Genomic DNA, 57,671 nt, shown 5'->3' on the forward strand with positions numbered 1-57,671 from the left:
GTAAGACAACGTCTATCGCTTTACCGGCTAACATTTTTTCAGCGAAATCTTCAGGAATATCAACTTCAATGCTTCGCTCTTGCCATGCATATTTATCGTCTTCAGGTACATTAGCAAATTGAAGAATATTATTTTCTTCAAACTTTTCAATCAATTTAGGGGCATATTCAGCGCCAGTAAATTGTACATAAATAGGAGGATTGCCGACGATCTCTGTGATCATAACTTTCGAAATAATCATGATCATTACTGGCGCGAATAACCCCATACTTAACGCAACCATCAGTGCGCGTTTATCACGAAACGCTTCTCTTAATTCTTTAATTAATAACGCTTTAAACTGGATCATGCGGCTACTCCTTCATCTGAACCAATTAATTTAACAAACGCATCTTCTAATAATTTTTCTCCAGCCAAGTCACAAAGTTCTTGCGGAGTGCCTTGAGCGGCTAATTTACCATTAGAAACAATAATCACGCGATCACATAACGCGGCAACTTCTTGCATGACGTGTGATGAAAATAAAATACAATGACCTTTTTCTTTAAATTTCGCTAAATGGTTACGTAAAACTCGTGTACTCATTACATCAAGACCACGCGTGGGCTCATCAAGGACAAAGTTTTTCGGTTGGTGCACTAAAGCCTGAGCTAAAGTGACTTTCATTCGCTGTCCTTGAGAAAATCCTACTGTTTTACGGTGGGCTAATTCTTCCATGTCTAAATCTTTAAAAATTTGTGCTATTGCCGCTCTTTTCTTTGCCCCTTGCATACCGTGAAGACTCGCAAAGTAGTCCACTTGTTCGTAAGCGGTTAAGCGCTCGTATAAACCAAATTTGTCAGGAAAAATACCCAGTTGCTGCCTAACCGCTAAGGGGTCTTCTAATACATTTAAACCATCAACCAATACCGAACCTTCATCCGCTTTAAGTAAACCATAAAGGGTACGTAAACAAGTTGTTTTACCTGCTCCGTTAGGACCTAATATTCCGGTGATCTCGCCATCTCTTGCCGTAAACGACAAACCATCAAGCGCTTTTACTGTATTCTTTTTATCAATAAAACTTTTATGTAAGTTTTTAACTTCAATCATAATAATAATATCCTTATAGGGTGCCGTTTAGATGGGTCATAAACGTTACACTTTTTAGTTCAGCTAAACACGACTCATCTAAATTATTAGGATCAAGTGTTTCTAGAAATTCATTAACGATATCGACCCCACAATCCGTTGAAGCAACAATATGCGCACTGTTTTTTGAAATAATATGATGGTTATTAGGTAACGTTGCTGCAGATTTATCACCATTACTTGGTGGTGTTACCGGGTCTAAATCACCTGATAAAATAAGGGTTGGAATATTTGCGGTTACACTTTGGTAGAATTCGTTACTCACCGAGTATTTAGGCCATAATGGGCAAGCTTGCAACCACGCATTATGGCTTTCACTACCTCCGAAGTCGTTCTGCGCATCAGCGGCAAACATTTCAGCGCTAATTTTAGGGAAATCTTCATTACAGACAATGTTTAACGTTAAACCAACATACATGCCTATGCCGCCATCTGACATCGCAATTAAACCAACCAGAGGTTGATAATTACCTAAAAAGGCTTGATGAATAACCAACGGCACTAAAGGTCGTGTTTCCATCGAATATAACTGCATAAGTATATTACTAATGAACTTACTACGACTTAACACAAAATCAGTTTTTGAGCCTAAACGTGGATGAGCTATTTCAATCTTAACGGATGCTTGTTCTAACCGGGCAACAACAGCTTTAAATTCATCGGCGAGTGCTGGGTAAGCTTTATTGCAGCTTTCATCTTGCTTACAATTTTCAAGTAATAAATTAAATGAACGGGCTGAGCTTTGACCAAAAGCGCCAATAGGCACTTCAATCGGTCCTACACTATCTAATACCACACTGTTAAGTGCGTCTGGAAACATGCGCATATAGACTAGAGCTGCTCGTGTACCGTAAGAACCACCATAAATATTAATTTTGTTATGATTTAACGCACGACGAACGGCATCAAAATCACGAATGGCATTTTCTGAGTTATATTGACTTAAGTCGCCTTTAAATTGTGCAATACAATCTTTGATCTCTTGTGCTGAAAAATCTTCAGGAATAATTTCATAAACATTGCTTACCGTATTTTCGTCACACTCTAGCGGATGAGATTTTCCTGTACCACGTTGATCAACTAAAATAATGTCGTGCGATTTTCTTATTTCACTAAACGTTGTAAATATATGTGCCGCTAATTCAACCGCTGCTTGTCCTGGTCCGCCTGCCAAGAACATTAAAGGGGTTTTATTTTGACTATTATCAATTGCAGGTAATACCGCAAAGTTAACCGCTATTTGTTCGCCATTTGGTAGACTATAATTTTCGGGTACTTGTAATTTGCCACATTGAACTTGTGACTTAATGCCTTTTAGGTGGCAGTTTTCCAAAGTTAACACTTCATTATTATTGTTTTGTGTCTCTGCATCATCAGCCAAGAGTAGTGAGCTAAAACTCAGTAAGCTTAATGCAAGAAGACTTTGCCATTTTCTATTCATTATTTTATTCCTTTTAAAATATCGAACATATAGTCTCAGCCTTAAGCGTTTTATTACAACTTATTTTAAATAAAACGAAATTAACTTTAGTAACTTGTTTATATAGGTATTTTTTTTAAATAAAGAGAGGGTAATGATTCTTTTGAATATGGGTAAAGTTAAATATGGGTTATTCATTGGCACCACGACATACCGTACATCGATGTAGGTACTTACGATTTGTTTGGAACAAAAATCATGACCGCACATCCTGACCATTCGCCGCTCATTGCCATCCATGGCACCACGACATACCGTACATCCTGTACATAAAAAAACCGAATAACAATAAATGTTATTCGGTTTTTACTTCTAGAGAAAACTGTTTTTAATTATTATGAGAACTGGTTAGAAGTGTTGTTCGCTCCGCCCGCTTTAAGGGCATTCTCACCGGCAAAGTATTCTTTATGGTCATCACCCATGTCTGAACCAGACATGTTTTGATGTTTAACACAGGCGATACCTTGACGAATTTCTTTACGTTGAACACCTTCAACATAACCCAACATACCCTGGTCACCGAAGTATTCTTTAGCAAGGTTATCCGTAGATAACGCAGCCGTATGATAAGTAGGTAATGTAATCAAGTGATGGAAAATACCTGCTTCGCGTGCCGTATCTGATTGGAAGCTACGAATTTTGTCATCTGCTGATGCAGCTAACTCAGTCGTATCGTAATCAACATTCATTAAATCAGCACGAACATAGTTTGATACATCTTCACCAGCAGCAACCATAGTATCGTATGCTTGTTGACGGAAGTTAAGTGTCCAGTTAAATGATGGGCTGTTGTTATAAACAAGCTTAGCATCTGGAATTTCTTTACGCACTTCATTCATCATTGCAGTAATGTCAGCAACGTTTGGTGTTGCTGTTTCTATCCATAGCAAATCTGCGCCAGCTTTAATCGCTTCAATACTGTCAAATACACAACGCTCTTCACCCGTACCTTGACGGAATTGGTATAAACCAGAAGGTAAACGTTTAGGTCGAACTAACTTACCATTACGGTTGAAACACACATCGCCTTCAGCCATATCGCTTACGTCAATTTCTTCAACATCTAGGAAAGAGTTATAAATATCACCTTGATCGCCTGGCTCTTTAACAACCGCGATTTCTTTAGTCAGGCCAGCACCTTCAGAATCTGTACGTGAAACGATAATACCGTTATCAATACCTAGTTCTAAAAATGCATGACGCAATGCGCGAATTTTTGAATGAAAATCAGCATGAGGAACAGTCACTTTACCATCTTGATGTCCACATTGTTTTTCATCAGCCACTTGGTTTTCTATTTGAAGGGCACAAGCGCCAGCTTCAATCATTTGCTTAGCCATGATGTAAGTCGCTTCAGCATTACCAAAACCGGCATCGATATCGGCAATAATTGGCACAACATGTGTAACGTGATTATCAATTTTGTACTGAATAGCGGCTTTATCGCCATCGCTTGCAGCGTCTAGTTCACGGAAAAGACCACCAAGTTCACGGGCATCTGCTTGACGTAAGAAAGTGTAAAGTTCGGCAACCAAAGAAGCTACTGAGGTTTTTTCATGCATTGATTGGTCAGGAAGAGGACCGAATTCGCTACGCAATGCAGCAACCATCCAACCTGAAAGGTATAAGTAACGACGGTCTGTTTGACCATCAAAATGTTTCTTAATAGAAATCATTTTTTGTTGGCCAATAAAACCATGCCAGCAACCTAACGATTGAGTGTACTTAGAGCTGTCAGCATCAAAAGCAGCCATATCACTGCGCATAATGTCTGCAGTATATTGAGCAATCTCTAAACCAGTTTTAAATCTGTTTTGTGCACGCATACGAGCAACTGACTCTGGGTTTATAGCATCCCAAGAGCTTCCTGCATTGGCTTTAATTGCTTGAACTGCTTCTATCGCACTTTGATAATTAGACATGTTACTCTCCAAGAGTCTGTAATTTTTTTTAAATGGTGTTGTTCGCTTTAGCATTTGTGATGAAAGTAAATATGAAAGCAAACATACCGAACAACACAAAGTCTAGAACATACTGAGAGTATTCTTGAAATATATAATATCTATCACTACCATTCACAAGATAAATACACAATCACATAAAAATATATATTCATATTTTTCAATGAGTAAAAACCAAAAAATCAGACTTTAGTCTTAAAAAATAAGGTCTAAAATTTTATTTAGTACTGAAAACTTCTTGATTTATTTTTCTGCCCATGACATATACATTAGTTATATTATTTCTATTGGTCATAAAAACTATGAATATTGCTAAAATTGATTTAAACCTACTTATTTATCTTGATGTTTTACTTAGAGAAAAAAATGTTACCCGCTCAGCAAGCCAGCTTAATATTACCCAGCCAGCTATGAGTAACGGTTTAAAAAGACTCAGAAATTTGTTTAACGATCCGATATTAGTAAGAACATCAGACGGTATGGTGCCAACAGAACGCTCTAGAGCTTTAGCGCCGGTGATCAGAAAAATTTTATTAGAACTTGAAGAAGCACTACAAGGCGAAGAAGAATTTAATGAAAAGCATAGCCAACGTGTTTTCCGTATTATGGCGAGTGATTATGCTGCTTCAACGTTATTGCCAAGTTTATTAAGAAAGATAAATGAAATTGCCCCAAATGTTACCATTGATATTATGACACCAAGTGATGTAACTTTTCATGATGTTGAAGCCGGTAAAATTGACATGGCCATAAACCGTTTTGATGAATTACCACAGTCTTTTCATCAAAAAACAATATGGCGTGATTCATTCTCATGTTTGTTGAGTGCTGAGAGCCCTTATGTTGCCGAATTTAATTTAGACACATACCTTTCATCAAAACATGTTTGGGTATCAAAGACAGGCTTTGGGGTTGGCGTGGGCATGGACCCTAAAGATGTACAAAAATTAGGATGGGTAGATGAAGCGTTGGCCCGTTTAGGTAAGCACCGAGATATAAAGGTCTTTACCCGTAATTATCATGTCGCCATGCAACTCGCCTATGAAGACGGCTTAATTGCTACTCTACCTACAAAAGCAGCAATGCTTCATAAAGATGATCATAAATATACAATTGTCCCCCCCCCTTTTGACATTCCAGATATCGAATTAAAAATGATTTGGAGCCCGTTATTACACCATGATGCTAGCCACATTTGGTTTAGACAATTGGTTATAGAGGCGGCAGAACAAGGGTAATATAAAAAATGATAGGTCATATAATTTACAGTATCTTGTCGGTGGGTATTTGTTTGCTAACAGGGAAAGCAATTGAGCTTTTTTTGCCAATTCTGCCTGCAAGTTTATATGGCATGATGATGTTTACAGCTTTACTTCATTATCGACTTCTTAATGCTAAACGAATTCAACCCTGTATTGAATGGGCGCTTGCTAACATGGCAGTGTGCTTTGTTCCCGCAGGGGTAGGAATAATTAATCATTTTGAACTCATAAAGAATCATGGATTTTCCTTAGTGGCGATCATATTTTTGACTACATTTTTATTGCTCACCTTCGTTGGGCTCAGCTATCAGCGGCAACTTAATAAACAAGCGTCAGTAGACGATGAAGGGCTGAGCAAATGATAAGTCCAACATTTATAACGACGCTAAGCGCCGGCTTACTCTATATAGTGCTTACTATTGCAGTTTATCAAGTTTATGCTCGCCTTCAAAAATCATTAAAAAAAGCATGGCTAAATCCGATGCTGTTATCGATTCTAACGCTGATCCCACTTTTATTATTTTTTAACGTGCCGTTCGAACAATATTATCAAGCCACTTATCCATTAAATAAACTCTTAGAGCCTGCTGTTGTTGCTCTGGGATTCCCGCTATATCAGCACCTTCAAACCATTAGAAAACAATGGCGACATATATTAATACTGTTATTGATGGGTGTTTTTATTGCTATTTCTATAAGTTTTATTATGACTTTATGGATAATTAATCAATATGATATTGCCGTCTCGCTTTCTTTAAAGTCAGTGACAACACCTATAGGTATTGCATTAACAGAGCAGCTAAATGGCAATAATTCAATCACAGCATTTGCGATTATTTTAGCTGGATTATTTGGTGCTCTATTAGGCCCCCCTTGGCTTTCATTGATCAACGTTACCTCTGCTAAAGCACAAGGACTAGCAATTGGTGCCGCCAGCCACGCACTTGGCACAGCAACAATAAGTAAGGTGAGTTATGAACATGCCGCCTACAGCTCTCTAGCATTGATTATTTCAGCGGTAGTTACCGCAATATTTAGCCCTTTGATCATTAATACATTAGCTCATTTTTTACAGTAGCTTGGATTTAATCGTGCGAAGAGCACGTGTGTTATTTTTTTAATTGATAAACTTTATTATGCGACAGACTAACATTCACAGAAAGAACGAATAAGATCACTTACATTCACAACATTGATGGTAGCTATTATAAATAACAATAATTATTGTCACTTAATGAAAAAACAAAACAAAAAACAAAAGACTCCTTGTTTATCAATTAATTACCAAGGTAGACTCATATCATAAATAAAAAACAGTGAGTTAGCCCACCCACATAATAATTGTCTGCTATTGCATGAAAAAATAATACCTCCTACATTGCACTTAGATAACGTCATTAATTATGTTTTATGCCTATTTTTAAAGGTGATTTAAAAATTTTTACGCCATGACACAACATTCAAATAACAACTTGCGTGAATTATTGCACAAGAGGAAAGTATGATGACCCAATATGTAAAGACCCAAAATATACAAGTAGCTCAATGTTTACATCACTTTATTGAACAAGATGTACTTCCTCATAGTACAATTTCTCCTACTGAATTTTGGCAACGTTTTTCAGTGATTATTGAAGAACTGAGTCCTATTAATAAATCTTTATTAATAAAGCGTGATGATTTACAACAAAAAATAGATTGTTGGCATCAGAATAACTTTGGCGATAAATTTGATTTTTCTGCCTATAAACGTTTTCTAAAAGACATTAACTATCTTGTACCTGAGGTAGCAGATTTCAAAATAACGACACAAAATGTAGATGCTGAATTAGCAACAATGGCGGGGCCCCAATTAGTGGTTCCCATAATGAATGCTAGATTTGCACTTAATGCCGTAAATGCACGTTGGGGCAGTTTATATGATGCACTTTATGGTAGTGACGTTATTGCTGAAGAAAATGGTGCTGAAAATTCGATGGCTTATAACCCTGCTCGTGGTCAAAAAGTCATTGAATTTGCACGACAGTTTTTAGATCAAAGCATTCCACTTACACAAGGAAGTCATGCGCACGCAAACCAATATAGAATATCAGGTGCTCAATTATCAATTGAGCTTGAAAATGGTGATATAGCGGAACTGGAAAAACCTGATGCTTTTAAAGGCTACCAGGGGGACTCTAAAACCCCCAAAGCACTCTTATTTGAACATAATGGGTTACATTTTGAGATTAACTTTGATGAAATAAGTGAAATAGCAAAAAGTGACAATGCCGGTATTTCTGATATCACTCTTGAATCGGCTTTAACAACCATTATGGACTGCGAAGATTCTGTGGCAGCGGTAGATGCTGAAGATAAAGTCGTTGCTTATAAAAACTGGTTAGGTTTAATGCAAGGTAATTTAACCACTACACTCTCGAAGAATGGCAAAAAAATTCAACGAGAAATGGCGGCTGATAGAAAGTATCATCAAACTGATGGTAAAAGTTTAATACTGAAAGGCCGTAGCTTAATGTTTGTTCGAAATGTTGGCCACTTAATGACAAATAATGCCATATTATTAGCTGATGGCTCTGAAGTGCCTGAAGGCATTGTTGATGCCATGGTTACCTCATTGATTGCTAGCACCAATTTAGAGAGCACTTCAGAAAAAGCTCTCTCTTGTAATAGTGCAGAAAAATCTATTTATATTGTTAAACCTAAAATGCATGGCCCGGAAGAAGTTGCTTTTGCAAATACTTTATTTGAGCAAGTAGAAAATGCATTAAATTTAGCAAAGAACACCATAAAAATGGGCATTATGGATGAAGAGCGCCGTACCAGTGTTAATTTAAAAGCTTGTATCGCCGAAGCAAAATCTCGTGTGGTTTTCATTAATACCGGCTTTTTAGATCGCACCGGAGATGAAATTCATACTTCAATGGCAGCAGGTATCATGGCCAAAAAAGCAGATATCAAATTAACACCGTGGATAGCTGCTTATGAAGATAACAATGTTGATGTTGGCTTAGCTTGTGGTTTCAGTGGTAAAGCACAAATAGGTAAAGGCATGTGGCCAATTCCAGACCAAATGTTGAATATGCTAGCAACTAAAATAAATCATGTTCAAGCAGGCGCAAATACGGCTTGGGTTCCCTCCCCTACAGCAGCAACCCTACATGCTTTGCATTACCATAGAGAGAATGTATTCGCTCTACAAAAAGAATTATCAGCACGTTTGCCCGCTAGCCTAGATGATATTTTAACAATTCCTCTGGCTAAAAATACTGACTGGAGTGATCAAGAGATATCTGATGAACTAGACAATAACGCACAAGGGATTTTAGGTTATGTCGTTCGATGGATTGATCAAGGTGTGGGTTGTTCAAAAGTACTTGATATTAATAATGTTGGCTTAATGGAGGACAGAGCAACTTTACGTATCTCCAGTCAACATATGGCAAACTGGCTAACCCATAAAGTGTGCAGTGAAGAGCAAGTTTTAGCCAGTTTGAAGAAAATGGCCAAAGTAGTCGATAGTCAAAATGAAAGTGATGCTAACTATTTATCCATGGCACATGATTTTGAAAATAGTATCGCTTTTAAAGCCGCTTGTGATTTAGTCTTTTTAGGAACTAAACAAGTTAATGGTTATACGGAGCCTCTATTACATAGCTATCGTCTTAAAGTAAAACAGCGTAGCTAATCTATTTGGTTCTCACTCTAAAAAGAAATATTTATCATAATATTTCTTTTTTTATTTTCAAAGGGGTGAAACTTTACACGGTAATTGCCTGTCTACTGTGAATACACCTATTTATTGATAATTTATAATGAGGGTATGACTATTTAGGCTATTAAACCCAATTTTTTTACCATTGAGCTTAAACCGCTCGTAATATATTTTTTTACAATTTATAGTTAGTATGTACACATTTTAGTTACAATGATGATAATTACTATTAAAATGCTTCTCAGTAAGACTTTTTATAGTCAATGCCCTGTGAATTTATAAGACGAGGATCGCAACATGAAATCACAATTTAAAACGGTAGCCTTGAGTGCCATATTCAGCATCATTGGATTGTGCTGTACACTTTCGACTGCATCAGCAGAATCAAAAATAACTCAAATTAACCAAGAACTTATGAGTGTCACTTGTATGACAGCTTCTTCTAAATTGGCTAATGAAGGTGGTAAAAAAGTAAAGCCATTGTTGAAACCTGACAATGGGATAACAGAATATAGCGCATGTAAGACGATAACTAAAAACGAATACTTTGAGCTAGCCATTATCTTTAATGATAAATTGCAGCAGTTTATTTCAGTATTATTTGTAGATGACACAAATAATACTGACACGCCAAACAACCAGTTATCTAAGCTAGATTAAAACAGAAATAATATCAGGCGGGTATTAACGAACATTAAAAAAGCCTTAATGGCTTTTTTTCGTTTTACTTAAATAGATAATCTATGCTTCAAGGTCGCCTTTTTTATTTTTTATTGGCACCTTAACTTCAAAACTACACCCCTGTGTTGTTTCTAAGCATTTAATGGTGCCTTTTAATTTTGCATCGACTAAGTTATAAACAATATTCATACCTAGTCCTGAACCACCTTGACCACGTTTAGTCGTAACAAAAGGGTCAAAGATACGGTTTACTACACTACTATCTAAACCCTTGCCATTATCACTGTAAGTGAGCGTTAAAAAGCCATTATGCTCAACAAATTTTATAGATATTTCACCCGTGTCGATTCCATCAAAGCCATGTATATGAGAGTTTGTTAAAAAATTAGTAAGAATTTGATTCCATGCGCTTGGGTAGGTTATTAAATTGAGCTTTTCGTCTATATCAATATTAATCGTATAATTTTTACGTTTGAAAAGTGTTTTGACCGTGTTGACAACATCATTAACATGAGTGGATAAATTAATTTTCAATTCAGGGTCTGTATGTTGTTCAACAGCCACTGATTTAAACCCTCTAATTAATTCAACCGCTTTGTTCAAACTCCTTTCAATAATATTTTGATATTCAATCAATAGATCAAGCGTTTTAGTTAAGTGTGATTTCGTCAGGTTTTCAGTTTCTACTGAGTGGTTTAATTCCAGCACCTTTTCTTTCAAAGCTGTAATTGAAGTGACACAAATCCCCAAAGGGGTATTTACTTCGTGCGCAACACCAGCCACAAGTTGCCCCAAAGAAGCCATTTTTTCTGATTGTACTAGTTGATCTTTTGCTAAAGTTAAATCGTCTAATGATTGCTGTAACTGCTTGTTACTCGATGCCAACTTAGACGTACGATCATAAACCTTAACCTCAAGCTCACCATTTAGGTTAAGCAATGCATTTTCAGCCTCTTCAAGTTTTAAAATGTCATTCTTTAATGTCGTTCGCATATAATTAATAGTATCAGCAAGTTCATCAAGTTCGTCTTTAACCTTTGGCCGCGTTCTTAACACTAATGGCGTATCTATTTTTTCAGCAGCAACTTGTTGGAAGTAATAAGTAATATGATAAATATGGCGAGTTATAAGCCAATGAACAATAAAAATAATAAAGAAAGCAACGATAAAAATTTTGATCACTTCAGCGGTAAGTATGAAGCCAGCTTGCTGCCACAGCCGATGATATATATCGTCATAACTTGCTGTAACGATCAGTACGCCAATATCATTTTCACTATAAAAAATGGGGTATTCTACCACTTTTTTAGCAGAATTTTTTTCGTCGCCAAACTGATAGGTTTTACCAAAGCCAGTCACTATTTTAACATGGCTAATATCAGGTAATTTAACAATACCCTGAATTTGTTGCTGTACGAGAGGTTCGTTAAAATCCCACAAACTTGTAGATATAGATTGAAGATAACTGGTTTCTATATTATCAAATCGTTGATTTAGTGTAGTAAGACTTTCATCATAATTAACGTATAATTGAAGAAAAGCTGAGCTAATAGATAGTACAGAACTACAGAGTAGTATGTAAATAAGTACCCTACGGCTTAATTTACTATTAAATGATCCAGATTTATCCATTTATCACACCATCAATTAAAAGTAAAAATATGGGTAAGAGTGCCCATATTATTGAAACAAGATATACAGCATTAAAATATTGATACTGTTTAATGTCAACAGAAAAACGACATTAACATGCTAAAAAACAATAAAAATCAACATATTTAACATTACTGACTTGCATGAACATATTCTGCAACAAGCTTAGCTGCGGTAAGGTCTTCCAATGCATGCCCTACTGACTTAAAAATAGTAATATCTTCTCGCTTTCTCTCAAAAATATACTGGTAACTACACAGAGAAAATAAATCAGCTTTAATATGTTCAGGTAGTATCACCTTAGTTTGTAACGGAATAGCCAAATCTCCAGTTTCACGTAATGCACTTTCCATATTATCTACAAAAACTTGTGAGCGTAGTAAACATTGATCATCCATTTCACGCATATCAGGACGATAAGCTCCAACCATATCTAAATGTTGACCTTTTTGTAACCATTCCCCCAAAATTAATGGCTCTTTACTTAGCGTAGCACAAGAAATAATATCCGCCTTATTGACATACTCTTTTAAATTTTCAATGGCTTCGCAGTGAATATTTAGGTGTTTAATTTGCTGACAAACGAGCTGAGCTTTCACTAAATTTCGCCCCCAGACATAAACTGTTTTAATCGGACGAACACTTGCATGTGCTGCTATTAATTGTGGGGCTAAAGTCCCTGTACCCACAATTAGCAAAACTTCGCTATCTTCTCTTGAAAGAAATCTTGTAGCTAAAGCTGATGCCGCAGCTGTTCTTTTTGCCGTAAGCGACGGAGCATCAATACTGGCTTTTAATGCACCTGTTTTAACATCAAATAATAAATAAGTACCTTGAATCGATGGAAGTTGATACAAGTGATTATCAGGGGCTACTGTAACCAGTTTAATACCAGCAACATTACCGGCTTGCCATGCTGGCATCATCAATAATGTTGTTTCTCGGCTTGCTTGGGGGTTATCAATATCAAAATGAAGACGAGGTGGTACCGTTATATTTTCAGTAAAAGCTTTTTGTAACGCATTGATTAATTTTGGATAGGATAAAGCACGATTCACCGTTGCAGCTAAAATATTTTGCATAGTTTTTAATAGTTAATTAACGAGTAAGATGAATTATCACATAATAAAATCATTATTGCATACAATATACAATAATTTAACGCGCACTAGACTACCCTTTTATATTTAGGCATTCGTCTCATTATCGCAATAGTAAACATAGCAATAAGTGCAGGAAATGCCGCATACAGCATAGTGATCAATATTGATTGACTAAAGAGCATAGCTAAGATAATAAACCCTAAACTGGGTAAAACTAGCCAAAAAGTATGTTCACTCGCACAAACATTGAAAAAACGCCCCATAATTAAGACAATAACACTGGTAAGTAAAAAGGCTGAAAAAGCGGTTACTGCACTTGAATAATAATGAAGTATAAAATTAGGGTAAGCATAAAAAACTTCAAATATTGGAGCAGAAACACCAAAACTGATTAACCAAAGAAATGTACCCGCAATTAAACAGCCAAAATTAAATGACCATAACTTTTTATTGATATTCACCATTAACGATCCTTATTTTTTATTATTATTTTGAATCTTTATTAATATTATTGATTTTCGTTATTCAGCTATTTTATATATCATGTATGGTTTTTAATCAAGATGAATAAAAAACACTCTCACCGATACTTGATTCACATAAAATATTTATCCAAGTAAAATTCAATAATAAAAGTACGTTATAATAAGTTTTTGTTATTCAACCTAGGATTACCCCCTTGAATAAATTTGCACCCATAGCTTTTGTTTTATTATTATCATGTGGTGCTGCGCTATGGTTCTTAGCCAGTGACTCTTTAAACTTTCATATTAAAAATCAACTTCAAAATATTGGTTCCCAATTAAGCCAGCAAAATGTAAATGTTGAAAATGTCACCATGCGGGGCTATCAAAGTAGCGGCACCATTACCAATTTAGTGTTCAGCCCCTCTCAACCAACAAACCTTAAAACGACTACCCAGCCGACACTTAGCATTGCTTCAATTGATTTAGTGATTGACCGAGATACCTTAAGCGAAGAAGTCATCATCATTGACAGTATTACCATTAATGGCTTAAACGCATTGTTTCATATCAACAGAGATAGTTTAAATGCTGAAACACTGCTATCCACCGTTCAAAAAAACATCCCTCAATTGACCATGCCAACAAGCGTTATTGAGCATGAGCAGCAAGGTAAAGTGGCGCTTCCCTTATTACAAGTCACTAAAGTTATTGTTAACGCTGGAGTGTTGCAGATAGTCAATGATGAAAATGGCCAGACCATAACAAAAACTTTACCCCACTTTGAATTAGTGACTGCTCATAAAGAAACGGCCAGCCAAGGACAAACGATTGGTGTTGAGGTATTTGAACAATTACTTGTTTTTTTAAATAATCAGGCAAGTAAACTACAAATAACTAAAACACTGTAAAGCTTGAATTTCCCTAGTAATCAAGCTAATAATAACGGTATTGTTTATTGTTTATTGAAAAAGGTAATGAAATGCGAACGTCATTAATATCTCTGAATTTCAACTACATCATATTTATCAATACCGCTTTATTACTTTTACCTTTTTCAAGTCATGCTCAAGATATAGAAATCACACCATTTATAGGTAAGATGTTAAGTTCTGATTTAGTAAACAGTCAGAACTCTAGTGACTTAACCGTAGATAGTGGTAATAATTTTGGTTTAGCAGTGGCATGGCAAGACTCACCTAATGGTCAAGGGCAAATATTATTTAACACCGTTAACCATAACTTTATCAGCAGCTCTGATTTACAAGAACACTCCTTCGATATTAGCTATTTACATTTCAGTGGTGTTGCGCAGTTTAAACAGCGAAGTTATGTTTCAACAGTATCATTAGGCATTGGGGGGACATATTTTGAAACTGACAATAAAGACGAAATATACCCTTCAGTTACGGTTGCTTTTGGTACTCGCTACGAACTTTCCAATAACTTCGCTATTGTTACCGAGCTTAGAGGTTACGCTAGCTATATAGAAGACGATAATCAATTGTTTTGTCAAGAAACTACCTGTCACGCTTTATTAGAAGATGGGATTTGGCTTGATGGAAGTATCTCTGTTGGTTTTGCCGTTAAGTTTTAGCGCTAAATTAAAATATATTAAAGCCATGATTAAACTCACATTACTTGGGGCAGTATGTTTTTTGGTATTGCTTCAAATCAAGTTTGACTTGTGGCGCTAATAAATACAATCCGATGATATTTGCAATAGCCATTGAAAAAAACATCGAATCTGAAATTGCTATAACAGCATTTAAACTTACCGAGGCACCTAAAGCTGTACACATACAAAAAACAACCTTATAAAGCAAATCTAACACTTTCGATTCACCCACCAAATATCCCCAAGCAATAGAGCCATAATATGCCCATGAAATCATGGTTGAAATGGCAAACATCAATACTGCAACACTGAGCACATACGGAAACCACCAAATAACACTGGCAAAAGCTCTAGACGTTAACGCAACACCATCAATACCCTCTGTGGTTTGATAAGCCCCGGTAATGACAATCACCAATGCGGTTATGGTACAGATAACAATAGTATCGATAAATGGCTCAAGTAACGCCACATAACCTTCTCTAACTGGCTCTTTTGTAGAGGCGGTTGCGTGAGCAATTGAAGCGGCACCAACACCAGCTTCACTTGAAAATGTTGAACGCTTAAAACCCTGTATCATCACACCAATAATACCGCCAACAACACCTGTAGGATTGAATGCACCATTAATAATAAGGCTGACCGCATGTGGAATTTCTGTATAGTGATAGGCCAAAACAAAAAGAGCCGCTGATAAATAAAGCCCGGCCATTAAGGGCACTACTTTTTCAGTAACTTTAGCAATACTTTTAATACCACCAATAATAACGACACCAATCACAACAGCGAGTAAGCTACCGAAGAGCCAACCTTTGTCTGCCCAAAAGCTCGTTTCATTACCCATAGCAATAACAAATTGCTGAAAGGCTTGGTTTGATTGCAACATATTGCTGCCACACAATGAAGCCACAACACAACACACAGCAAAGAAACTCGCTAATACTTTACCAAGCTTTTTAAAGCCTAATTCCGCTAAACCATCTTTAAGATAATACATAGGTCCGCCATGAACCTGACCTTGCGCATTTATGTGCCGATATTTTACACCTAAAGTACATTCGAGAAATTTTGTCGACATGCCCATAAAACCAGCGACAATCATCCAAAATGTCGCGCCAGGCCCACCAATTGAAACAGCAATAGCGACACCGGCAATATTACCTAAACCTACAGTGCCAGAAAGTGCGGTGGTTAATGCTTGAAAGTGACTTACTTCACCAGGATCATCAGGATTTGAGAAATCACCACGTATAACCTTGCAAGAATGAGAAAATCCACGAATGTTAAGAAAGCCAAAATAGACCGTAAAAATCACAGCAGCGATGATAAGCCACATAACAATGAGCGGGAACTGAGTTCCTGCCACATCAACACTGTAAAAGATGATACTGGTAAATAAATCGGCTATAGGTACAAGTAGCTGATCAATATGTTGATCGATAGTTAGCTCGGATGCGAATGCGATTGAACTTAACAGTAATGTGATTATACCCATTAAGATTATTTTCATATTATTCTTTTTTAAATATTCATGAACTTATTGTGGCACAAACATGTGCTTTTAATTAGTTCGTTAATTAACTAGTATTGCACAATATAATTACAATTTGCTAAGGTCTTCTTTCAATATGAGCGAGCTTGATAATATCGACAGACAATTAATTAGTATACTTCGAACGGATGCTCGTACCTCTGTGTCAGATTTAGCTAAAAAAATTAATGTTTCTCGAGCAACGGTACAAAATAGATTAACCAAATTAGAGAAGCGCAATATCATCACAGGTTATACTATATTAGTCTCGACAGAAACTGATGATAAAATGTCTTTGGTTCGTGCTCATATGAATATTGAAATAAAGGGCAGTTCAACTAAAAATGTTAAGTTTGCCCTAATGTCAGAGCCTAGTGTCTGTAGTATCCATACAACTAATGGTCGTTGGGATATGCTTGTTGAGTTGCAAACAAGTTCACTTGAAGAGTTTGATAGAATATTATGTAGAATAAGAGGAATACCCGAAATTTCTACTTCTGAAACCAGTATTTTACTCTCATCCCATCAAGTTAGATCATAGTTAATCATGACTCATTGAAAATTATATTTTAATGAGTCATACACAATTCACCTGCTAGCCACAAAGAAACCTATCAAAATAAAATAAATACATAGCAAACTGCATAGTTAGTTATCAATTTAATGAAAAGCTTAGACTAATAGTTGCCGCTTATAAGGTTCATAATTCCTATTAATTAACCAAGGAATTATTATGACTATTTTTACTGACATTCAACAATTGCCGACGATCACCTTGTCACTGAATTTTGGCAAGTGATTGCTAGCAAGCACCTTGGTAGAAATTCAGCTGATGATATTACCATCTTTGATTCGGGTGTTTTTGCATTGGAACATTATTCAGCGCTGAGATTACTCAAGGATCTCATCGTGGGACATAACATCGGCGAAATTATCGAGTTAGTGCCTGAGCTTACTGATCAAAAAAATCTTTTTACATTACTTAACTAGTTATTTTTCTAGCTTAAAGGACACCTTAATGAAAAACGCTAATCAATCACCTTCAGCTGTTGTTATGGTTCGTCCGCACCATTTCATGGCGAACCCTGAAACGGCTGCGGATAATGTATTTCAACAGACAAATCTGGCTATGTCAGCTGAATATATTGCAGCAGAAGCAGGAAAAGAGGTTCAAAAAACGATTGAAATATTGAGATCACATGGTGTTACCGTTCATGCTTTTGATGACTTTACAAAAGACACGCCGGACTCTGTTTTTCCAAACAATTGGTTTACAACACATGAAGATGGCACTATTGGCATTTTCCCCATGTATTGTGAGAATCGTCGCAAAGAAAAGAACCCTGAAATCATAAAATTATTATCAAAAGAATATAAAGTCAATAAAGTTGTCGATTATTCTATGCTCGAAAAACAGCATCTTTTTTTGGAAGGCACTGGCTCTATGGTATTAGACCATTCAAATAGATATGCTTATGCAGTTATTTCAAATCGCATGAGTGAACGCGTGCTAAATCAATTTTGTAAAGACTTCCATTATCAGCCGGTTCCATTTACCGCCACAGATGATAATAATGTGGCCGTATACCATACCAATGTATTAATGAGTATGGCGACTAACTTTGTGCTTATTGGACTAGATTGCGTTAAAAACTTAGTCGAACGCACAAGTTTAATCGAACGTTTTCAAGAAAGTGATAAAGAAATCATTGAACTAACCTATGAGCAAATATGTAAGTTTGCCGGCAATGCATTAGAGCTTTCTACACCTAATGGTAATATTTTAGCAATGTCTACAACAGCCTATAATTCGTTGACTGAAAGCCAGATATTGATGATTGAAAATTACGTTAAGATTGTCCCTATTAATGTATCTACAATAGAACTCGCTGGGGGCTCTATTCGCTGTATGTTAGCTGGTATTCATTTATCTACAAGATAAAAGTAATACGATCACTTTCACGGTGCCGCTATTTATTAAACAAGCATAAAATAATATTTAGGAATTTTTTTGGATATTTGGATTTACTTCACTTTATTAGCTGCGCTTATGCAAGCCATTCGCACCGCTGGACAAAAGCAGCTTTCAAACCACCTAAATGCCATGGCAACTACTGGCGTACGCTACTTATATGCGTTACCTTTTGCTTGGTTGTATCTATGGTGGATACTTGAATATCGCCAGCTAGCCATGCCAACAATTAATCCAAACTTCCTAAAATATGCACTGATCGCTTGTTTTGCCCAAATAATTGGTACAGTCTGCTTAGTTATTGCGTTTAAATATCGTAATTTTTCAGTCGCTTCTAGTTTAGCAAAAACAGAGGCTATTCTAGTTGCAGTTGTTGGCACCTTACTCTTTTCGACAAGTTTAACTTACCTGGGTTGGTTTTCTGTTGCTGTTGGTGTTGTCGGTGTTTTACTCGCGTCAAAAGTAAAATTTACTTTTGACGATATATTTCGTAACCCGGGTGCTGGATTTGGCCTTGCTGCTGGCTTAGGTTTGGCCATAACAACATTGCTGATAAGACAATCAAGTTTAGCATTAGAAACCGATTTACTACTCAGTGCTGCGGTCACGTTAGTCTTTATGATCACAGTTCAATCAGTTATATCTTTTATTTATGTCTATTTTCAAGACAAAAATCAATTACTGCAAATGGTTAAGTATTGGCGTATTTGTTTGTTTGTTGGCGTAACCAGTGTCATAGGCTCTATCGGTTGGTTTACCGCAGCAAGTTTTCAAAATGCCGCTTACGTAAAAGCATTAGGGCAAGTTGAGTTTTTTATTACCTTGTTTATTACCTATAGAATATTTAAAGAAAAAATATCTTTACTAGAGTTCTTAGGGATGGCTTTAATTATTACTAGCGTACTAATTTTATTGTTGTGGGCATAACATAAAGTTTATTGCTATTGAACGTTTAAGAAACGTATCCCTGTACTTCGGATGATTTTGCTTCTAAAGACAAGATTTATTGGGTGCGAGTTAGTGAGTTACTTACGGACTAAAAGATATACTTTGACATCATCAAAAACACTTTTTCTTGTTTAATAGGTTTAGTCATATAATCATTCATTCCTGATTTAATCGCTTTATCAGTATCTTGGATACTAGCGTGCGCTGACATACCTATGATTATAGTATCATTATCAAATGTTCTAATTTGCTTTGTGGCTTGAAGTCCGTCTAACTCAGGCATTTGTATATCCATTAACACTAACGAATAAATGTCTGTTTTAATTTTTTCTAATGCCTGCAAGCCATTCTCTGCAATATCAATTGAAATATTTAATGGCTCTAGCATTTTTTTAGCTACAATTTGATTGATTCTATTGTCTTCAACTAGTAATATTTTTTTCCCATACAAAGCCGCTTTTAACCTTACTAAATCAAAATCGGTTGATTCTTCCATTTCATTATCTAACTTTTCAGTAGCGTATGCTAAAGGTATGGTGAATGTGAATTCAGTACCTTTATCAAGTTCACTTTTTACTGTAATTGCCCCACCCATCATTTCGACTAATTGCTTACTTATCGCTAACCCTAGTCCTGTGCCACCAAACTTTCTAGTGATTGAATTATCAGCTTGAGAGAAAACTATAAATAAGTTCTTTTGTTGTTCTGGCGTTATACCTATTCCTGTATCTTTAACACTTATTTCGATGATAACGTCCCTTGCGTTTTGTTTTTTTAGACGAGTGTTAATATCAATACTGCCATGTTCAGTAAATTTTATAGCATTACTAACTAAATTAATGATGATTTTTTCTATTTTTAGTGGATCGCCAATTAAATGACTAGGAATAGAATCATCTAAAAAGATATTTAATGAAAGATTTTTTTTATCATTACTAGACTTACAGATTTGTGTGATTTTCTCAAGAATAGTACTAAAGCTAAATGAGATGTTTTCCAACTCCAATTGCTTAGACCCTATTTTAGAAAAATCTAACACGTCGTTAATTATTTGGAGTAAGTGCTCACCTGAAAGCTCTATTTGTTTAAGTGAGTCATTTTTTTCAGATAAAGATTGAGTCTTTCGTCCTATTTCAGCAAAACCTAACACTGCATTCATAGGGGTTCTTATTTCATGACTCATGTTGGAGAGAAAAATAGATTTTGCATTATTTGCTGCATTTGCTTTATTAATAGCATCATTTAGCGCATCATTCTGAGAATTTATTTTTGACAAATTCTTTGAAATTTCTTGGCTCATGGTGTTTATCCCTTGGGCCAAAGTACCTAATTCATCCGAGTGAGAATCTTTAATTAAGTCTTTATAGTTACCTGATGCAATGTTATTAACTGATTTATTCATCACGATAAGTCGCTTAAAAATCAGCTTGTTCAAAAAATAAAGTGTGAGTCCAATAACGCTAAACAGTAACAGTGCACCCACTAAAAATAGAGGAATAATAACAATACTTCCTTCCATTGCTTTTTTAGAAAACAAACTCATCGCATACCATTCTATTTCCTCGATATACACAATAGCGGCAATATAGTTAACATCATTAATTGTGATATCAATCGTTTTTATCAAATCACTGTTAGTATTATTTTTTAGTTTTGTTAAGCTGCTTTTGTCTAGATCCCCTCCGATGACTTGATGCAATTCCTTGTTGTATAAAAACTTTGCAAGCATAGGATGATAACTACTGGTATTTTCATTCAAACTTGTACGAAATACGCCATGATTATCAATAAGTACATCTAAAATATCTTGGTCAGTGGTACTGAGTATTTGATTAGCAATCGTTGAAACTAGTGCGTAGCTTCCAACCGTACCAATAACTTGATCATTATTTCTTACTATATAATCAAAAAAAACGTAGGTGTTGCCATCAATAGTATTAATGTCAGCATCGACATAAAACTCATTATTTTCTGCTAGTTTCTTTGGTAGCCAAGAGTTTTCTTCTAATTTCAGCGGAACCGTTTTTATGGTATTGCTTCCTTTATTCCAATCAATACTCGTAAGAGGGTTAATTGAAAGGACGAACCAGCCATAACATTCTATAACTTGGCAATCGGCTTCAATAGACTGAATCGCTTTTTCTTTAAACTTTTCATTATCGTTATTTTTCATCCAATCTTGATACGTGTTATTGAGTAAGGAACGTTTAATTAGATTTAAGTTTTGTGTGAAATGACTGATGACTTTTTCTTTGTTGATAATGGCATGTTGAAGCACCATTTTTTTCCCTAAATCTTGCTCGACTCCAGTAATAAAATCTTTTAAAAAATATGAAAAAAACAGTAATACAATAGTAAAAATCAAAATTATTAAAAAAATTATTCTCAATCGAATAGAATTGATTTTTATCGTTTGTTTAATCATTAATTAGTGTAATTTATTAATAGGATTGATTTAGTTATAAACCAAAGGGCAATATTAAGCAAAGCAAAGTCGAGACAGATAGTACAGTAAATTATATTGAAATATAATCAGGTTATGATTTTATTAAAAATGATGACTCATAGAATTAAGCTATATAACGAGTGCTTTCAGCTCCGTAAGATAACTGACTTAAAATCATGAGATCCTCATTGTAATTCCAGCTGACAGCATCATTTATGGCTAAACTTATCCAGTAATGGAGAATCTTCGTGATTTTATTTACAAAACTAACACTGATAATAAAAGTAATTTAGTCATTTCAGCAGTTTGCCTCGCCGACAAACACTTCATTCAAAAATTTTTGAGTTATTAATATTTGTTCTTAAATCTACGGATGTTAAACCAAAGACTTCTAGTGAAAAATAGTTGTAAATTAAGTCCGGTAAAGCACTTTAATAACATGCCAGCCAAATTTAGTTTTAACAAGATGAGGTTCTAATATTGCGCCGCTAAATGCTATTTTATCAAACTGAGGGACCATTTGACCTCGTTTAAACTCGCCTAAATCACCGCCTTTCTTACCAGACGGACATGACGAATATTTTTTTGCTAACGTTTGAAACTTAGCCCCCTTAGCTAACTGCTTAATAATATCTTCGGCAATTTCTTTGTGCTTAACCAATATGTGAAGTGCGTGCGCTGTCGATGCCATGTAAAAGCCTTTTAATACCGTTTGATAACTAAGGAAAAAGAGAACAGATAAATATCTCTACAATCAGTTTTTCAAAAACCAATTACGTGTAATACATTATAAACCAGCCTATTGAAAAAGATCTTATAGCGGTTCATAACTAATGTAGTTTAAAGATTATATTTCGAATGTAAAAAAGCCCCGACTCTTTCGAATCAGGGCTTTCATATGTGGTACCGGTGGGCGGACTCGAACCGCCACGTCTTTCGACGGGGGATTTTGAATCCCCTATGTATACCAATTTCATCACACCGGCTTAAATGTCTTTCGTTGTAACAACCAAAGATTTAAAACTGTTGTCCATCAATGTAAGCGCATTAATGAATCTGTTCGGCATTATACGAAAATAACTTGATTTAGCAATATATTTTATTACTCTGCCGACTGTTTGCTGAATATTTATACGTTTGTGATGTTTACAGAATTATTTAAATTTTCATTGGTTAATTTTTATCAATAGCTTTGCTAGAATAGTTGAAATTTGTATATTCACTCTTTTAGGCTTTTAATGACATCTGTAACTTCTGATAGTGTAGAAACTTTCCCTCGAGCTGGTTTTCGTCGCCGCTTAGCTTCTTGGGTTTATGATCTGTTAATTGCCATTGCGGTTTACATGACCGCTGGTGCAATATCTTTTCTACTAATGTACTTAGGCTTTCACTTTGGTTTGTTTGGATTGCAAGGCTATGACCACTTTTCTGATACCATCGCTAATACGGCCTGGTTAAAATGGCCAAATGAGTTTTGGAAAATTGCTTGGGTATCATTTTTCTTTATTTGGTTTTGGTCTAAAACAGGCCAAACATTAGGAATGAAAGCTTGGCGTTTACGTGTTCAAAATCAAGATGGCTCTTTAATCAATAAAGTTACTGGCTTAAAAAGATTGCTACCTACGCTACTTGGTCTAGGTAACCTTAGCGTGATTTTTGATCGTAAAAATAAGTTAAGTTTACAAGATAGGTTAACAGATACCGAAGTCGTTGTTTTAACGTTAGCCGCTAATCGTGGTCGTCTATAGTATATAAGAGCAGGATAAAAGGCTTTTATCCTGCGAACTCTGACAAGTGAAATAATGCTCAAATAAAGGTGTTAACTGGGCCGTTTATTCATTAAATATAACGCTAACGACACAAAGATAAAGCTCGGCATTAGCGCCCCAAAAGCCGCAGGCAGTTGATATACTAAACTTAACGAGCCTAGTACTTCATTAGTAATAAAAAACAAAATCCCCGTCGCTACCCCCATCATAATTCTTGCGCCCATAGAAACAGATCGTAAGGGTCCAAAGACAAAGGATAATGCGAGTAATAACATTACCGCTACCGTTAAAGGTTGAACTATTTTTCGCCAAAAAGCTAACACGTAACGGCTAGGGTCTTGATTATTTTCTTCCAAATAACTTAAATATTCTGACAAGCCGCGTAATGATAAAGCTTCTGGGGTTACCATTACCACACCAAGCTTTTCAGGGGTTAAACTCGATGTCCACATTTTAATAGGTGATAACTCTTTAACCATTTTATTTTCACTTAAATGGGTATCAACAACATCACGTAACTGCCAGGCATCTTTTTGGTAAACAGCGCTCGCAGCATAAAGCCAACTGGATAGTTTTAATGACTTATCAAAGCGATATATTTGTATATCGTTTAATTTCCCTTTGTCTTCTACTTCGCCTATATGAACAAAATAATCGCCATCTTTCGCCCAAGTACCATCAGCAGAGGAAATTAAGCTACCACCAGAAATAGCCTGAGCCTTAACTTGTCTTGCGGCTAATTCACCTATTGGTGCTAGCCATTCACCGACTGCCATGCTAATAAGCACAAGAATAGTCGCTGATTTCATCACTGACTTAATGATATCTACCCGAGATAAACCTGCGGCTTGCATTACCACAAGTTCACTGTTTGATGCGAGCATGCCCATACCAATTAAACCACCAATGAGTGCAGACATAGGGAAGAACATTTCAACGTCAGGGGGGATTTTATAAAGCACAAACAAAGCAGCATGGGCAATATCATAGTTACCCTTGCCTACTGCTTTCATTTCTTCGACAAACTTAATAATACTGCTTAAGCTGACAAAAACGGCTAACGTTAGCAGCGTAGTTGAAGCAATAATTCGACCAATATACATATCTAATATACGCATTATGATGATGCTCCTTTGCGGGTAACGTTGCGGAATAATAAAGGTAGTTTAGCTTTAATTTTCAGACCAAAACTTCGATCTTTTATCAGCAAACTTATCCCTAAAAATAGTACAAAAAAGTGTACGGGCCATAACCCTAAATGTTTAGGTATTGTTCCAGATTCAACGCCAGAACGTACCGCAGTAAGCATTAAAAAATACCCTAAAAACAACAATAACGCAGGTAACATTTTAGCAAACTTCCCCTGTCTTGGATTTACCACACTCAAGGGTACTGCGATTAATGTCATGATTAAACAGGCGATAGGAAAAGCAATACGCCAATGTGTTTCTGCGCTAAATGCAGCGGTATCTTCTTCGAATAAATCTTGGGTGGGAATAGCTCTTAATTTTCTATTTTTGTGCGCCACTTTTTGATCTTGTATTTGAATATAATATTTATCAAAAAAGACTTCTTTGAACTCCTTACTCTTCGTATCGTTTTGATAACGCGTACCATCACTCAACACTAAACGTTGAGAGCCACTATCTTCTTCAATCACCTGACCCGATTGCGCATAAACCAAACTTGCATTGATAATACTTTTATCGGTGGCTTTTTTATCCGGTAACTGTGCAACAAAAACCTTTTCAAAGGTATTGTCATCACGGTTTTTATCATGAATAAAAACAACGGCTTTTTCATTACCTGTTGTTTGAAAACGACCGGCGATAAGAGAGCTTAAACCCGAATCTGTCGCTAGCTGTTCTTTAACTTGATACTCGTATTCCGAAGCCATTGGCGACAGATATAAGGTAAAAACACCAGTAAAAATAGCCGTAATTAAACTTAAAATAAGCGTAACCCGCACTACATACCATTCACTGACGCCACAGGCATGCAATACTGTCATTTCGCTATCGGCATAAATACGCCCGTAAGCCAGTAAAACCCCCAAAAATAAACTCAGGGGCAAAATCATCCCGGCTAAGTCTGGTACCTTTAAGCCAATAAAGACCATCACCAAGTGTCCAGGGATACCACCTTCGGCGGCATCATCTAGAATACGAACAAATTTATTACTAATAAAAATGGTCATTAATACTAAGAATACCGCTAATTGTGTTTTAGCGACTTCTTTGAGTAAATAACGAAAGATAATCATAAGAATTCCCTATAAAAACATCGTTTTTTTCTGACATCTGCTCTATTTTTAAGTAAACTTGTCGTTTTCATAAGTAATATTAATTTTTGCTCTGAAGGGAATTCGCTTGCATCAGGCTATAATTATAGCCTGTCGCTGAATACTTTTAAAAGTAAGCATATCGATTATTTATAGATTTAAACAAGTTTACTCGTAAATTTCATTTAAAAACAGCTTGTTTTTGTACGAATTAGGAGAGCTCATGGAGTTCAACGTAAAAAGTGGTAGTCCCGAAAAGCAACGTAGCGCCTGTATAGTCGTTGGCGTTTTTGAACCTCGCCGTCTTTCAGCGATTGCTGAACAACTTGACGAAATTAGTGAAGGTTACATCAGTAACTTATTACGTCGTGGCGATTTAGAAGGTAAATCAGGGCAAATGTTACTGCTTCATCACGTCCCTAATATCTTAAGCGAACGTGTTTTACTGGTTGGTTGTGGTAAAGAGCGTGAACTTGATGAACGCCAATACCGCCAAATTATCAGTAAAACCATTAGTACCTTAAATGAAACGGGTTCAATGGAAGCAGTATGCTTTTTATCAGAATTACACGTTAAAGGTCGAGATACTTATTGGAAAGTGCGCCAAGCCGTTGAAGCGACCCAAGATTGCTTATATAACTTCCACGGATTAAAAACGCGCAAAGTTGAAGCTCGCCGTCCGTTACGTAAAATGGTTTTCAATGTGCCAACACGTAGAGAGTTACCCTTGGGCGAACGTGCAATTTCTCATGCGCTTGCTGTTTCGGAAGGCATAACTACCTGTAAAAATGTGGCTAATATGCCGCCAAATATTTGTAACCCAGCTTATTTAGCTGAACAGGCTAAAATTTTAGAACACGATTACGACAATGTCAGTACCGAGATTGTTGGTGAGAAAGAAATGGAAGCATTGGGCATGAGTTCATATCTTGCCGTTGGTCGTGGCTCTCGCAATGAATCGATCATGAGTGTCATTAAATATAATGGCGCTGCTGCTGACGTTAACCCCATTGTTTTAGTCGGTAAAGGTGTTACTTTTGATTCGGGTGGCATTTCATTAAAGCCTGGCGAATCGATGGACGAAATGAAATATGACATGGGTGGAGCAGCGGGTGTTTTAGGAGCTATGCATGCCTTAGCCGAATTACAACTACCTATTAACGTTATTGGTGTGCTAGCCGGTTGTGAAAATATGCCCGGTGGCGACGCTTATCGTCCTGGCGATATTTTAACGACAATGTCAGGTCAAACGGTTGAGGTATTAAATACTGATGCTGAAGGCCGCTTAGTCTTGTGTGATGCGCTTACTTATGTTGAACGTTTTGATCCAGAACTTGTTATTGATGTCGCAACACTTACCGGCGCATGTGTTGTTGCTTTAGGTAAACACGCTTCTGGTTTATTAAGCACACACAATCCATTAGCACATGAGTTATTGAACGCTTCTGAACAAAGTGGTGACCGCGCATGGCGTTTACCGTTATGGGAAGAGTACCAAGAACAGCTAGAAAGCCCATTTGCAGACTTTACCAATTTAGGTGGTAAAGGTGCAGGTACTATAACTGCTGCCTGTTTCTTAGCACGTTTTACTAAAAAGTATCATTGGGCACATCTTGATATTGCTGGTACAGCTTGGCGTGGTGGTAAAGAAAAAGGGTCGACTGGCCGCCCTGTAAGTTTGTTGACTCAATTTTTATTGAATCGTGCAGGCGCAGATCAAAGCGAATAGCTTTAAACTAAAAGAAAGCAATAAAAGGAACAACGCGAACATGCAAACACAAGTAATGTTTTATTTGCTTGACGATAATGCAAAGCATGACCATGTGGCTGAACAGTCTCATGCCCATGCTTGTTTGCAGGCTGCTAATTTTTACCGTCAAAATCAACGTATATTTATTTACTGCGCTGATCAGCAAACGGCTCATCAATTAGATGAACTGCTTTGGGCATTTGAACCTGACAGTTTTGTTCCTCACAATTTACCGGGCGAAGGCCCTAAAAATGGCGCAGCCGTTGAAATTAGTTGGCAACCGCCCACTAACCGTCGCGCTATTTTAATAAATTTAACCAGCACAGTGCCAAACTTTGCTAATCAGTTTTCACACATTGTTGATTTTGTACCCAGTGATGAAACCCTAAAACAGCAAGCTCGAGAGCGTTATAAGGGCTATCGTCAATGGGGGTTTCAAGTGGATAATCAAACCGCGCCACAACAGTCAAATTCAATTAATGCACATCAATCAAGTTAAGTAGTCATTCCCATGGAAAAAACATTCAATCCTTCAGAAATAGAACAGTCTCTTTATCAAAGTTGGGAAGAGCAAGGTTATTTTAGCCCAACTGGCGAAGGAGATGGCTATAGCATCGCTATACCACCACCTAACGTTACCGGTAGTTTGCATATGGGACACGCGTTCCAACAGACTATTATGGATACCTTAATTCGCTATCAACGTATGCAGGGTAAAAATACCTTATGGCAGACCGGAATGGATCATGCCGGTATAGCAACACAGATGGTCGTAGAACGTAAAATTGCCGCTGAAGAAGATAAAACACGTCATGATTACGGTCGTGATGCATTCATTGATAAAGTGTGGGAATGGAAAAACGAGTCAGGTGGCACTATTGGCAAACAAATGCGCCGATTAGGTAACTCAATTGACTGGACTCGCGAACGCTTCACGATGGACGACGGTATGTCTGAAGCCGTGCAAGAAGTCTTTGTACGCTTATTTGAAGACGATTTAATCTATCGTGGTAAACGCTTAGTTAACTGGGATCCAAAGTTCCATACCGCTATTTCTGATTTAGAAGTTGAAAACAAAGATAAAAAAGGCCACATGTGGTACTTGCGCTATCCTTTGGCTGACGGCGCAAAAACGGCTGAAGGTCATGACTACTTAGTCGTAGCAACAACTCGACCAGAAACAGTATTAGGTGATACGGGTGTAGCAGTTAACCCTGAAGACCCTCGTTATAAAGACCTGATTGGTAAAAATGTTTTATTACCCTTAGTTAATCGTTTAATTCCAATTGTTGGCGACGACCATGCTGATATGGCCAAGGGTACTGGTTGTGTAAAAATAACACCAGCCCATGACTTTAATGATAACGAAGTGGGTAAACGTCATGATTTACCCTTAATCAATATTTTAGATAAAAACGCCGCTATTTTAGCCGTCGCCGAAGTTTATAAGAACAATGGCGAGCCATCAGATGCATATAGCACTGAATTACCGGCTGAATTTGCTGGCTTAGACCGTTTTGTTGCCCGCAAAGCCATTGTTGACGCGTTTGAAGACTTAGGCTTTTTAGTTGAAGTAAAAGAACATGATTTAGTTGCACCCTATGGTGATCGTTCTGGTGTGATCATTGAGCCATTATTGACTGATCAATGGTATGTTCGCACGGCACCTCTCGCTGGACCTGCCATTGACGCAGTAGCAAATGGCGAAATTGAAATTGTGCCTAAACAATATGAAAACATGTACAACGCTTGGATGCGTGATATTCAAGATTGGTGTATTTCTCGTCAGCTTTGGTGGGGTCATAGAATTCCAGCTTGGTACGACGACAATGGTGGTGTCTATGTGGGTAGAACCGAAGAAGAAGTTCGCACTAAGTATTCATTAAGTGCTGATGTTAACTTAAAACAAGACGATGACGTACTTGATACGTGGTTCTCATCAGCCTTGTGGACATTTTCAACCTTAGGTTGGCCAAGTAGTATGGAAGATCTTAAGAAATTCCATTCAACTGATGTGCTCGTTACTGGCTTTGATATTATTTTCTTCTGGGTTGCACGCATGATCATGATGACCATGCATTTCATTAAAGACGAAAATGGTAAGCCACAAGTTCCGTTCAAAAAAGTCTATGTGACTGGACTTATTCGCGATGAAAATGGCGATAAAATGAGTAAGTCAAAAGGTAACGTTGTTGATCCACTAGATATGATCGATGGCATTGCCCTTGAAGACTTGTTGGAAAAGCGAACGGGTAATATGATGCAGCCAAAGTTGGCCGCAAAAATAAACAAATTAACTAAAAAAGAATACCCAGAAGGTATTGAAGCGCATGGAACTGATGCCTTACGTTTCACCTTAACCTCTGTTGCTTCAACAGGTCGTGACATTACGTGGGATATGAAACGCTTAGATGGTTACCGCAATTTCTGTAATAAATTATGGAATGCAAGTCGTTACGTCTTAATGAATACCGAAGAGCAAGACTGTGGAAAACTGGTTAACGCTAAACAAGGTGAAATGGAATTTTCATTAGCTGACCGTTGGATACTAGGCCAGTTTCAGCAAACCGTTAAAACTGTTCATGAATCTTTTGATGCATTCCGCTTTGACCTAGCTTCACAAGCACTTTACGAATTCACTTGGAACCAGTTTTGTGATTGGTACTTAGAGTTAACCAAACCAGTATTGTTCAAAGGTAGTGAAGCACAACAACGTGGTACGCGTCATACTTTAGTGACTGTTTTAGAAAGTTTATTACGTTTGATGCACCCTATTATGCCATTCATTACTGAAACAATTTGGCAACGTGTTGTGCCATTAAGTAATTTTGCTGCTGATCAAAAAGGTAATGAGACTGCTAGCATTATGGTGCAAAGCTTCCCTCAGTTTGACGAAAGCCAATGTGACCAAACAGCTATTGACGATTTAGAGTGGGTAAAACAATTTATTGTTGCTATTCGTAATATTCGTGGTGAAATGGATATTTCTCCAAGTAAAGAGTTACCGGTATTACTTAAAAATGTTAACGAAAATGATCAACGTCGTTTAGATGAAAATCAACAATTTTTAAGTGCTTTAGCAAAACTTGAAAGCATAACGGTCTTAGCGGATGATGATAACGGTCCACTTTCAGCAACAGCTGTTGTTGGAGATTTATCAGTCTTAATACCAATGGCAGGCTTAATTGATAAGGAAGCAGAACTCGCACGATTAGCTAAAGCAATTGATAAGTTAGAAAAAGACGCTGATAGAACACGCGGTAAGCTAAGTAATGAAAAGTTTGTTGGTAAAGCTCCAGAGGCTGTTATTAACAAAGAAAAAGCTAAGTTAGCCGATGCAGAGTCTGCGTTAACAAAGCTTGCTGAGCAAATGACACAAATTTCAACGTTGTAATCGTCATTTATGTATCATTGATAAATAATAATGATTCTCAGTTATAAATATTCAATAAAGCCAGCACCTTAGCTGGCTTTTTTATGTCATAAAAAAGTCACTAAATCTTAAAGATTTTATAGGATCTCAATAAAATATTGTGCTAACATACTTTTGCGTTGAGTTTTTGCGTTTCGGGAGAAGGATATTTCAACTATAACCTTTATTTATAAAGGTGATTATTGATTAACCTCAGACGCTACTAGTTTGTGTTATTGGAAACCTTTCTCTGTCTGTACTTTTATAGGTAGAGAGCATTTACTCCGTATATATCAAAGTGGATAATCCACTTATTACTATTTTTTAATTATTAAACCTACGGGAAATGTTCACATGTCTGATTCAGTAACTGGTAAAGTAAAATTTTTTAACGAATCTAAAGGATTCGGTTTCATCGAGCAAGATAACGGTCCTGACGTTTTTGTTCACTTCAGCGCTATCTCTGGTGACGGTTTCCGTACACTAACTGACGGCCAAGCTGTTACTTTTACTATCAAGCAAGGACAAAAAGGTCCTGAAGCTGAAAACGTAATTGCTTCTTAATAACTAGTTTATTCTAATTATTAACGGGTCAATAGACCCGAATAAAAAGCGCAACAATGAAAATTGTTTCGCTTTTTTTTTATTTTAAAATTCAGTTTATTACACTATCTCTAGCGATTAATTCTCTCTGTCTGAACGCAAAAAAATCAAGTTCTGCTACACTCTTTATGTAAAATAATTGCTAACAAAACGTTAATAATTAATCATAAAGGGAATTTATATGAATACGCAATATTTAGCCATACCAACAAAATATCTACTACTTTCAGTCATTTTATTATTAAACCCAATAACAACCAAAGCGTCTCTTATTTTCATTAATGAAATTCATTACGATAATAGCGGTGCTGACAAAAATGAATTTGTTGAACTTGCCGGAACTGCTGGCTTAAATCTATTAGATTGGTCTTTACAGTTTTATAATGGCACGACGGGGTTAATTTATAAAACGACTACCATCGGTGATATCACCTTAACGGACAGCAATAATGGCTTTGGATTTTTAGCACTTGCCATCAGTGGTATTCAAAATGGCGCTACTAGTGGTATTGGAGATGGTATTGCACTCGTTGATAATAGTAATCAGGTGATATAGTTTCTGTCTTATGAAGGTGCTTTTGAAGCAAAAAATGGTGCAGCTTCAGGAATATTCAGTAATAACATTTCTATCAGCCAAAATGGCTCTCCTCAAGGACAATCGTTACAATTAACACAGCAGGGTAATCGTTATCAGGATTTTGAATGGGTTATTGAAAGTGAAACAGCAGGAAGAGGAAATTTAGGTCAGAGTTTTATAAGTGTTCAGTTACCCCCTGCGGTGCAAGTATCAGAGCCTAATTTAAAATGGTTGTTTATCTTGTCAATTATTGCTCTATGTTTAGGAAAAAAAAGCACTAAAAGACGATTTAAAAGCATTTATTGAACTTAACTTGTTATCTGATGGTAGAAAAAAAACGTTCTAAAGAGACAGTATACCCGAGGGATTGTCAGGATTAATCTTGTATTTAAGAAGTCACCATGAATAAAAAATAGACATGATGACCGCTTATAGTTTTGACACGCCCTATTAATAATAGATCGTATTATCTTAACTAAAGAGTAATTTCTGCAGATATAATATCTACAATGGCATCAATATGCATTTCATCGGTATTTAAGGCCGGAATGTAATGATACGTTTCACCACCAGCACCAATAAACATATCGCGATTTTCGTGCACTAGCTCTTCTAACGTTTCTAAACAATCAGCACTAAATGCAGGGCTAATTATAGCCACATGCTTATTATTAGCGGCAAGATCAACAAGCGTTTCATCAGTATAAGGTTGTAACCATTCAGCTTTACCAAAACGTGACTGAAAGGTCATCACAAAATCATCCTCAGTAAAGGCTAACGCCTCCATTAATAAACGCGTTGTCTTTGCACAACAACAATAATAAGGGTCACCCTGCTCGAGAAAGTACTTAGGCATACCATGAAACGACAACACTAATTTATCTGGCTTACCATGCTCTGCAATATGCTTATTTACACTTTGGACAAGCGCAGCTATGTATTTAGGGTTGTCATGATAGCCGCTAATGAAACTTAAGCTAGGTATCCAGCGCCAAGATTTAATTTTATTAACAACGGCGTCAAACGTTGAACCGACCGTAGGACCCGCATATTGAGGGTAAAGCGGTAAGGTAATTATTTTACTAACACCGGCAACTTGTAACCTGTCTAAAGCATCATTGATTGTAGGCTTACCATAGCGCATTGCTAATTCAACCTTAACATCTTCGCCATATTTTTCGGCAAGTACTTTGGCCACTTCATCTTTTTGCTGTTTGCTGATCACCAATAATGGTGAGCCTGAAGGTGTCCAAATACTCTCATATAACTTAGCTGATTTTTTTGGTCTAACCCGTAAAATAATACCATGTAATATCATCAACCAAATAAGTCGAGGTATTTCAACCACACGAGGATCAGAGAGAAACTCGCCTAAATAACGCCGTAAAGCTGAAGGCGTTGGCGCTTCAGGCGTGCCAAGATTAGTGAGCAATACACCAATTTTTGCTTTTTTGTTATGAATTTCTTTTGTACGGCCGTGAAAACGTCCAGAAAATTTAGGCATGAATTAGATACTCTATTATTTAAATGTCGACAAAATTACGATTAATTAATATACCCTATTTATATATCATCATACTGAAAGAATTCAGCATGATGATTAAAGGGTTCAAAAAATAATATCGCTTATCTTATGGAACAATACTGCTAACCACTAAATTTAGTGGCTCTGTTGTACTGATGGCTACATCATTAAGTTCTGCTTTAAAATCGCCTGATTTAATACCTGCACCACCTAAAGCGGAAACTACCGCATAAATGTGTACTGTATCGACATCACTCAACTTAGCTTGTGGCGTCATTGCACGAGAATCATTCAAGATAATGGTGATAGGTAAATCACTCGCTAATAACTTAACGGCAGCTAGTGGCATACGTCCTCGCGAAGTATCAGCAGGTATCGCATAAATAAAGACAGTTCTGTCGTCTTCCTGCGACAATTTAGCTAATATTTCATCACTTAACGAAACACTTACCGTTAATTGCGGTCCTGTGGTGCTTTCATCAGCTTCACTGGGTTTAACACCCGTACTATCAGGATTGGCCAGACGAGTTTTCGCTTCTTCAATCACTTCTAATAATGCTTGCTTATTAACATTCTTTTTATCTGAATCAACAACACGTTGCCAATGAGAAATAGCGACTTTAAAGTTACCAGCAATAAAATTATGCATCCCTAATAATATATTAGTAGAAGGATCATTAGGGTCAATCGTTAACGCTTGGTCGATAAGACCTTGAACTGTACTATCAATTTTTTGCTCATTTTTATAGTAGACTGCTTGCGCTTTAGCACCAAATATATCCGCTTGTGGACCTTCAATACGTAGCACTTGGTCATATGCTTTTAACGCACTATCAAATTCACCAACGTTAACTAATGACTGCCCTAAACTATACCAAGCATCTGAGTTTTCAGGTTCAGCTTTAGTGATTTCCATCAAACGTTTAAGTTCGTTAACCGTTTGTTGTTCGGAACTCGCCGATTGTTGCATTGGCGCTTGTGGCACCATTGTTGTTAACTTTTCATAAGTACCTATTTCGGCATACAAATAAAAGCTAAAAGCTAAAATAAAAAGCGACAAACCAACAGGCCAAACAATGCCTAATACCTTAATTTCTTGTGGGGTATTATTTTCAAGATCTTGATTTTCCATATCTTGTAATAACGTATTATCAAGTTCCGTTAATAAATACTGATAGTTTTCATCATCAATATTATTTTGCTGAAAATCTTTTTCTATCTCAGCTTTATGCTCATGATATAAACGCACGTTGGTTTCATCGCGTTGTGTATCATCAATGGTAATTGTACTTTGTTGTTGCTTTATAAAAGGTGCCCACACTACTACTAATATCAGTAATAAAAAGGCGATAATGATAAAAATTAATTCCATGAGACAGCCTTATTTATTTTTCAGAATTTGATCAAGTTTGTCTTTCTGATCAGTGCTTAATGGTTTTTGGGCATTTTTTACTGGTTTCCTTCGCAGAATTAGAACAACAACGATAGCACCAATAAAGAGCAGGCCTGCTGGGCCATACCACAAAATATAAGTTAAGCTATTAACTCGTGGACGATATAAAACAAACTCCCCATAACGAGACACCATAAAGTCAACAATTTCCATATCGGCTTTACCTGCTTGAAGCATATCGTAAACTTCTCGACGTAAATCTTCAGCAATGGGTGAATTTGAATCAGCTAAATTTTGATTTTGACATTTAGGACAACGTAATTCTTTGTTAAGTGCATTAAAGCGAGTCTCTGTGACCTTATCCTTAAAAACATAAGTATCAACCGGCGTTGCTAAAATAGATGAACTAAAGATAGTAACCGTTGCGATAAGTGCTACAACTAAGTATTTACTGAACATAATTACTGATTTCCTTTATGGCGAGAAGAGGCTAGAAAATCAGCTTCAATTTGTGTAATCAGTGGTTCAAATTCACTTTGCCAAATTTCTGGTGTTAGTGGGCCAGCATAACGCTTACGAATAATATTACTGTGATCAACAACAAAGGTTTCAGGTGCTGCATAAACACCTAAATTCACGCTGAGTTTCCCCTCTTCGTCAAAAGCTGAGAATTGATAAGGATTACCGAGTTTAGTTAACCATTGTGCAGCATTTACACGCTCATCATCATAATTTAAACCGTAAATAGTAAAACGATCTGTTTTTGACAGTTTGTTTAAATATTCATGCTCGTAACGACATGATGGGCACCAAGTTCCCCAAACATTAACCAGTTTAATACCGGGTTTAAAATCAGCTGTTGTCATAATCTGTGATTCACTTAACACTGACGTTAAAGCAAATTCAGGAAATTTTTTACCGATCAGCGCAGAAGGTAACTCAGTAGGGTTAAGTGATAACCCTCTGAATAATATAGCGCCTAGTGCAATAAATAAAATAAGTGGAATAAAACGAATCAATTTCCCCATTACGTATTTCCCTCTTTACTTGTTGCTAATTTATCAGCAGCAGGTGTTACTAAAGAAGTTGTCTGTACCTTTTTAATAACTTTTTTACGACGGTAACGTTTATCTAATATCGCTAAAAAGCCACCAAATGCCATAAATATTGCGCCCAACCATATCCAACGAACAAAAGGTTTATAATGGACACGAACTGCCCAAGCATTTCCTTCTAAGGGATCACCTAATGCCACATAAATATCACGGAATAAACCCGGATCAATACCTGCCTCAGTCATTCCCATGGTTTGTACTAGGTACGTGCGGCGCTCAGGTTTTAAAAGCGTAACAAACTCACCATTATTATAAACTTCAATCTGGCCTTGTTCAGCACTATAATTAGCGCCTTTTACCTGTTTAATACCTTTAAAAGCAATTTCATAATCGGTATCGTCAATTTGAACTTTGTCATTAACGTACATTTTTACGTTCGTTTCACTTTCATATACTGAGACGATAGTTACACCAACAATAGTGATCGCTATGCCCATATGAGCACAGGTCATGCCCCATTGGCTTAACGTCAGCTTAGAGAATTTCCATTTGTCATTACCCGAGTTTATTTGATTAATTAACTCTTTTAAAACAACAAGGAAAACCCAACAGGCTAAACCTACCCCCATAGTAACCAAGGGCACGAATTCACCACCGTATAAAAATGGAAATGAAATACCCACGGCAAGACTTATCACGAGTGGACTGAACATTTGTTTACGTAACTCACCTTGTTTGGCTTTTTTCCAGCGAATTAACGGACCAATACCCATGACGACAAAAAGTAAACTCATTATCGGCACAAATACCGCATTAAAATACGGAGGTCCTACCGATATTTTTCCTAAGCCCATTGAGTCAACTAACAATGGGTATAAGGTCCCTAACATGACAGTAACAGTTGCAACCACTAAAATAATATTACAAATAAGTAGCGCAGTTTCTCGAGAGTACAAAGCAAAACGGCTAAAAGTTTGCACGGTACTGGCTCTAAAAGCGTAAAGTGTTAATGACCCGCCAACCGCTATAGCCAGCAACAATAAAATAAATAAACCACGACCAGGATCAGCGGCAAATGAATGCACCGACGTAATAACGCCCGAACGCACTAAGAAGGTACCTAATAAACTTAAACTAAAAGCAAATATTGCCAGTAATACCGTCCAGTTTCTGAATGTGCCGCGTTTTTCTGTCACCGCTAATGAATGAATAAGTGCAGTACCGACCAGCCATGGCATAAAGGAAGCATTTTCTACTGGATCCCAGAACCACCATCCGCCCCAGCCAAGTTCGTAATAAGCCCACCAACTCCCTAAAGCGATACCTAATGTTAAGAATATCCATGCAGCGACGGTCCAAGGTCTTGCCCAGCGAGCCCAAGCAGCATCTAACTTGCCACACATTAACGCCGCAACAGCGAAAGCGAAAGCAACAGAAAAGCCGACATAACCTAAATAAAGCATCGGAGGGTGAATAATTAAGCCAATATCTTGTAGCAGTGGATTTAAATCGCGGCCTTCGGTTGGCACCATTGGCCATAGTCGCTCAAATGGATTAGACGTTAATAGCGTAAAGAGCATAAATCCAATGGCTATCATGCCCAGAACAGCTAAAACTCGAGCAACAAAAGCTTCATCAATGCCTTTACTGAATTTAGCGACAGCGGCAGTCCAGGCAGTTAATGAGAAAACCCACAACAAAAGAGAACCTTCGTGTCCACCCCATACCGCGCTGATTTTAAAGTAGTAAGGTAAATGAGAATTAGAATGACCCGCAATATATTTAACGGAGAAATCGTCGATAACAAAACTCCAGCCGAGAATAATGAGACTGATAGTTGTAAAGGCAAACATGCCAAAGGTTAAAGGTTTAGCATAACCAACTAAACGTTGTTGATTAGTTGCCAAACCTACTAATGGGATAATGCTTAAACATATAGCAAAAGCCAAACCTATAATAAGGGCGAAATGTCCTAACTCAGGGAGCATTACTTCAGGGATCATTACTTTCTCCGATTCAGTGAAAACACTAAATACAAAAATTTATCGATAAAAGACATCATTATAATAATTTTATAGTCAGTTATTGTTTAAATTATCTGCCAATGAACAAATAAATAAAAAATTTCAAACTAAAAATTTTGGTAATTCTAGCACTATATGATGTTTAATATCATCAATGTACTAACAAAATAAATGATTAATTTTCTCACTTCTAATGCTAGCCTTTACTGTGCGATATAGTATGATATTACCCGATTTGATAATGCGATCTAAATCAAATCGTTATGCCGCAAATTACGATAACATTCAGCTTATAAACTTGATGTAAAACTAACGTATAATAATTATTAAAAAAGTGATTCTATTGGCAAATTCTCTACATATTAAACCATTAAATAACCCAACAAATAATCAAGTACTGCTATCAGCAAACGGATTGACTTGTATTCGTGAAGACAGAATATTATTTGAAGCACTTAATTTTTCAGTATGTAGTGGCGATGTTATACAGGTAGAAGGCCCAAATGGATCAGGTAAAACGAGTTTATTGCGTATTTTAGCGGGATTATCTCAACCTTATGACGGCACTGTATTATTTAGAGAACAAAACATTACTGAACAGTCTGATGAATTTCACCAAAATCTTCTATATATAGGGCATTTACCTGGTGTGAAAGGTGAAATGACCGCTCAAGAAAATTTAGAGTTTACGCTCGCCTTACATGGCAACGATGTATCGACAGCGGAAGAAACGTTAGAAAAAGTGAATTTATTAGGGTTTGAAAATGCCCTAGCATCACATTTAAGTGCCGGACAGCATCGTCGAATTTCTCTTGCACGCTTATGGCAAAGTACAGCCCCTATTTGGATACTCGATGAACCTTTTACCGCTATAGATAAGCGCGGCGTCGAAAAATTAGAGCAATTATTTCTAGCACATGCTCAACGCGGTGGTTGTGTTATATTAACGACTCACCAAGACTTGTCATTTCCTGAAGATAAGGTGAAAAAAATCACTTTAGATTACCGCTTTTATTAGAGATAACTTAGCATGACACCCGAACATAATTTATCGTATAAAGCCGCATTCAATTTAATTATTAAACGAGATCTCACTATTGCTTTTCGTCATCGTGACGATATTATTAACCCATTATTATTTTTTATTATTGTTGTTACGTTATTTCCTCTTGGTATTGGCCCTGAATCTACGACTTTATCGCGTATCGCCCCAGGCATTATTTGGGTAGCCGCTTTACTTTCTACACTATTGTCGCTCGACCGGTTATTTAAATCTGATCATGAAGACGGTTCGTTAGAACAAATGATGCTGAGCCCTCATCCCATTTTTATATTAGTAATAGCAAAAATAACCGCTCATTGGTTGGTGACCGGCTTACCCCTTATTTTTATTGCCCCACTTCTTGCCGTACTGTTACATTTGAATGAAAATAGTTACAGTGCATTAATGCTAACGTTATTGTTAGGCACGCCCATATTAAGTTTACTTGGGGCTATAGGTGTTGCATTGACCGTTGGTCTTAAGAAAGGTGGCGTATTACTCAGCTTATTAGTATTGCCCCTTTATATTCCTGTATTGATATTTGCGACTAGCGCCATAGATACTGCGGCAATGAACTTACCCTACAGCGGACAACTTGCTATAATTGCCGCACTGTTTTTTGGCTCGTTAACCTTAGCCCCATTTGCTGTAAGTGCAGCGTTAAAAGTGAGTACTAACTAATGTGGAAATGGCTACATCCTTATGCAAATCCTGAAGTGTCGTATCACTTTGTGGGTAAATTATTACCTTGGATTTCAAAAATCACTTTTGTCCTGCTTTTTATAGGCATTGTGTGGGCACTGGTTTTTGCTCCTGCAGATTACCAACAAGGTGACAGTTTTAGAATATTCTATATTCATGTCCCTACTGCTATTTTATCGATGAGCATTTATATGGCAATGGCAACAGCAGCTTTCTGTAGCTTGGTATGGCAGTTTAGACTTGCTGACGCATCCGCTGCAGCAATGGCTCCAGTGGGTGCAGTTATTACCGCAATCGCATTGTTTACCGGTGCCGCTTGGGGTAAACCTATGTGGGGAACTTGGTGGATTTGGGATGCACGTTTAACCTCTGAACTCGTTCTACTTTTCCTCTATTTAGGGGTAATTGCTTTACACAATGCTTTTGAAGATAAAAATCTTGCCGGAAAAGCAGCCGGAATTTTATCGCTAGTAGGCGTCGTAAATATTCCTATTATTAAATATTCAGTTGAGTGGTGGAACACGCTTCACCAAGGTGCAACGGTTAGTAAAATGAGCGCTCCATCAATGAGTATGAATATGTTTTGGCCTTTCGTGATCTGCTTTTTAGGTATAGCAATGCTTGTTGCCTTTGTGATTTGTATCCGTTTTCGTACTGAAATATTATCACGTAACGGTATGCGTCCTTGGGTACGAGCATTAATTACCGAAGAAGGAGTTAAATAATGCAATTTGATAGTATTTCTGCATTTTTGGATATGGGTGGCTACGCATTTTTCGTTTGGTTATCATACGGCGTAAGCGCTTTTCTATTAGCAGCACTCGTATATAGCAGCCATAATAATCATAAGAATGTTAAAAATAAAATCGCTCAACGTTTACAGCGAGAAATAAAATTACGTAAAGCAGCTGAAAAGTCTTTAGCTGAAGCGAAGCAAACTGATGATAAGATGTCAGTTGTACAAGATCTATCAAAAAAATCTAATAAGGTTGTTCCATGAATCCTCGTCGTAAAAAACGTTTAACCATAGTTATTTCAATTTTAGTTGGCCTAAGTATTGTTGCAGGAATGGTGCTTTATGCCCTAAGCCAAAACATAGACTTATTCTTTAAACCTTCTGAAATATATCAGGGTAAAGACGATACGGGCATTAAACCGATTAACGGCCAGCGTTTACGTATTGGTGGTTTAGTTGTTCCTGGGAGTGTAAAACGTGACCCATCGAGCTTAGATGTTACTTTTGAACTCGTTGATATGAGAATGCCTATTATTTTTAATGATACAGACCCTGTCATTAAAGTGCATTATGATGGCATATTGCCTGATTTATTTCGTGAAGGACAAGGTATTGTGGCTAACGGAATGTTGGTTAATGGTAATTTCATTGAAGCCTCTGAAGTATTAGCTAAACATGACGAAAACTACATACCTAAAGAATTAGCTGATGACATGGGCGAGAAACATGTAAAGCCAAGCTATACAAAAGAACAGATAGAAAACCAACAATACTAGTAAAAAAAAACGCTACACAAAGGTAAATATTATATTTGCCTTTGTGTAGCGTTTTTTATTGTAAAATTTAATCGTTTAACTAGGCAACATCATAAGCCGATATAATGCGGTCACCGATTTTATTGAGAATGTTAATCTCGCCGTCACAGACAGCAATTATCGACTTACCTCGTTTAAAACTTTCAGGGATCACCACTCGACCTTCTGGCGACTGTAAGAACAATTCAATTTTATGTAAAAGTTCAAGGGATGTATCACTGTAATAAATTACTGTTACTGTCTTTTTTTGGAAGTCTTCCATGGTCCACTCATAATCTTATTGTTATATATAAATTCATTGAATCATCGCCACGTATAATTATCATGTCGTTCTATAACGGCTAAAGATCAAAACTCAATAAATAACTGATGAAATAAAGTACCATAATCAATAATACAAAACCACATTTTCTAAAACCAGCCCGTTAAACTGATATTCCTACTAAGCTATGGCTGTTTATATCTTTATACTGCCATAAACTTAAAGCAAAAAAAACCCTGAGTATAAACTCAGGGTCGATCAAATCAGATCGTTTAACGCACCCTCAACTAGTGAGATCGGATATCCATACGGATAAATTTATAAAATATGTCTATAAAACATTTACGTTTACACATTGTCCAGAGATGTAAACTACTTCCAACTTTTCATTTTATGGCCTTTAAGCGCATAAAATAAAATAAAGGCATAACAAGGTAACATCACGATATATCCCCCTTGTTGACCAAATGATGAACCGCTTGCTAAGCCCCAAAATAGTGGACCAAAAGCGCCACCTGAAATTCCCATAACGAGTAATGCCGAACCTACGCTGGTTAATTTACCCATGCCTGAAAGTGCCAATGGGAAGACTGCTGGCCAAACAATCGCATTTGCTAAGCCAAGGAAGGCAATAAGCAGTAAAGTGTCGGGCAATTGCGCACCACCAAAAGGAACAAGTACCGCATTGGCAATTGCATATGAATTATTGTCACCAAAAACCACGCCTAAACTAAGCAGTAAGCCTAAAATAGCCGAAACAGTTAACGCTTTTTGTTGCGAAATAAAACGAGGAATTAAGAAAATCCCTAGAATATAACCTACCACCATGCATATCATGGTGTATGAAGTCATAACACTGTAGTTTTCAACGCCTAAAGACAAAGCAAACGTGCCTATGGTATCGCCAGCAATGACTTCGACGGCAACATAGAAGAATATGGTCAAGACACCCAACGCTAAACTAGGGTGGGATAATGCTTCTTTTATATGTCCTTTGCTATTCGCTTCTTCTGAATCATCTTCACTGGGTAACTCAGGTAGTGATGATTTTTTTACGGCAAAACCTAACAAACCAATAAAAATTGCCATACCTAGGTAAGGCATAACAAGTGAATTAGCCATTTCGTCAATACGGGTTTGCGTAAGTACTTCAGCTGAATGCTCTTGAAAGCCACTTAAAATTAATGCCGTGAAAACTACAGGTGCAATAACACCCGCACCTTTATTCAAAATGCCCATGATGCTGATACGCGCAGCCGCCGATTCTTCAGGCCCTAAACGTACAACATAAGGATTAACAGCAGTCTGTAACAAAGTAATACCTGATCCCATCACTAACTGAGCAAACAAAAACAAAGCAAATATTTGTGTTTGGGCAGCAGGAATAAACAGCAATCCAGCAATCATCATCGTCGCCATACCTAAAGCCATACCATTTTTATAACCAATTTTACGAATAATGGTTGCTGACGGTAAGGCTGTAAAAGTAACAGCGATATAAAATGAGAATAGTATTAATGAAGCTTGGAACGGTGACAATTGTAAGATCTGTTTCAAGTACGGCATTAGTGACCCGTTAAGCCATGTGGCAAAGCCGAGTATAAAAAAGAGTACTGCGACAATGGCCATCGGTAGTGCATTACTCTTTGGTTTATCGTTTGTTATTGTCATTTCCATATATTCCTCAATATTTATCTTATTATTATTGTTTTACGATAGTTATAACTAACATGCTTTTTTGTAAACTCTATTTCCTGCAATCCAGGTAGACTTCACTTTAAATTTATCGTCAAGCTCAACAAAATCAGCTTGGCTTCCTATGATTAACCCCCCTCGAATATCACGTTGGTTGATATAATTTGCCGGATAACTCGAGGCCATTCTCAACGCTTCATCTAAAGGTAATTTCAAACCTAAATGGGTATTTTCTACCGCTTGTGCCATGTCTAACACCGAACCGGCTAACTCGCCTGTTGTTGAGGTTAATTTCCCCTTGTTCAATAAGACTTTCTTACCGACTAAATCAAACTCAATACTATTGGTTCCTACTGGTGGCATTGCATCTGTGACTAAAAAAATGGTTCCTGCGGGCTTGGCTTTAAGGGCTAATTTACAGCTGTCGTAGTTAACATGATGACCATCAACAATTAAGCCACAACTGGCTTGATCGTTTAACAATGCGCATCCTGTAACACCCGGCTCTCTACCTTGTATGGGCGACATCGCATTATATAAATGCGTAAAACCATCAGCCCCAGCAACTAACGCTTTTTGCGCCGTATTAAAATCAGCATTGCTATGCCCTAAGCACACCTTAATACCTAAAGAAACCATACGCGTAATATCGTCAGTATTTACTGTTTCTGGTGCAAGTGTTACTAATATTTGCCCCATATCTTTGCGTTCAAGTACTTGCCACTCTTGCAATGAAATTGGGCGAATATGCTCTTCAATATGAGCACCTTTTTTCGCCACAGATAAATGAGGCCCTTCAAAATGAATACCAATAATACCAGGCACTTTTTCTGCGATAGCTTTAGCTATTGCGTCAGCAGCTTGCTCCATTACAGATATTTTATCGGTAATAAGAGTCGGTAGCATAGCGGTAGTGCCAAATTTGGCATGAGCCGCCATAATCGTTTTAATATTATTCAATGAAGGTGAGTCGTTAAATAATGCGCCTCCACCTCCGTTGACCTGTAGATCAATAAAACCAGGAACAACCAAACCTTCTAGTACTTCATCTACGCTTGCTGTGTTGTTGTCGAATGCTATGATTTTTCCATCGGCGATCGTTAACACTTGATCGTCAATATAGTTTTGACCATCAAATAATTTTTTAACGTAGAGACGAAATATAGTCATAGCAATGGTTGTTCCTTAAGTTATTTCAATAAATGAGATAGGCTTACTGTAAAGCAAGCTGTTGCTTAGCAAAAATGATAGAACCCACCTCAGGAGGATATAACGGTTCAATAAGTTTCGCTTGAAGATCTATATCTAACCAAGGTTTTATTCTTGGTGTTAAACCACCAATTAATGATATTTCAGGAGGATGTTGCTTTAATAGCTGCTTAGCAACATGACTAATATACTCGGCGCCTTCATTAACAATTGCTAAGGCAAGTTTGTCACCTTCTTCAGCTGAGTCAAAAACCAAATTCGCCATACGAGCATAAAATGCGGCGGGTTTTCCAGCAATAACTTCAACGAGTTCAACATCATCTTTTACCTTTAATAGCGCTAATATCTTGTCATTAATTGATGACGGGGGAATAAGTCCATCGAGTGACAATAAAGATTGTTTCGCTGCCTGCAAACCAAACCACGCGCCACTGCCTTTATCACCATGAGGAAAACCGTGCGCGCCAACAATATATGAATGTCCATCTACATAAGAGAAACCACACGACCCCGTACCTGTGATAATAACCGCACCGTCTTTTCCGTCGTGGGCACCAAGACAGGCAACGAGGAGATCAGTGGTCAGGTACATCTTTTTAAACGGATGTTGCCAATTTGACATTTGTTTAAATAAAGCGGGTAAATTAACCCCCGCAAGGCCAACGCCAGCAACTATATGACCCAATTCACTTTCATCAATTCCAGCATCTTTAAATGCTAATTTAGCTGATTCAGCAATCGAGTTAATTGCTTGTTCATATCCATGTAATGGGTTAGCAGGACCTGCAATACCGGTTCCTAATATTTTGTTATCACCCGACATTACGATAGCTTTACACTTACTACCACCGCCATCAATGCCTAAAAATATTTCTTTATTGTCACTGCTGCTCAGCATGTTGACCTCATGTCTGTATATTTATTATTTTGTCACTCAAACTGATAAACAATCAGTGACTAAAATATATTCTGATTTCATCTTAACGACTAATGACAGCGTTGTCATTTACTTTTTAAGTAAAAATCAATTATTTTTATTTATATTCAACAAATAAAAACACAATAGGCTGATTAAACTAAAATTATTAGCTAAACAGCCCATAGGGTCAACTGTGAATTAGTTGCTTTTAACCGTAACAGAACGACCTTTACGCTGCCTGTCAAAACTAATACTCCTAACGCTCACGTCTCCTTTAATATCAACGGGGGCTTCATAAAGCGTCCAGTTGCCCGCTTGTTCTTTATACTCAATAGCAATGCCCGGAAAGGCGATGTTGGCATAAAGCTTCCCCTCTTTCACAATCGCCCCCACAGTAGGTAATCGATAAAAAATGTTATCATTTTCTAATTTAACTAACGCTTTTTGACCAATAGTATTTGCAAATAATTGCCATTGTTGATTACGTTGTGCTTTTTTCTGTGCCGTAAAAAATTTGGTTGCTTGACTGTATTTAGCTCCTTGATAATTATACGGAACCGCCCAATCAGCTAAATGCCATGCACGCTCGGCTAAAGCAAAAAGTCGTGGAAATAATTTATATTGCGCCGTATGGTCAGTACGTGTGTTTTCACTCCACAATTGCCCTTGGATACCCAAAAAACGATTACCTAACTTCATTGGTGTTTGGCTATCATCGGCTTGATAAGGGTTGTCTTGACGGTCTAACCAAAACTCAGCATGAATAGGTAGATTGTCGGGTATAAATTGGAAAACTTTTTCAGTATTCGTATGTCGAGAAGCCCAATAGTAACCATGTTCTTTGGGATCCGCTTCATAAGGAAAATCAAAATACAATACATCGGGTGATGACAATACAACTTGCCAATCTCTATTGACCAATTGATGGGTTTTATTATGACCTCCCCAAGCTAAAGTATCCCAGGCATTGGACTGAACAATAGCAGGCATATTTTCTTTGCGAGTATGCTCCATACCATCACTCCAACCTGCAGTTTCTATATCCAAATCAGATAATATATTCGCAACACGCTCAATAAAATAAGCACCAAGCTCACTCATTTCCTTCACGCCTTTATCATTATTGGCAACAAAATCTATACAAGCTTGCGACTCTATCCAAGCCCCAGCAGTTTCATCTGCACCAATATGGTAACGCGTTAGTGGTTGACCGCCATCAGCATGAATTTTTTTAACTTGAGTCATCACTTCAGTAACAAAGTCGTAGGAAGACTCTAAACAAACGTTAATGGTATTATCATTATAAAATTGAACCGAGGAGTAGACCGTTGGGTCATTAACCTCATGGAGAATAAACTGTTGCGATTTGTCACCTTGTTCGGCTATAGCGTATTTTTTAGTACGCGCTGCCATCGCTTTAATCGCGGCACGCGAATGCCCTGGCATATCTAAAGAGGGGATCACTTGAATATGACGGGCCGTTGCCGCTTGCAATATTTCTTGATAGTCAGCCACAGAATAATAGCCATTTACTTCACTTTTAGCATCAACGCCAGCACCGAGTTGTGGTGACAAACAATTTTGGTCGTTTAAATCAAAACAACGTCTACTGCTAATTTCGGTTAATTCCGGTAATGAAGGGATCTCTAATCGCCAGCCTTCATCATCACCTAAGTGTAAATGTAGCTTATTAAGTTTATAAGCCGCCATTTGATCAAGCAGCGTTAAAATAAACGTCTTATCGTGAAAGTTACGCGCAACATCAATTAACAAACCGCGAAACTCATAATGAGGTTCATCATTAACCGTTAACACAGGTACTTGCGTTGAACCTAAGGTGATTAAGCTTGATAGTGATTGCAAGCCATTAAAAACACCAGCGCCGTCAACACCTGTTATCTTAATATCTGTTGTGGTGATGTCTAATTGGTAACTGCCAATCATTTTACTGTTGTCTTCAACAAGTCTTAACGTGACAGGCTTGCCTTGAGTATTATTAGCAATACCTAAGGTGTCTAAGCGAGTAATTGCTACCATAACATCATCTTTTTCGACATTGCCATAATCAACATTAATACCAGAAGTAAGACTAAGCTGAGCATTATTCTTACTATAAATAACCGACTTCGGCGTAGGTATAATCACCTTGCTCACATCGAGCTTTTGCTCACCTAATTGAGTATTTCTTTGATATAAACTTGCCGCATCGAGCCACTGAGTAGAATCTTGGGCGGTACGTTTAAACTGCTTTTCAACATCAGTGAACGGCACAACATAAGGCAGCACTTCTAATCCTGTTTCACTGTTTGTATATGGCTTGGTACTGGCTATTACACGAGGTTGTAAATTATTTACACTGACAATATAGTTAGGTAAAGCATCTGTTTCAGACAACGACCAAAACATAGCTCTAAATAATAAGGTTTTGGTTTCACCCGCAGTGAAACCTTTAAATTTATCATTCAATGATATTTTATGTAAATCGCCATTAATATGAACAATGTTGAATTCTTCACTCTCAAAGGATTGAATAGGCGCAATTTGACTAAAGTGAATATGCCAATCATTACTTTTAATCGCTTGAGAAGCTGTAAAGCTTAGTTCAACTTCAAAGCAATTACCGTCAGCGATGTTTTTATCACACTTATCGCTAGGTATATTTGTTATTACTTTATACTTAACATTGAGCGTAGCAGCAATATTATCAATATCAGTTTGAGAAGCTTTAACTAAGCGCTTAAGTAATACATCTTGCTGGGTCTTGTCATTGGTCGTAGCGGAATGAATTGTTGAATTTTCACAGCCGAATAAATTTATGCTCGTTACCAAAAATAAGACGAGGAGTTGTCTGTTCATGTTTTTCTTACTCACAAGTTTACGTTAATCAATAGAATGCCAAAACTGCTTCGGGGGTTGAGGTTCCATTATAAATTAGTTGATGTTGATGTTTAGTTTTCGCTAAGGCTAATCAACTTCGCTATACGCTGTGTAGAAAATAAACAACTATATATCGCAGCAAGAAACCCTTTGTCTTTTAATTCTTGGTAGTTTGAATCATTTAAATCTTTAAAGGCTTCTTCATCGATGGAATATAACCCCGTTACCGTAAACTCTTTACCGTTACTAGGTTTAATCGTTAATGATTGAGAAGAGAGTAAACTTTTATCTACCATTGTATTGATAAAAAGTTGAGTTGCATTCAGTTGTGAATTAGCTCGAGCAAGATTTTCTGTGACTTGCACTAAATACTTTGTTTGCTCACCTGTATCAGTAAACAATGCTTCACCATCGCTCTCTGATACCCTTTTACTGTCTAAATCAATACCCACAACAAAATTATTAGGTTGTTCAACAGACGACGATAATACGAAAGGAAAGTTAGTTAGGTGCTGAGGAACATATAAAGCATTCCAGCCCTCTTTTTTATGAAACAAATTTTCCTGCGGCCTTAAACCAAGTAACGCAACTAAATGGAAACGTCCTGTTTCTGCATCTTTTATAAAAACAATAGGATATTCCGCCTGGACTTGCGGTAATTCAAAAACGGAAATCGGTGTAACATGGCTATTAGCACTATGTGCATAACTAGGGTCTACTTTTACTTTCAGTGCTTGATGCTGACTTTTATTGAGTGGCGATAAGTTAGCCATGTATTTCTCCAGTAATATTTATTTTTATATTTTTATATTTTTTGAAAACCAAAAGCCCTTACCTTATTCAGTAAGTCTCTATTGGTTGGCAGATTATTTTGTAGGTGTTGTTTTAATTTAGCATTTTTCTTTAAAATGCTTTCAAGCATACGGTGTTCATTAAACGTTGAAGCGTTATATTCTAATGCTTGTGCGTAGCCCATGCCGTGCAAAACATATTGGTAGCTGTCTTGAATAAAAGGTTCAAAGGTATTTTGAAAATCATATTTACTCACCGGACGATGTTTCCAATTATCGAGTTGCTCTAATAAACTCTCTGGTACAGAATTTAGAGACTTATTTTCTAACCAAAAACTTTCTTGTCGTTGAGATAAAAAATAATGTAACTTAATAAAGTCTATCGTCCTTTTCCAACGGTAGTGAAATGAGTCGTTGAATGTTTTTTCAACCGCGGGTAATTGTCGCTTATTACGAGGAAATAATTCACACAGCATATTGGCTGAAGCCTCTATGAGAAAAATAGCTGAAGCCTCTAAGGGCTCGACAAAAGCGGCAGACATACCTATTGCCACACAATTTTTTTCCCAAAATTTATTTCTATACCCTGATGAAATTTTTAACCTTCGCGCCGACAGTTGTTCTGCTTGTGGACCAATATAATCACGTAATGTTTGCTCTGCTTGATCATGACTAACAAAATCAGAACAATAAACATAGCCAGTGCCACGGCGATTTGACAACCCTATGTCCCATGTCCAACCCGCAGAATGTGCTGTTGAAATAGTTGAACTACTTATAGCATCCTCTTCATTTTGATAAGGCACTTGTATCGCTATAGCATTATCGGTAAACAAAACGTCGTTAATAGGCGTAAACCCGACCCCTAAAGCTTCACCTAACAACAAACAGCGACCACCCGTACAATCTACAAAAAAATCACCGTCAATACGGCCTAACTCTTTTGTGTCAATAGAGGAAATTTCACCTAAAGCATTCAAATTTGCTGATAATACGTTTGCTGCTAGATGCTTAACACCGAAACGTTCGCAGCTTATCTTTTTTAAAAAATCAGCAAATTTTCCTGCATCTAAATGATAAGCATAATTTAATAAGCCATCGTATCCTCTATTAGCTATTGTTTTTGGTGCTAAACCACCTTCACAAATAAGCGCCTGTGGGCTAACAAAATTAGCGTAATCTATTTGCTGATCTGACAAAGACCAATAAGGACTGAGATTAAATTCATCTGCATGAGCAACAGAACTAAACAAATGATAATAAACAGAGTCTTGACCATTTTTAGCAGGCGTTCGCCAATTAACAAATTTTGTTGCCTGCTTAAAAGAAGCATTACAATAATTAATAAAGTCATGTTCTTCGATATCTAAATCAGCCAATGTTTTTCGCATAGTTGGCCACGTACCTTCGCCGACGCCCACGGTTGGAATATCAGGTGATTCAATGAGAGTAACCTGCACTGAATCTGACTTATTCGAGCCAAGATGCTTCGCAAGTTTAGCTGCTGTTAGCCAGCCAGCAGTACCTCCACCAACAATAACAACTTGATTAATCATTCCATCATTCATTCAATAGCACCTTTATACTTTGTTAAATCCAAATTCTTTTACTTTCTCAATGAGATCGCGCTGTTTGGGTAATTGATTTTTTAATAATTCACTTTGTCGATCAACATTTGAAAATAATTTTTCAGCCTTTTTAACATCAGGATAAGCCGAAGTATTACCTGATAAATCTGTTTGATAATGCATGCCATACAATACATACAAATAACTGTCTAAGTTAAAGGGTTCCCAAGCATGGTCAAAATCGAACTTTGTAGGTGGTTGACTCTTCCAGAATTCGAGTCTTTGTTTTAACTTATTTGGTATTGTGGTCGGCTCACAATTATCAATCCAATATTGCGAATCTCTGCGCGCTGAAATGCAATAATGTAATTTAATAAATTCAACTGTTCGTTCCATGCGAATTTTAAAGTTTTGATTAAACTGCTGCTCTGCATAAAGCATTTGCTTTTTGTCACGAGGAAATTGCGCCGCAATCATGGTAGCAGCCGCATCAAACAAATAAATAGCGGAAGCTTCTAGTGGTTCAACAAAACCAGCAGACATGCCAATGGCAACACTATTTTTATGCCAAAACTTCTGGTGGTAACCAAGCTTTATTGGGATTTTTCGAATAACAAGATCATCCGTATAATCGTCGCCAATATAGTCGATGAGTTGTTGTTTAGCTTTTTCATCACTAATATATTTACTACTAAAAACATGACCTACACCGCGTCTTTCTTGTAGGCCAATATCCCAAATCCACCCAGCCTCTTGTGCTGTCGATAAGGTGTGTGTTTTGATTGGTTGCTTTTTATCTGCATAGGGAACTTGAACAGCAAAAGCGGTATCATTAAAAAGAACATCGCTAATATCATGCCATTCAATATTATAAGTTTGCTTAATAATAAGCCCTTTAGACCCACTGCAATCTATAAAAAAATCTGCGGATATTTGCTTTTCTTCATGACGATCTGTTTCAACATGTGTGATGAAGTCATTTTCATCCAACACGATGTTCGTCACATTAGCACTGACAAATTTCACCCCTAAATTATCAATACAATGTTTTTTTAAGAAGTTAGAAAATTTATTGGCATTTAAATGATATGCGTACTCTTGAGCTGCACTGTATTCGGGCATAACGATTTGCTTAGGCGCTAAACCTTGGTCACAAATTCTTGCCTGAGAAGCTACGGTTTGGTCATAAGGTAATCTAGTTGTTTTATTTTTTAACAACCAATAGGGAGCTAAATTAAAGTCATAAGAAGAGTGGCTTACCGTGCCAAGTGGATGGTAATAACTTGATTTTTCATTCTTTTTAGGCGTTTTAGCCCAATTTATAAATTCAGCTCCTTGCTTGAAGGTAGCATCACACTCACGAATAAAGTCAGTTTCACTCACGCCTATTTTATGTAACGTAGCTCTTAAATTAGGCCATGTCCCCTCTCCAACACCAATAATAGGAATATCTGGTGATTCAACGACAGTAACCTTTATGCCATTTTCTGCTTTGCAATTTAAGCTTTTAGCCAAAATAGCAGCACTTAACCAACCAGCGGTTCCGCCACCAATAATTAAAATATCATTATTAACTGTAGTCATTATGAAGGCTCATCGTGTAATGAAGGGTTGAAAGGAGTTCATGTAAAAATTGAGGCTCAATAGATATTTAGGAAAAAATATATACTAAGCCTAGAATAACGATGAAAGGAAGTAAAACCTATCCTTTCATCGAAACAAATTACCCGTTATAAGCGGTAAGATACTTTTAAGAATACGTTGCGACCATTATCTGCCGCTAAACGCATAGCAGTGAAACCCTCACCAAATCGTTGCGTAGTCGTTTCTTCGAATAAGTTAGAACCTTCAACGCTTACATCTAAGTTTTCAGTGGCATGCCAAGTAACATTCGCGTCAACAAAACCATGAGCATCCCACGCAGTGTTACCACCGATACCAGTAGATGGAGCGATAAAATCATCACGGTAGGTGTAAGCAACTCGAGCTGAAATAAGGTCAGTTTCATAGTAAGCACTTAAGTTGTAGCTAAGTTTAGACATACCCGGTAATGGTCTTTCAACAATGCCTCCGCCATCAGCGCCTAAATCTTGTAAGCCAAACCCTTCAGTATAAGTAATGTTAGCTGACCAGCCGAATTGACCCATTTGCTGTTGATATTGACCTTCTATACCTTGAAGTTCGCCACCTAAACCCTGACCGGGTTCACGCAAAATATATTCATCACCATTCACATCGACTTTACTTTCGTTAGCACCATTAATAATAAAAGAACGAATATCTTTAGAGAACAATGTTGCTGATAATAAAGACTCTTCATTAAAGTACCACTCTAAACCAATGTCATATTGGTTTGCACGATATGGGTCAAGCGCAATACTACCGCGAGCAATGCTTCGAGTAGTCTCGTTAACGCTAGCCGCTGGATTTAAGAACGAATAATTAGGACGACTCATTACTTTAGCAGCAGACAAACGTAGTATTACATTTTCATGAAGATTTAATGCTAAGTTAAAGCTAGGTAACCAATCTGAGTAATCACTGTCTTCTGTAACTATTTTAGCGGTGTCTACATAACCGTAATAATCAGCAGAGGTATCAGTAGCAACATAGCGTAAACCGAAATTACCACGATAGTTATCGCCACTAAAATCAGCTTGTCCGTATAAAGCAAAAATATCTTCTTTAATAACACCGTAACTGTTTGTATTTAATGATGAACCCGTTTTGTGAGCATCATAATGCGCTCTTAATTGTGCACCGTCTGCACGCGCAATATTTGTTGGAGTACCCGAAAGTAACCCTGCACCAGAGTGATTAAAATGGCCATCAGCAAATGTTGCTTTAGTGATACCTGTAGTCAAGCTATCATCAAACGTCCATGCATCTGAGTAACTTGTAAATTCATGATCTCGTAACTTAACACCGGTTTTAAAGTTAGAAATTGGGCCCCACTCAACGTTAAAATCAACATCAAACTGTGCGAAAGTCTCTTCATCTTTACGATAGCCGGCAGTAACAGCACCACTACTTAAAATGTATTCAGAATGGTTACTTGGATCTGTACCATTAGGAGAAAGCAACATGGCATTATCGCCACTCATATCGAAATCAATAGAGGTATTACTGTTACTTGAAACCCAACCAGCGTTGTAGTTACCGCCGTCACCACCTGTCGCTTCAGTAGAACCAACTTTGGCATTGATTGAATAGGTATCAGCCGTATAATTAACTTCAAATGCGATGACTTCGGTATCCATTTCAGCATTACGGGTATTCTGATCATCAAGTGGTGCACCAGAATAGTTACCATTTAGCGCAAAACCATTAGTCGGAGAGAATTTAGTCGCTCCAGTAACTTGGTCATTAAAGCCAGTTGGATCTGTACCCGCAATAATTAAATAGTTTTGGTTACTGTTAGCAGAGTCTAGATCAACTTGAAAGTAATGCACATTCATTGATAAATCGTCAGAGGGTGAATACTGAACAGTTAAATCAACCGCTTCACGTTCACGAGTTTGCGCGAATTCTGAAATACCTGCACCCGCCCAACCATCATCCATGTAGTTTTCTGCTTTGTGTGCACGCCCAACAGTTTCTAGTGTAGATAAACTCGCTAAAACACCGAAGTTTTCTTGATCATTTTTCCAGCTATACATGCCAGTTAGGCCTTGACCATTTTCGTCAGAAAGGCTGTTATCTTGGTATTCAGCAGACAAAAACAAGGTGTTAGAGTCTAGTTCTAACGGCTTACGAGTGCGCACAACGACAGTACCACCAACACCACCTTCATCAAGGCTTGCTGTTGGCGATTTATAAACATCAACACCAGCGACAAGTTCTGGTGGTAATAAATCCATATCAAAAGAACGCTTTGCTGCTGCTTGTGAAAACCATCCGGTTGAAGCAACATAGTTACCATTCATACTAACTTGTGTTAATTCTGAGTTAGTACCGCGGATAGAAACATCCCCACCTTCACCAGCAAAACTTCTGCCAATCGTTACGCCAGGTATTCTTTGTAGTGACTCTGCAATGTTTCTATCGGGGAATTTACCAATATCTTCTGCAGAAATTGAATCAACAACCGCGTTAGAAAATCTCTTTTGATTTAATGCTTGCTTCAAAGAACCACGGATACCGCGAACTTCAATTACCTCTGTTTCTTGATCGGCCGCTTTAACTTCTTCAGCAGCCATTGCGAATGGTGTAGCACCGCCCGCTAGCACTAAAGCAATTGAACTTGCTAACATGCCTTTTTTAAATTTTTTAGATGACATTGACTTTCCCTTACACACGTTTTTTATAGATATAATTAGTTATGTTTTAATAACCTGATAAAGACAGCGCTGTCTTTTTAATTCATGACAGCGTTGTCATAGGCTAAACAAAACATTACACAAAAAATCACCATCTGGCTACACTTGATTAGCATTTAATACCACGACTTAATGCAACAAACTGTAAACAAAAGAGTTTTATTTTAATATTTTTACAAAAAAGTCGTATTTATTTTGTACATTTAAATATTTTATATGCAAATAAATCGCTATTTCATTCATTTAAACAAGTGTTTGATGAATAAAAATTTACTTTATTGAATACTAGGGAGTTACGCTATTAATTATTGCTATGAAGGGAGTTATTATTGTTTGTTTTTGCAATTCAGATAATAAAAAACGCTAACAATTTGTTAGCGTTTTAGCTATTAAATTAACATAAAAGACTATTTTGCCTTATTATAATAATTCATTAAATTGAGGGTTGAGCAATCATGGTTTTGTGAAACGATACCACTTTCAAGCTCTTTATGAATACTTTCAGCTAACCCTTTTCCTAATTCTACGCCCCATTGGTCAAACGAACAGATTTGTAGAACGATCCCCTGAACAAATATTTTATGCTCGTAGAGAGCAATAAGATTGCCTAACGTCTTAGGATCTATGCGTTTTAAAAGAATCGTGTTGGTTGGACGATTCCCTTTGTGCACTTTATGAGGAGCCACCTTATCGATGTAATCAGGTGTCCGCCCTTTTGCTTTCAAATCAGCACGTACTTGTTTTTCATTGACGCCGGTCATTAATGCTTGTGTCTGTGCAAAAAAATTCGACATTAACGTTTCGTGATGACCAGATACCGGCGTAACACTGGCAACCGAACCAATAAAATCAGCAGGTACCACATTATTACTTTGGTGTAAGTACTGATAAAAAGCATGCTGGCCATTAATACCGAGTTCGCCCCATATTGAGGGTACGGTGGCATAGTCAACTTCATCACCATTCCACGAAACTGATTTACCATTACTCTCCATTTCGGCTTGTTGTAAATAAGCAGAAAGCATATGTAAGGTTTGATCATATGGGAGGATCGCTTGAGATCTAGCCCCTAAAAAAGTAGTGTTCCAAACGCTGAGTAAGGCCATTATTGCTGGCATATTTTGCTCTATTGGCGCATTTTGAAAATGTTCATCCATTTCATTAGCGCCATCAAGCAATTCCATAAATTTATCAAAGCCTAAATCAAGCGCTATAGCTAAACCAATGGCTGACCATAATGAAAAGCGACCACCTACCCAGTCCCACATTCCAAAGATATTTTCTTCTTTAATACCAAAACCCATGGCATTTTCTTTGTTTGCCGTTACCGCGACAAAGTGCTTGCCGACAGCATTATCATCAAACGACGAGGCGGTAAGCCATCTAATTGCCGTTTTAGCATTAGTCATTGTTTCTGTCGTGGTAAAAGTTTTGCTGGAAACAATAAATAAAACCCTTTCAGGGTCAAGCGGACGCAGTATTTCTACTATTTGTGCGCCATCAACATTAGAAACATAATGCACATTGATGCTGTTGTCACTGTAGTGTTTTAAGGCTTCAGTGACCATTTGTGGACCAAGGTTTGAGCCACCTACGCCAATGTTAACGACATCAGTAATACGTTTACCAGAATACCCTAACCATTTTCCTTCACGAACATGGTTAACAAAGCCTTCCATTTTTTCTAGTTGTACTTGTACGCTGGTAGTGACATTCTCACCATCAACAATTAAAGGTTCTTTACTCTTACGCCGTAAGGCCGTATGTAAAACAGCACGATCTTCTGTTTTATTGATTTTTGCACCAATAAACATTTTTTCACGCCATTCAAGTACTTTACATTCAGTTGCGAGCTCAAAAAGTGTCTTCATTGTTTCACTATCAATGAGGTTCTTTGAGTAATCTAACAATAACTTAGGTAACTCTATAGAAAACTTGTCGAAGCGTTCACTGTCTTGAGCAAACAGATCATTCATATGCTGAGACTTCTTCTCTTGAGCAAGCTGCGTAAGCTTTTTCCAACTATTTAGTGTTTGGCGACTTGACATAAGTATTCCTATAGTGCATTAATTTAACCCTTCGATGGTGTACCATATTTGATAATGACAGCGCTGTCAATTTCATTTCATTATAATTTAACCTCTAGATTAAGTCATAGGTTCAGTTATTTTTCAATAAGTAGTTGCCGCAATGCGAAAGAAACAATACTCTGTTGCGCAGCAGAACAAGAATAATACACAAGGCTGTTTTAACAGATGAAAGCTACAATAAATGATGTCGCCAAACAAGCGGGTGTTTCAATAAAAACCGTTTCAAGAGTAATGAACAATGAGTCATCAGTCCGACAATTGACCCGTGAAAAAGTCATGGAAGCGGTAAATGCGT

At 37.1% G+C, this 57,671-nt stretch carries 49 protein-coding genes, 1 tRNA gene and 1 pseudogene (2 of these 51 cut by a window edge); 23 read left to right on the forward strand and 28 right to left on the reverse strand.

Translation table 11 applies throughout. The annotated features are described in order from the left end of the window. The 4 genes from H4J39_RS03920 to H4J39_RS03935 form a co-directional block, all read right to left on the reverse strand. On the reverse strand, window positions 1-349 hold the 5' end (the start) of the coding sequence (locus H4J39_RS03920) for an ABC transporter permease (RefSeq protein ID WP_182226086.1). The gene continues 815 nt to the left of window position 1, outside the view; only the first 349 of its 1,164 coding nucleotides appear in the window; its start codon is at window positions 347-349; its stop codon lies off the left edge, out of view. Beyond that, window positions 346-1,092: an ATP-binding cassette domain-containing protein gene (locus H4J39_RS03925; RefSeq protein WP_182226087.1), complete on the reverse strand. Its 747-nt coding sequence runs from the start codon at window positions 1,090-1,092 to the stop codon at window positions 346-348. Before H4J39_RS03925 ends, H4J39_RS03920 begins: the two co-directional genes overlap by 4 nt. A gap of 13 nt (window positions 1,093-1,105) precedes the next feature. Then, on the reverse strand, window positions 1,106-2,572 hold the full coding sequence (locus H4J39_RS03930) for an alpha/beta fold hydrolase (RefSeq protein ID WP_182226088.1): 1,467 nt from the start codon (window positions 2,570-2,572) through the stop codon (window positions 1,106-1,108). Between the two features lie 374 nt (window positions 2,573-2,946). Beyond that, on the reverse strand, window positions 2,947-4,533 hold the full coding sequence (locus H4J39_RS03935; RefSeq protein ID WP_182181738.1) for an isocitrate lyase: 1,587 nt from the start codon (window positions 4,531-4,533) through the stop codon (window positions 2,947-2,949). Window positions 4,534-4,874: 341 nt separating this feature from the next. Between H4J39_RS03935 and H4J39_RS03940 the strand changes: the two genes are divergently transcribed. From H4J39_RS03940 to H4J39_RS03960, 5 genes are all read left to right on the forward strand, one after another. Next, entirely contained in the window at window positions 4,875-5,810 is a 936-nt protein-coding gene (locus H4J39_RS03940) for a LysR family transcriptional regulator (RefSeq protein WP_182226089.1), read from the forward strand. 8 nt (window positions 5,811-5,818) lie between these two features. After that, on the forward strand, window positions 5,819-6,196 hold the full coding sequence (locus tag H4J39_RS03945; protein ID WP_182226090.1) for a CidA/LrgA family protein: 378 nt from the start codon (window positions 5,819-5,821) through the stop codon (window positions 6,194-6,196). Continuing rightward, a complete protein-coding gene (locus H4J39_RS03950; protein WP_182181735.1) occupies window positions 6,193-6,912 on the forward strand; it encodes an LrgB family protein in 720 nt (239 codons plus the stop codon). Before H4J39_RS03945 ends, H4J39_RS03950 begins: the two co-directional genes overlap by 4 nt. Window positions 6,913-7,338: 426 nt before the next feature. Further along, window positions 7,339-9,519, forward strand: coding sequence for a malate synthase G (locus tag H4J39_RS03955; RefSeq protein ID WP_182226159.1), 2,181 nt, complete (start codon window positions 7,339-7,341; stop codon window positions 9,517-9,519). A gap of 324 nt (window positions 9,520-9,843) precedes the next feature. After that, a complete protein-coding gene (locus tag H4J39_RS03960) occupies window positions 9,844-10,206 on the forward strand; it encodes a hypothetical protein (RefSeq protein ID WP_182226091.1) in 363 nt (120 codons plus the stop codon). Window positions 10,207-10,287: 81 nt separating this feature from the next. On the opposite strand, the gene H4J39_RS03965 is transcribed toward H4J39_RS03960, so the two are convergent. The 3 genes from H4J39_RS03965 to H4J39_RS03975 all read right to left on the reverse strand — a co-directional run bounded on the left by H4J39_RS03965 (window position 10,288) and on the right by H4J39_RS03975 (window position 13,447). Beyond that, window positions 10,288-11,859: an ATP-binding protein gene (locus H4J39_RS03965; RefSeq protein ID WP_182226092.1), complete on the reverse strand. Its 1,572-nt coding sequence runs from the start codon at window positions 11,857-11,859 to the stop codon at window positions 10,288-10,290. A gap of 152 nt (window positions 11,860-12,011) precedes the next feature. Further along, window positions 12,012-12,962 carry an ornithine cyclodeaminase family protein gene (locus tag H4J39_RS03970; protein ID WP_182226093.1) on the reverse strand — a complete coding sequence of 317 codons (951 nt, stop codon included), beginning with the start codon at window positions 12,960-12,962 and terminating at the stop codon, window positions 12,012-12,014. An 86-nt stretch (window positions 12,963-13,048) separates the two neighbouring features. Then, on the reverse strand, window positions 13,049-13,447 hold the full coding sequence (locus H4J39_RS03975; protein ID WP_182226094.1) for a hypothetical protein: 399 nt from the start codon (window positions 13,445-13,447) through the stop codon (window positions 13,049-13,051). A gap of 215 nt (window positions 13,448-13,662) precedes the next feature. Here H4J39_RS03975 and H4J39_RS03980 point away from each other — a divergent pair, with 215 nt between their 5' ends. Beyond that, on the forward strand, window positions 13,663-14,358 hold the full coding sequence (locus tag H4J39_RS03980; protein WP_182226095.1) for a hypothetical protein: 696 nt from the start codon (window positions 13,663-13,665) through the stop codon (window positions 14,356-14,358). Window positions 14,359-14,429: 71 nt separating this feature from the next. After that, window positions 14,430-15,044, forward strand: a complete 615-nt coding sequence (locus H4J39_RS03985) for a hypothetical protein (RefSeq protein WP_182226096.1) — start codon at window positions 14,430-14,432, stop codon at window positions 15,042-15,044. Window positions 15,045-15,084: 40 nt separating this feature from the next. Here H4J39_RS03985 and H4J39_RS03990 read toward each other — a convergent pair whose 3' ends face one another. Next, on the reverse strand, window positions 15,085-16,575 hold the full coding sequence (locus H4J39_RS03990) for a sodium:alanine symporter family protein (RefSeq protein WP_182226097.1): 1,491 nt from the start codon (window positions 16,573-16,575) through the stop codon (window positions 15,085-15,087). 118 nt (window positions 16,576-16,693) lie between these two features. Between H4J39_RS03990 and H4J39_RS03995 the strand changes: the two genes are divergently transcribed. The 4 genes from H4J39_RS03995 (at window position 16,694) to H4J39_RS04010 (ending at window position 19,495) form a co-directional block, all read left to right on the forward strand. Further along, window positions 16,694-17,137 (forward strand): Lrp/AsnC family transcriptional regulator, encoded by a 444-nt coding sequence (locus H4J39_RS03995; RefSeq protein WP_182226098.1) that lies wholly within the window; start codon window positions 16,694-16,696, stop codon window positions 17,135-17,137. 218 nt (window positions 17,138-17,355) lie between these two features. Next, window positions 17,356-17,586: a hypothetical protein gene (locus H4J39_RS04000; RefSeq protein ID WP_310649714.1), complete on the forward strand. Its 231-nt coding sequence runs from the start codon at window positions 17,356-17,358 to the stop codon at window positions 17,584-17,586. Window positions 17,587-17,614: 28 nt separating this feature from the next. After that, the gene (gene ctlX / locus H4J39_RS04005) at window positions 17,615-18,538 is read left to right on the forward strand and encodes a citrulline utilization hydrolase CtlX (RefSeq protein WP_182226100.1); all 924 of its coding nucleotides are present in this window, start codon (window positions 17,615-17,617) and stop codon (window positions 18,536-18,538) included. Between the two features lie 69 nt (window positions 18,539-18,607). Beyond that, window positions 18,608-19,495 carry a DMT family transporter gene (locus H4J39_RS04010; protein WP_182226101.1) on the forward strand — a complete coding sequence of 296 codons (888 nt, stop codon included), beginning with the start codon at window positions 18,608-18,610 and terminating at the stop codon, window positions 19,493-19,495. 109 nt (window positions 19,496-19,604) lie between these two features. Here H4J39_RS04010 and H4J39_RS04015 read toward each other — a convergent pair whose 3' ends face one another. The 3 genes from H4J39_RS04015 to H4J39_RS04025 all read right to left on the reverse strand — a co-directional run bounded on the left by H4J39_RS04015 (window position 19,605) and on the right by H4J39_RS04025 (window position 22,948). Next, window positions 19,605-21,797 carry a hybrid sensor histidine kinase/response regulator gene (locus tag H4J39_RS04015; protein WP_182226102.1) on the reverse strand — a complete coding sequence of 731 codons (2,193 nt, stop codon included), beginning with the start codon at window positions 21,795-21,797 and terminating at the stop codon, window positions 19,605-19,607. Between the two features lie 577 nt (window positions 21,798-22,374). Beyond that, a complete protein-coding gene (gene ppiC / locus H4J39_RS04020; protein WP_182226103.1) occupies window positions 22,375-22,653 on the reverse strand; it encodes a peptidylprolyl isomerase PpiC in 279 nt (92 codons plus the stop codon). A 210-nt stretch (window positions 22,654-22,863) separates the two neighbouring features. After that, a tRNA-Leu gene (locus tag H4J39_RS04025) sits at window positions 22,864-22,948 on the reverse strand. 252 nt (window positions 22,949-23,200) lie between these two features. On the opposite strand from H4J39_RS04025, the gene H4J39_RS04030 reads away from it, so the two are divergent. After that, a complete protein-coding gene (locus H4J39_RS04030; RefSeq protein ID WP_182226104.1) occupies window positions 23,201-23,710 on the forward strand; it encodes an RDD family protein in 510 nt (169 codons plus the stop codon). A gap of 71 nt (window positions 23,711-23,781) precedes the next feature. Here the strand turns inward: H4J39_RS04030 and lptG are convergent, their stop codons facing one another. Both lptG and lptF read right to left on the reverse strand, forming a co-directional pair. Then, window positions 23,782-24,849, reverse strand: a complete 1,068-nt coding sequence (gene lptG / locus H4J39_RS04035; protein ID WP_220462119.1) for an LPS export ABC transporter permease LptG — start codon at window positions 24,847-24,849, stop codon at window positions 23,782-23,784. Beyond that, a complete protein-coding gene (gene lptF, locus H4J39_RS04040) occupies window positions 24,849-25,994 on the reverse strand; it encodes an LPS export ABC transporter permease LptF (protein WP_182226105.1) in 1,146 nt (381 codons plus the stop codon). The genes lptG and lptF overlap by 1 nt, the downstream gene beginning before the upstream one ends. Window positions 25,995-26,235: 241 nt before the next feature. Here lptF and pepA point away from each other — a divergent pair, with 241 nt between their 5' ends. The 5 genes from pepA to H4J39_RS04065 all read left to right on the forward strand — a co-directional run bounded on the left by pepA (window position 26,236) and on the right by H4J39_RS04065 (window position 32,333). Continuing rightward, window positions 26,236-27,741 (forward strand): leucyl aminopeptidase, encoded by a 1,506-nt coding sequence (pepA, locus tag H4J39_RS04045; protein ID WP_182226106.1) that lies wholly within the window; start codon window positions 26,236-26,238, stop codon window positions 27,739-27,741. 40 nt (window positions 27,742-27,781) lie between these two features. Further along, the gene (locus H4J39_RS04050) at window positions 27,782-28,261 is read left to right on the forward strand and encodes a DNA polymerase III subunit chi (RefSeq protein WP_182226107.1); all 480 of its coding nucleotides are present in this window, start codon (window positions 27,782-27,784) and stop codon (window positions 28,259-28,261) included. 12 nt (window positions 28,262-28,273) lie between these two features. After that, complete coding sequence (locus tag H4J39_RS04055; protein WP_182226108.1) at window positions 28,274-31,156, forward strand: valine--tRNA ligase; 2,883 nt, start codon at window positions 28,274-28,276, stop codon at window positions 31,154-31,156. A gap of 372 nt (window positions 31,157-31,528) precedes the next feature. Next, a complete protein-coding gene (locus H4J39_RS04060) occupies window positions 31,529-31,738 on the forward strand; it encodes a cold-shock protein (protein WP_070375833.1) in 210 nt (69 codons plus the stop codon). A gap of 220 nt (window positions 31,739-31,958) precedes the next feature. Beyond that, the gene (locus H4J39_RS04065; protein ID WP_182226109.1) at window positions 31,959-32,333 is read left to right on the forward strand and encodes a lamin tail domain-containing protein; all 375 of its coding nucleotides are present in this window, start codon (window positions 31,959-31,961) and stop codon (window positions 32,331-32,333) included. 496 nt (window positions 32,334-32,829) lie between these two features. Here the strand turns inward: H4J39_RS04065 and hemH are convergent, their stop codons facing one another. From hemH to H4J39_RS04090, 5 genes are all read right to left on the reverse strand, one after another. After that, the gene (hemH, locus tag H4J39_RS04070; RefSeq protein ID WP_182226110.1) at window positions 32,830-33,858 is read right to left on the reverse strand and encodes a ferrochelatase; all 1,029 of its coding nucleotides are present in this window, start codon (window positions 33,856-33,858) and stop codon (window positions 32,830-32,832) included. Between the two features lie 127 nt (window positions 33,859-33,985). Next, complete coding sequence (gene ccmI / locus H4J39_RS04075; protein ID WP_182226111.1) at window positions 33,986-35,251, reverse strand: c-type cytochrome biogenesis protein CcmI; 1,266 nt, start codon at window positions 35,249-35,251, stop codon at window positions 33,986-33,988. Between the two features lie 9 nt (window positions 35,252-35,260). Further along, on the reverse strand, window positions 35,261-35,731 hold the full coding sequence (locus H4J39_RS04080) for a cytochrome c-type biogenesis protein (RefSeq protein WP_182226112.1): 471 nt from the start codon (window positions 35,729-35,731) through the stop codon (window positions 35,261-35,263). A 2-nt stretch (window positions 35,732-35,733) separates the two neighbouring features. Next, window positions 35,734-36,300, reverse strand: coding sequence for a DsbE family thiol:disulfide interchange protein (locus H4J39_RS04085; protein WP_182226113.1), 567 nt, complete (start codon window positions 36,298-36,300; stop codon window positions 35,734-35,736). Further along, window positions 36,300-38,315, reverse strand: a complete 2,016-nt coding sequence (locus H4J39_RS04090; RefSeq protein ID WP_182226161.1) for a heme lyase CcmF/NrfE family subunit — start codon at window positions 38,313-38,315, stop codon at window positions 36,300-36,302. Before H4J39_RS04090 ends, H4J39_RS04085 begins: the two co-directional genes overlap by 1 nt. A gap of 379 nt (window positions 38,316-38,694) precedes the next feature. Here H4J39_RS04090 and ccmA point away from each other — a divergent pair, with 379 nt between their 5' ends. The 5 genes and pseudogenes from ccmA to ccmE all read left to right on the forward strand — a co-directional run bounded on the left by ccmA (window position 38,695) and on the right by ccmE (window position 41,607). Continuing rightward, on the forward strand, window positions 38,695-39,369 hold the full coding sequence (gene ccmA / locus H4J39_RS04095; RefSeq protein ID WP_259368750.1) for a cytochrome c biogenesis heme-transporting ATPase CcmA: 675 nt from the start codon (window positions 38,695-38,697) through the stop codon (window positions 39,367-39,369). Between the two features lie 12 nt (window positions 39,370-39,381). Continuing rightward, window positions 39,382-40,074, forward strand: a complete 693-nt coding sequence (gene ccmB, locus H4J39_RS04100; protein WP_182226114.1) for a heme exporter protein CcmB — start codon at window positions 39,382-39,384, stop codon at window positions 40,072-40,074. After that, window positions 40,074-40,820: a heme ABC transporter permease gene (locus H4J39_RS04105; RefSeq protein WP_182181711.1), complete on the forward strand. Its 747-nt coding sequence runs from the start codon at window positions 40,074-40,076 to the stop codon at window positions 40,818-40,820. The genes ccmB and H4J39_RS04105 overlap by 1 nt, the downstream gene beginning before the upstream one ends. Continuing rightward, a pseudogene (gene ccmD, locus H4J39_RS19340) lies at window positions 40,820-40,996 on the forward strand (heme exporter protein CcmD); the annotation flags it as partial. The gene H4J39_RS04105 and the pseudogene ccmD, both read left to right, overlap by 1 nt. Window positions 40,997-41,091: 95 nt before the next feature. Beyond that, the gene (gene ccmE / locus H4J39_RS04115) at window positions 41,092-41,607 is read left to right on the forward strand and encodes a cytochrome c maturation protein CcmE (protein WP_182226116.1); all 516 of its coding nucleotides are present in this window, start codon (window positions 41,092-41,094) and stop codon (window positions 41,605-41,607) included. A gap of 79 nt (window positions 41,608-41,686) precedes the next feature. On the opposite strand, the gene H4J39_RS04120 is transcribed toward ccmE, so the two are convergent. The 10 genes from H4J39_RS04120 to pgi all read right to left on the reverse strand — a co-directional run bounded on the left by H4J39_RS04120 (window position 41,687) and on the right by pgi (window position 57,334). After that, on the reverse strand, window positions 41,687-41,908 hold the full coding sequence (locus H4J39_RS04120) for a TIGR02922 family protein (protein ID WP_182226117.1): 222 nt from the start codon (window positions 41,906-41,908) through the stop codon (window positions 41,687-41,689). Window positions 41,909-42,280: 372 nt separating this feature from the next. Further along, a complete protein-coding gene (gene nagP, locus H4J39_RS04125; protein WP_404842678.1) occupies window positions 42,281-43,585 on the reverse strand; it encodes an N-acetylglucosamine MFS transporter NagP in 1,305 nt (434 codons plus the stop codon). A gap of 48 nt (window positions 43,586-43,633) precedes the next feature. After that, window positions 43,634-44,773: an N-acetylglucosamine-6-phosphate deacetylase gene (gene nagA / locus H4J39_RS04130; protein ID WP_182226119.1), complete on the reverse strand. Its 1,140-nt coding sequence runs from the start codon at window positions 44,771-44,773 to the stop codon at window positions 43,634-43,636. A gap of 43 nt (window positions 44,774-44,816) precedes the next feature. After that, window positions 44,817-45,710, reverse strand: a complete 894-nt coding sequence (gene nagK, locus H4J39_RS04135) for an N-acetylglucosamine kinase (protein ID WP_182226120.1) — start codon at window positions 45,708-45,710, stop codon at window positions 44,817-44,819. A 219-nt stretch (window positions 45,711-45,929) separates the two neighbouring features. Further along, a complete protein-coding gene (locus H4J39_RS04140) occupies window positions 45,930-48,587 on the reverse strand; it encodes a family 20 glycosylhydrolase (protein WP_182226121.1) in 2,658 nt (885 codons plus the stop codon). 92 nt (window positions 48,588-48,679) lie between these two features. Continuing rightward, window positions 48,680-49,381, reverse strand: a complete 702-nt coding sequence (locus tag H4J39_RS04145) for a SapC family protein (protein WP_182226122.1) — start codon at window positions 49,379-49,381, stop codon at window positions 48,680-48,682. 32 nt (window positions 49,382-49,413) lie between these two features. Then, window positions 49,414-50,967: a tryptophan halogenase family protein gene (locus H4J39_RS04150; protein ID WP_182226123.1), complete on the reverse strand. Its 1,554-nt coding sequence runs from the start codon at window positions 50,965-50,967 to the stop codon at window positions 49,414-49,416. Window positions 50,968-50,979: 12 nt separating this feature from the next. Beyond that, a complete protein-coding gene (locus H4J39_RS04155; RefSeq protein WP_182226124.1) occupies window positions 50,980-52,551 on the reverse strand; it encodes a tryptophan halogenase family protein in 1,572 nt (523 codons plus the stop codon). 146 nt (window positions 52,552-52,697) lie between these two features. Then, window positions 52,698-55,247, reverse strand: coding sequence for a TonB-dependent receptor (locus H4J39_RS04160; protein ID WP_182226125.1), 2,550 nt, complete (start codon window positions 55,245-55,247; stop codon window positions 52,698-52,700). A gap of 446 nt (window positions 55,248-55,693) precedes the next feature. Continuing rightward, entirely contained in the window at window positions 55,694-57,334 is a 1,641-nt protein-coding gene (pgi, locus tag H4J39_RS04165) for a glucose-6-phosphate isomerase (protein WP_182226126.1), read from the reverse strand. A gap of 207 nt (window positions 57,335-57,541) precedes the next feature. Here pgi and H4J39_RS04170 point away from each other — a divergent pair, with 207 nt between their 5' ends. Next, window positions 57,542-57,671 carry the start of a LacI family DNA-binding transcriptional regulator gene (locus H4J39_RS04170; RefSeq protein ID WP_182226127.1) on the forward strand. The gene runs 887 nt beyond the window's last position, so the window shows 130 of its 1,017 coding nt (coding positions 1-130); its start codon is at window positions 57,542-57,544; its stop codon lies beyond the right edge, outside the window.

It is taken from the genome of Colwellia sp. Bg11-12, from assembly GCF_014076955.1.
In the GTDB taxonomy this organism is placed as follows: domain Bacteria; phylum Pseudomonadota; class Gammaproteobacteria; order Enterobacterales; family Alteromonadaceae; genus Colwellia_A.

Excerpts from the sequence above, each read along its gene's own strand:
- pgi (WP_182226126.1), bottom strand. The coding sequence starts at position 57,334 with ATGTCAAGTCGCCAAACACTAAATAGTTGGAAAAAGCTTACGCAGCTT.
- nagA (WP_182226119.1), bottom strand. The coding sequence starts at position 44,773 with ATGACTATATTTCGTCTCTACGTTAAAAAATTATTTGATGGTCAAAAC.
- H4J39_RS03935 (WP_182181738.1), bottom strand. The coding sequence starts at position 4,533 with ATGTCTAATTATCAAAGTGCGATAGAAGCAGTTCAAGCAATTAAAGCC.
- pepA (WP_182226106.1), top strand. The coding sequence starts at position 26,236 with ATGGAGTTCAACGTAAAAAGTGGTAGTCCCGAAAAGCAACGTAGCGCC.
- H4J39_RS03930 (WP_182226088.1), bottom strand. The coding sequence starts at position 2,572 with ATGAATAGAAAATGGCAAAGTCTTCTTGCATTAAGCTTACTGAGTTTT.
- H4J39_RS03940 (WP_182226089.1), top strand. The coding sequence starts at position 4,875 with ATGAATATTGCTAAAATTGATTTAAACCTACTTATTTATCTTGATGTT.
- H4J39_RS03965 (WP_182226092.1), bottom strand. The coding sequence starts at position 11,859 with ATGGATAAATCTGGATCATTTAATAGTAAATTAAGCCGTAGGGTACTT.
- H4J39_RS04015 (WP_182226102.1), bottom strand. The coding sequence starts at position 21,797 with ATGGTGCTTCAACATGCCATTATCAACAAAGAAAAAGTCATCAGTCAT.
- H4J39_RS04145 (WP_182226122.1), bottom strand. The coding sequence starts at position 49,381 with ATGGCTAACTTATCGCCACTCAATAAAAGTCAGCATCAAGCACTGAAA.
- H4J39_RS04060 (WP_070375833.1), top strand. The coding sequence starts at position 31,529 with ATGTCTGATTCAGTAACTGGTAAAGTAAAATTTTTTAACGAATCTAAA.
- H4J39_RS04160 (WP_182226125.1), bottom strand. The coding sequence starts at position 55,247 with ATGTCATCTAAAAAATTTAAAAAAGGCATGTTAGCAAGTTCAATTGCT.
- H4J39_RS03970 (WP_182226093.1), bottom strand. The coding sequence starts at position 12,962 with ATGCAAAATATTTTAGCTGCAACGGTGAATCGTGCTTTATCCTATCCA.
- hemH (WP_182226110.1), bottom strand. The coding sequence starts at position 33,858 with ATGCCTAAATTTTCTGGACGTTTTCACGGCCGTACAAAAGAAATTCAT.
- ccmE (WP_182226116.1), top strand. The coding sequence starts at position 41,092 with ATGAATCCTCGTCGTAAAAAACGTTTAACCATAGTTATTTCAATTTTA.
- H4J39_RS04105 (WP_182181711.1), top strand. The coding sequence starts at position 40,074 with ATGTGGAAATGGCTACATCCTTATGCAAATCCTGAAGTGTCGTATCAC.
- ppiC (WP_182226103.1), bottom strand. The coding sequence starts at position 22,653 with ATGGCATCGACAGCGCACGCACTTCACATATTGGTTAAGCACAAAGAA.
- H4J39_RS04065 (WP_182226109.1), top strand. The coding sequence starts at position 31,959 with ATGAATACGCAATATTTAGCCATACCAACAAAATATCTACTACTTTCA.
- H4J39_RS03990 (WP_182226097.1), bottom strand. The coding sequence starts at position 16,575 with ATGAAAATAATCTTAATGGGTATAATCACATTACTGTTAAGTTCAATC.
- H4J39_RS03950 (WP_182181735.1), top strand. The coding sequence starts at position 6,193 with ATGATAAGTCCAACATTTATAACGACGCTAAGCGCCGGCTTACTCTAT.
- ctlX (WP_182226100.1), top strand. The coding sequence starts at position 17,615 with ATGAAAAACGCTAATCAATCACCTTCAGCTGTTGTTATGGTTCGTCCG.
- lptG (WP_220462119.1), bottom strand. The coding sequence starts at position 24,849 with ATGCGTATATTAGATATGTATATTGGTCGAATTATTGCTTCAACTACG.
- H4J39_RS04155 (WP_182226124.1), bottom strand. The coding sequence starts at position 52,551 with ATGACTACAGTTAATAATGATATTTTAATTATTGGTGGCGGAACCGCT.
- H4J39_RS04030 (WP_182226104.1), top strand. The coding sequence starts at position 23,201 with ATGACATCTGTAACTTCTGATAGTGTAGAAACTTTCCCTCGAGCTGGT.
- H4J39_RS03955 (WP_182226159.1), top strand. The coding sequence starts at position 7,339 with ATGACCCAATATGTAAAGACCCAAAATATACAAGTAGCTCAATGTTTA.
- H4J39_RS04090 (WP_182226161.1), bottom strand. The coding sequence starts at position 38,315 with ATGCTCCCTGAGTTAGGACATTTCGCCCTTATTATAGGTTTGGCTTTT.
- nagP (WP_404842678.1), bottom strand. The coding sequence starts at position 43,585 with ATGGAAATGACAATAACAAACGATAAACCAAAGAGTAATGCACTACCG.
- nagK (WP_182226120.1), bottom strand. The coding sequence starts at position 45,710 with ATGCTGAGCAGCAGTGACAATAAAGAAATATTTTTAGGCATTGATGGC.
- H4J39_RS04120 (WP_182226117.1), bottom strand. The coding sequence starts at position 41,908 with ATGGAAGACTTCCAAAAAAAGACAGTAACAGTAATTTATTACAGTGAT.
- H4J39_RS03975 (WP_182226094.1), bottom strand. The coding sequence starts at position 13,447 with ATGGTGAATATCAATAAAAAGTTATGGTCATTTAATTTTGGCTGTTTA.
- H4J39_RS03960 (WP_182226091.1), top strand. The coding sequence starts at position 9,844 with ATGAAATCACAATTTAAAACGGTAGCCTTGAGTGCCATATTCAGCATC.
- H4J39_RS04080 (WP_182226112.1), bottom strand. The coding sequence starts at position 35,731 with ATGTTCAGTAAATACTTAGTTGTAGCACTTATCGCAACGGTTACTATC.
- H4J39_RS03945 (WP_182226090.1), top strand. The coding sequence starts at position 5,819 with ATGATAGGTCATATAATTTACAGTATCTTGTCGGTGGGTATTTGTTTG.
- ccmB (WP_182226114.1), top strand. The coding sequence starts at position 39,382 with ATGACACCCGAACATAATTTATCGTATAAAGCCGCATTCAATTTAATT.
- H4J39_RS04140 (WP_182226121.1), bottom strand. The coding sequence starts at position 48,587 with ATGAACAGACAACTCCTCGTCTTATTTTTGGTAACGAGCATAAATTTA.
- ccmI (WP_182226111.1), bottom strand. The coding sequence starts at position 35,251 with ATGGAATTAATTTTTATCATTATCGCCTTTTTATTACTGATATTAGTA.
- H4J39_RS04050 (WP_182226107.1), top strand. The coding sequence starts at position 27,782 with ATGCAAACACAAGTAATGTTTTATTTGCTTGACGATAATGCAAAGCAT.
- H4J39_RS04085 (WP_182226113.1), bottom strand. The coding sequence starts at position 36,300 with ATGGGGAAATTGATTCGTTTTATTCCACTTATTTTATTTATTGCACTA.
- H4J39_RS03995 (WP_182226098.1), top strand. The coding sequence starts at position 16,694 with ATGAGCGAGCTTGATAATATCGACAGACAATTAATTAGTATACTTCGA.
- H4J39_RS03985 (WP_182226096.1), top strand. The coding sequence starts at position 14,430 with ATGCGAACGTCATTAATATCTCTGAATTTCAACTACATCATATTTATC.
- H4J39_RS04150 (WP_182226123.1), bottom strand. The coding sequence starts at position 50,967 with ATGAATGATGGAATGATTAATCAAGTTGTTATTGTTGGTGGAGGTACT.
- H4J39_RS03925 (WP_182226087.1), bottom strand. The coding sequence starts at position 1,092 with ATGATTGAAGTTAAAAACTTACATAAAAGTTTTATTGATAAAAAGAAT.
- H4J39_RS04055 (WP_182226108.1), top strand. The coding sequence starts at position 28,274 with ATGGAAAAAACATTCAATCCTTCAGAAATAGAACAGTCTCTTTATCAA.
- lptF (WP_182226105.1), bottom strand. The coding sequence starts at position 25,994 with ATGATTATCTTTCGTTATTTACTCAAAGAAGTCGCTAAAACACAATTA.